The 57,671-nt window shown below is 55.7% G+C and carries 44 protein-coding genes (2 of these 44 running past the window's edge); 23 read left to right on the plus strand and 21 right to left on the minus strand.

Annotation, left to right across the window (positions count from 1 at the left end; all coding sequences use genetic code 11):
* On the minus strand, positions 1 to 67 hold the beginning of the coding sequence (locus FHG12_RS00420) for a cobalamin B12-binding domain-containing protein (RefSeq protein ID WP_139513535.1). The gene continues 1,046 nt to the left of window position 1, outside the view; only the first 67 of its 1,113 coding nucleotides appear in the window; it begins with the start codon at positions 65 to 67; its stop codon lies off the left edge, out of view.
* A gap of 155 nt (positions 68 to 222) precedes the next feature.
* On the opposite strand from FHG12_RS00420, the gene FHG12_RS00425 reads away from it, so the two are divergent.
* The 9 genes from FHG12_RS00425 (at position 223) to FHG12_RS00465 (ending at position 15,474) form a co-directional block, all read left to right on the plus strand.
* A complete protein-coding gene (locus tag FHG12_RS00425; protein ID WP_139513536.1) occupies positions 223 to 900 on the plus strand; it encodes a response regulator transcription factor in 678 nt (225 codons plus the stop codon).
* An 87-nt stretch (positions 901 to 987) separates the two neighbouring features.
* Positions 988 to 2,340 (plus strand): sensor histidine kinase, encoded by a 1,353-nt coding sequence (locus FHG12_RS00430; protein ID WP_139513537.1) that lies wholly within the window; start codon positions 988 to 990, stop codon positions 2,338 to 2,340.
* A 189-nt stretch (positions 2,341 to 2,529) separates the two neighbouring features.
* Positions 2,530 to 3,462 (plus strand): efflux RND transporter periplasmic adaptor subunit, encoded by a 933-nt coding sequence (locus FHG12_RS00435; protein WP_139513538.1) that lies wholly within the window; start codon positions 2,530 to 2,532, stop codon positions 3,460 to 3,462.
* Positions 3,463 to 3,658: 196 nt separating this feature from the next.
* A complete protein-coding gene (locus FHG12_RS00440; RefSeq protein WP_139513539.1) occupies positions 3,659 to 4,954 on the plus strand; it encodes a TolC family protein in 1,296 nt (431 codons plus the stop codon).
* A gap of 77 nt (positions 4,955 to 5,031) precedes the next feature.
* A complete protein-coding gene (locus tag FHG12_RS00445; protein ID WP_139513540.1) occupies positions 5,032 to 6,126 on the plus strand; it encodes an efflux RND transporter periplasmic adaptor subunit in 1,095 nt (364 codons plus the stop codon).
* Between the two features lie 113 nt (positions 6,127 to 6,239).
* The gene (locus FHG12_RS00450) at positions 6,240 to 9,407 is read left to right on the plus strand and encodes an efflux RND transporter permease subunit (protein WP_139513541.1); all 3,168 of its coding nucleotides are present in this window, start codon (positions 6,240 to 6,242) and stop codon (positions 9,405 to 9,407) included.
* A 273-nt stretch (positions 9,408 to 9,680) separates the two neighbouring features.
* Positions 9,681 to 11,018 (plus strand): cytochrome ubiquinol oxidase subunit I, encoded by a 1,338-nt coding sequence (locus tag FHG12_RS00455; RefSeq protein WP_139513542.1) that lies wholly within the window; start codon positions 9,681 to 9,683, stop codon positions 11,016 to 11,018.
* Positions 11,019 to 11,024: 6 nt separating this feature from the next.
* Positions 11,025 to 12,041: a cytochrome d ubiquinol oxidase subunit II gene (locus tag FHG12_RS00460; RefSeq protein ID WP_139513543.1), complete on the plus strand. Its 1,017-nt coding sequence runs from the start codon at positions 11,025 to 11,027 to the stop codon at positions 12,039 to 12,041.
* 289 nt (positions 12,042 to 12,330) lie between these two features.
* Entirely contained in the window at positions 12,331 to 15,474 is a 3,144-nt protein-coding gene (locus tag FHG12_RS00465; RefSeq protein ID WP_139513544.1) for an efflux RND transporter permease subunit, read from the plus strand.
* A 71-nt stretch (positions 15,475 to 15,545) separates the two neighbouring features.
* Here FHG12_RS00465 and FHG12_RS00470 read toward each other — a convergent pair whose 3' ends face one another.
* Positions 15,546 to 16,487 carry a DUF3078 domain-containing protein gene (locus FHG12_RS00470; RefSeq protein WP_139513545.1) on the minus strand — a complete coding sequence of 314 codons (942 nt, stop codon included), beginning with the start codon at positions 16,485 to 16,487 and terminating at the stop codon, positions 15,546 to 15,548.
* A gap of 104 nt (positions 16,488 to 16,591) precedes the next feature.
* On the opposite strand from FHG12_RS00470, the gene FHG12_RS00475 reads away from it, so the two are divergent.
* Positions 16,592 to 17,452 (plus strand): transporter, encoded by an 861-nt coding sequence (locus tag FHG12_RS00475; RefSeq protein ID WP_139513546.1) that lies wholly within the window; start codon positions 16,592 to 16,594, stop codon positions 17,450 to 17,452.
* Positions 17,453 to 17,501: 49 nt separating this feature from the next.
* Here FHG12_RS00475 and FHG12_RS00480 read toward each other — a convergent pair whose 3' ends face one another.
* Positions 17,502 to 18,860 carry a M20/M25/M40 family metallo-hydrolase gene (locus tag FHG12_RS00480; RefSeq protein WP_139513547.1) on the minus strand — a complete coding sequence of 453 codons (1,359 nt, stop codon included), beginning with the start codon at positions 18,858 to 18,860 and terminating at the stop codon, positions 17,502 to 17,504.
* 100 nt (positions 18,861 to 18,960) lie between these two features.
* On the opposite strand from FHG12_RS00480, the gene FHG12_RS00485 reads away from it, so the two are divergent.
* Positions 18,961 to 19,443 (plus strand): META domain-containing protein, encoded by a 483-nt coding sequence (locus FHG12_RS00485; RefSeq protein WP_165699257.1) that lies wholly within the window; start codon positions 18,961 to 18,963, stop codon positions 19,441 to 19,443.
* Positions 19,444 to 19,449: 6 nt separating this feature from the next.
* Here the strand turns inward: FHG12_RS00485 and FHG12_RS00490 are convergent, their stop codons facing one another.
* From FHG12_RS00490 to FHG12_RS00500, 3 genes are all read right to left on the minus strand, one after another.
* Entirely contained in the window at positions 19,450 to 20,214 is a 765-nt protein-coding gene (locus FHG12_RS00490; RefSeq protein ID WP_139513549.1) for a hypothetical protein, read from the minus strand.
* Between the two features lie 119 nt (positions 20,215 to 20,333).
* On the minus strand, positions 20,334 to 21,101 hold the full coding sequence (locus FHG12_RS00495) for a hypothetical protein (RefSeq protein WP_139513550.1): 768 nt from the start codon (positions 21,099 to 21,101) through the stop codon (positions 20,334 to 20,336).
* A 140-nt stretch (positions 21,102 to 21,241) separates the two neighbouring features.
* Positions 21,242 to 24,691, minus strand: a complete 3,450-nt coding sequence (locus FHG12_RS00500; protein ID WP_139513551.1) for a pyruvate carboxylase — start codon at positions 24,689 to 24,691, stop codon at positions 21,242 to 21,244.
* A gap of 203 nt (positions 24,692 to 24,894) precedes the next feature.
* Between FHG12_RS00500 and FHG12_RS00505 the strand changes: the two genes are divergently transcribed.
* The 7 genes from FHG12_RS00505 to FHG12_RS00535 all read left to right on the plus strand — a co-directional run bounded on the left by FHG12_RS00505 (position 24,895) and on the right by FHG12_RS00535 (position 32,848).
* Positions 24,895 to 25,611 carry an SDR family NAD(P)-dependent oxidoreductase gene (locus FHG12_RS00505; protein ID WP_139513552.1) on the plus strand — a complete coding sequence of 239 codons (717 nt, stop codon included), beginning with the start codon at positions 24,895 to 24,897 and terminating at the stop codon, positions 25,609 to 25,611.
* 21 nt (positions 25,612 to 25,632) lie between these two features.
* On the plus strand, positions 25,633 to 26,940 hold the full coding sequence (locus tag FHG12_RS00510; RefSeq protein WP_139513553.1) for a cryptochrome/photolyase family protein: 1,308 nt from the start codon (positions 25,633 to 25,635) through the stop codon (positions 26,938 to 26,940).
* Between the two features lie 48 nt (positions 26,941 to 26,988).
* Entirely contained in the window at positions 26,989 to 27,621 is a 633-nt protein-coding gene (locus FHG12_RS00515; RefSeq protein ID WP_139513554.1) for a TetR/AcrR family transcriptional regulator, read from the plus strand.
* Complete coding sequence (locus FHG12_RS00520; RefSeq protein ID WP_139513555.1) at positions 27,621 to 28,991, plus strand: ABC1 kinase family protein; 1,371 nt, start codon at positions 27,621 to 27,623, stop codon at positions 28,989 to 28,991. Before FHG12_RS00515 ends, FHG12_RS00520 begins: the two co-directional genes overlap by 1 nt.
* A gap of 76 nt (positions 28,992 to 29,067) precedes the next feature.
* Entirely contained in the window at positions 29,068 to 29,946 is an 879-nt protein-coding gene (locus FHG12_RS00525) for a dienelactone hydrolase family protein (RefSeq protein WP_139513556.1), read from the plus strand.
* A gap of 167 nt (positions 29,947 to 30,113) precedes the next feature.
* Positions 30,114 to 30,584 (plus strand): Mpo1 family 2-hydroxy fatty acid dioxygenase, encoded by a 471-nt coding sequence (locus FHG12_RS00530; protein ID WP_139513557.1) that lies wholly within the window; start codon positions 30,114 to 30,116, stop codon positions 30,582 to 30,584.
* Positions 30,585 to 30,646: 62 nt separating this feature from the next.
* A complete protein-coding gene (locus FHG12_RS00535) occupies positions 30,647 to 32,848 on the plus strand; it encodes a tetratricopeptide repeat protein (protein WP_139513558.1) in 2,202 nt (733 codons plus the stop codon).
* A gap of 3 nt (positions 32,849 to 32,851) precedes the next feature.
* Here FHG12_RS00535 and FHG12_RS00540 read toward each other — a convergent pair whose 3' ends face one another.
* A complete protein-coding gene (locus FHG12_RS00540; RefSeq protein ID WP_139513559.1) occupies positions 32,852 to 33,649 on the minus strand; it encodes a LytR/AlgR family response regulator transcription factor in 798 nt (265 codons plus the stop codon).
* Between the two features lie 226 nt (positions 33,650 to 33,875).
* Here FHG12_RS00540 and FHG12_RS00545 point away from each other — a divergent pair, with 226 nt between their 5' ends.
* The gene (locus FHG12_RS00545; RefSeq protein ID WP_139513560.1) at positions 33,876 to 34,418 is read left to right on the plus strand and encodes a hypothetical protein; all 543 of its coding nucleotides are present in this window, start codon (positions 33,876 to 33,878) and stop codon (positions 34,416 to 34,418) included.
* 117 nt (positions 34,419 to 34,535) lie between these two features.
* Here the strand turns inward: FHG12_RS00545 and FHG12_RS00550 are convergent, their stop codons facing one another.
* The 13 genes from FHG12_RS00550 to FHG12_RS00610 form a co-directional block, all read right to left on the minus strand.
* The gene (locus FHG12_RS00550; protein ID WP_139513562.1) at positions 34,536 to 35,282 is read right to left on the minus strand and encodes a phenylalanine 4-monooxygenase; all 747 of its coding nucleotides are present in this window, start codon (positions 35,280 to 35,282) and stop codon (positions 34,536 to 34,538) included.
* A gap of 442 nt (positions 35,283 to 35,724) precedes the next feature.
* Positions 35,725 to 36,753, minus strand: coding sequence for a DoxX family protein (locus FHG12_RS00555; RefSeq protein WP_139513564.1), 1,029 nt, complete (start codon positions 36,751 to 36,753; stop codon positions 35,725 to 35,727).
* 45 nt (positions 36,754 to 36,798) lie between these two features.
* Positions 36,799 to 37,185, minus strand: a complete 387-nt coding sequence (locus FHG12_RS00560) for a hypothetical protein (protein WP_139513566.1) — start codon at positions 37,183 to 37,185, stop codon at positions 36,799 to 36,801.
* A gap of 93 nt (positions 37,186 to 37,278) precedes the next feature.
* On the minus strand, positions 37,279 to 38,574 hold the full coding sequence (locus FHG12_RS00565; protein ID WP_139513568.1) for a helix-turn-helix domain-containing protein: 1,296 nt from the start codon (positions 38,572 to 38,574) through the stop codon (positions 37,279 to 37,281).
* A 127-nt stretch (positions 38,575 to 38,701) separates the two neighbouring features.
* Complete coding sequence (aroF, locus tag FHG12_RS00570; protein ID WP_139513570.1) at positions 38,702 to 39,715, minus strand: 3-deoxy-7-phosphoheptulonate synthase; 1,014 nt, start codon at positions 39,713 to 39,715, stop codon at positions 38,702 to 38,704.
* A gap of 90 nt (positions 39,716 to 39,805) precedes the next feature.
* A complete protein-coding gene (trpA, locus tag FHG12_RS00575; RefSeq protein WP_139513572.1) occupies positions 39,806 to 40,588 on the minus strand; it encodes a tryptophan synthase subunit alpha in 783 nt (260 codons plus the stop codon).
* Positions 40,589 to 41,803, minus strand: a complete 1,215-nt coding sequence (gene trpB / locus FHG12_RS00580) for a tryptophan synthase subunit beta (protein ID WP_139513574.1) — start codon at positions 41,801 to 41,803, stop codon at positions 40,589 to 40,591.
* An 82-nt stretch (positions 41,804 to 41,885) separates the two neighbouring features.
* Positions 41,886 to 42,611: a phosphoribosylanthranilate isomerase gene (locus FHG12_RS00585; protein ID WP_139513576.1), complete on the minus strand. Its 726-nt coding sequence runs from the start codon at positions 42,609 to 42,611 to the stop codon at positions 41,886 to 41,888.
* A gap of 29 nt (positions 42,612 to 42,640) precedes the next feature.
* Complete coding sequence (gene trpC, locus FHG12_RS00590; RefSeq protein WP_139513578.1) at positions 42,641 to 43,468, minus strand: indole-3-glycerol phosphate synthase TrpC; 828 nt, start codon at positions 43,466 to 43,468, stop codon at positions 42,641 to 42,643.
* 82 nt (positions 43,469 to 43,550) lie between these two features.
* The gene (trpD, locus tag FHG12_RS00595; protein ID WP_139513580.1) at positions 43,551 to 44,537 is read right to left on the minus strand and encodes an anthranilate phosphoribosyltransferase; all 987 of its coding nucleotides are present in this window, start codon (positions 44,535 to 44,537) and stop codon (positions 43,551 to 43,553) included.
* 63 nt (positions 44,538 to 44,600) lie between these two features.
* Positions 44,601 to 45,179, minus strand: coding sequence for an anthranilate synthase component II (locus FHG12_RS00600; RefSeq protein WP_139513582.1), 579 nt, complete (start codon positions 45,177 to 45,179; stop codon positions 44,601 to 44,603).
* Between the two features lie 13 nt (positions 45,180 to 45,192).
* A complete protein-coding gene (locus tag FHG12_RS00605; RefSeq protein WP_139513584.1) occupies positions 45,193 to 46,659 on the minus strand; it encodes an anthranilate synthase component I family protein in 1,467 nt (488 codons plus the stop codon).
* Positions 46,660 to 47,074: 415 nt separating this feature from the next.
* The gene (locus tag FHG12_RS00610) at positions 47,075 to 48,502 is read right to left on the minus strand and encodes an alpha/beta hydrolase-fold protein (protein ID WP_139513586.1); all 1,428 of its coding nucleotides are present in this window, start codon (positions 48,500 to 48,502) and stop codon (positions 47,075 to 47,077) included.
* 460 nt (positions 48,503 to 48,962) lie between these two features.
* Between FHG12_RS00610 and FHG12_RS00615 the strand changes: the two genes are divergently transcribed.
* From FHG12_RS00615 to FHG12_RS00630, 4 genes are all read left to right on the plus strand, one after another.
* The gene (locus FHG12_RS00615; protein ID WP_139513587.1) at positions 48,963 to 52,010 is read left to right on the plus strand and encodes a SusC/RagA family TonB-linked outer membrane protein; all 3,048 of its coding nucleotides are present in this window, start codon (positions 48,963 to 48,965) and stop codon (positions 52,008 to 52,010) included.
* Positions 52,011 to 52,023: 13 nt separating this feature from the next.
* On the plus strand, positions 52,024 to 53,631 hold the full coding sequence (locus FHG12_RS00620) for a RagB/SusD family nutrient uptake outer membrane protein (protein WP_139513589.1): 1,608 nt from the start codon (positions 52,024 to 52,026) through the stop codon (positions 53,629 to 53,631).
* A gap of 91 nt (positions 53,632 to 53,722) precedes the next feature.
* Positions 53,723 to 54,784 (plus strand): SusE domain-containing protein, encoded by a 1,062-nt coding sequence (locus FHG12_RS00625; protein WP_139513591.1) that lies wholly within the window; start codon positions 53,723 to 53,725, stop codon positions 54,782 to 54,784.
* Positions 54,785 to 55,161: 377 nt separating this feature from the next.
* Complete coding sequence (locus FHG12_RS00630) at positions 55,162 to 56,013, plus strand: N-acetylglucosamine kinase (protein WP_139513593.1); 852 nt, start codon at positions 55,162 to 55,164, stop codon at positions 56,011 to 56,013.
* Positions 56,014 to 56,094: 81 nt separating this feature from the next.
* Here FHG12_RS00630 and FHG12_RS00635 read toward each other — a convergent pair whose 3' ends face one another.
* Positions 56,095 to 57,671, minus strand: the 3' portion of a protein-coding gene (locus tag FHG12_RS00635; protein ID WP_230471237.1) for an alpha-amylase family glycosyl hydrolase. 1,288 nt of this gene lie beyond the right edge of the window; the window shows 1,577 of its 2,865 coding nt (coding positions 1,289-2,865); its start codon lies beyond the right edge, outside the window; its stop codon occupies positions 56,095 to 56,097.

Genomic DNA, 57,671 nt, shown 5'->3' on the forward strand with positions numbered 1-57,671 from the left:
CTACTGTTGGTGCTTGGGCGTATAGCTGCTGAGCAATATGTTGCCGGCGAACGGGCGTTTTTGGCATTACTGACACGGAAAAAGCGGAGCAGCTTGGCTCCGGTTGAGCTTCATACGGCAAAATACCCAGGCTAGCCTAAACTCGCACAATTAGGCATCTTTGCCCCGCACACACCGGCCCGAGTACGAAAGAACTAGTTTACTAAAAACCAGACACTTCCCATGAAAATCCTTTTGGTCGAAGACGAGCCCAAAGTGTCGGCCTTTATTCGGCGCGGGCTCGAAGAAGAAAATTTTGAGGTGGAAGTAGCGTACGACGGGCACTTTGGCCGGCAACTGGCGTTATCACGAACGTACGACCTAGTTATTCTGGACGTGATTCTGCCCAACATAAGCGGTTTCGACGTCCTGAGCGCCATCCGAGCCCAGGATCAGCAAATCCCGGTTCTGATGCTTACGGCCCTGGGTACGACCACCGACAAGTTGCAGGGCTTCGACGGCGGCGCGGACGATTACTTAGTAAAACCCTTTGATTTTCAAGAGCTTCTGGCTCGCGTACGGGCCCTCACCCGACGCCGGGGCGGCGAAACCAAAGGAGCAGTGCTCACCTTAGCCGACCTCACCCTCGATACAGCCGCCAAAACCGTCACGCGCGGCGGCCAACCCATCAAGCTCACGGCGCGCGAGTTTGGCCTGCTCGAACTGTTTATGCGCCATAAGGGCCGCGTGCTGAGCCGGGCCGAAATCGCCGAGAACTCTTGGGAAGATGCCTTCGACTCCGGCTCCAACGTCATCGATGTGTACGTTAATTATCTGCGCAACAAGGTGGACAAGAGTTTCCCTAAAAAGCTGATTCACACTGTTGTAGGCATGGGGTACGTCATGCGGGAAGAAGAATAGAAGAACAAACGAGCAACATCCACAAACCGTTGATTATCATATGATTGCAATAAATATCGCTTCTAACGATCTCATTGCGAACACTTTATGACCATACGAAACCGCTTGACGTGGCTTTTTGTGGGCTTGGTAGGTGTCATTCTTTTTGGCGCCATTGCGGTGGTTTATATTCTGCAGGCGCACTACACCCACACCGAATTTCACCAACGCCTGCGCGACCGGGCGGAGGTAACGGGCTACGTGTTTCTGGAGCAGGACGAGCTGCGGGCCGAGGCCTTTCGGGAGTTTCAGCGCCGCTACCTGCGCACCCTTACGGGCGAAGTCCTGCAGATTTACGATGCGCAGCGGCGGCCACGCTTTATCGAAGAAGACGAACGCATCCGACTCTCCGACAGGATCTTAGCCCGCATTGTGGCGGAAAAGGAAGTGTACTTCGACATTGGAGCGCGGCAGGCCGTGGGCATTTTCTACGCCGACAACCAAGGCGAATACATCATTGTGGCCGCCGCCGAAAACAAAGCGGGTTTGGCCCGTTTGGAGCACTTGGCCACCATTCTGGCCGCAATTTTCGTGGGGAGCCTCATCGTGATTTACGTGGCCGGGCGCATTTTTGCGGGCCGCGCGCTGGCCCCCATTGCCGCCGTCAACGACCAAGTAGACCGCATTACGGCCCAGGATCTGCATCTGCGTGTGGATGAAGGCCTTAGCCACGAGCGCGACGAGATAGCTCGCCTCGCCCGCACTTTCAACCGCATGCTCCAGCGCCTAGAGGAAAGTTTCGAAGGCCAGCGCACGTTCGTCAGCAACGCGTCGCACGAGCTGCGCACACCACTCACGGCGACCATCGGTGAGATTCAAGTCTTGTTGGCACGCGACCGCGACGCTCCAGCGTACCGAGAAGCCCTAACCTCAGTGCTGGGTGAATTACAATCACTCAAGTCTCTCATCAACAATCTGTTGGAACTCAACCAGGCCAATGCGGGCGCGGCTACCGGCGATGAGATCCGGCTGGATGAACTGCTGTGGGAAGCCCGCGAAGCCATTGCGCCCGACCAGCGCCGCCGCGTTCAGATCACGATGGACAGTTTGCCGCCTAACCCCGACCAAATGGAAATTGCGGGCAACCGGCAGCTGCTGGGCCGTGCCTTTACCAACCTGCTCGACAATGCGCTGAAGTACTCAGACCAAGAGCCTGTGCAAGTGAACTTTAGCTTCCTGAACAACCACGTCACGATCCGGGTGAAGGACCACGGCATTGGCATTTCGGATAAGGCGTTGCCCAACATTTTCCAGCCGTTCTTCCGGGCCGACAACGCGCGCGGCGTGGTAGGCCACGGCGTAGGTTTGCCGCTGGCGCGCCGCATCATCGAACTGCACGGCGGGCAGTTGCACATCCATTCGCAGCTGCACAAGGGCACCGTTGCGGAAGTGATTTTTTAGTTTCGCAGGTGTTTCTACTGGTTAAGAACTGTAGTAATACACTGGGGCTTGTCCTAGATTCTCAATATACAATTATCTGACAATCAATATGCTATATAACGACAATCTCGTTCTAATCCGTTTCTAATGTGGCTCTAATGCCCCTCTAATATGCCGGCCGTAGCATTGCGTGGATAAACCGCTACGACTATGAACCGAATACTTTCTTTTGCCTCCGTTATTACTCTTTCACTTAGCGCAGGCTTGGTAAGTTGTTCGAAACAGACGGCCGAAAACCCAACTGCGCATACCCAACAATCGCCTTCAGCTCAGGATGTGGCGCTACTCGATACCGCAACCACAGCACCTGTTGAAAAACCCTTGGTGCTTTCCGGCCGCGTTGCCACCAACAGCAACACCAGCGCGTTGGTATATCCGCAGGTGGGCGGGGTGGTGCAGGAAGTGCGGGTTGGCTTGGGCGACAAAGTCACGAAGGGCCAGGTGCTGGCCGTGATCAAGAGCAGCGCCATCGTGGAGCTGCAACACCAGCATTCAGCTTCCCAAACCGACCTCGACATTGCCCGCAAAAACCTACAGGTGGCCGAATCGATGTTTGCCGACGGCTTGGCCTCGGAGCGGGACGTGACGCTGGCGCGCAAGGAGTTGCAGAAAGCCCAAAGCGGCTCTACCAAGTTCAGCAAGCAGATGACTGTGTACGGCGTGAGCAAAGATGGGCTGTACACCCTGCGCGCCCCGATCTCGGGCTTCATCACCGAGAAAAACGTCACCGACCATATGCAGTTTAACTTAGGCAACGTCACGAGCCTTTTTACCGTGTCCAATCTCGACGAGGTGTGGGTAATGGCCAACGTGTTTGAGGCAGACATTGCCAAAGTACAAGAAGGCCAGCAGGTTATGGTTAGCACCTTGGCTTATCCTAACCAGCAGTTCACGGGGCGTATCGACCAGGTTTCGCACATGCTCGATCCGGAAAGCAAAGTCATGAAAGTGCGCGTGCGGCTCGCCAACCCCGGCTACATGCTCAAGCCCGGGATGTATACCGAAGTCACCGTACCGCTTCACGAGCAAGAGTTTGCGATGGTGCGGCAGCAGGCCACTGACGCAACAGTAGTCCTGAATTAGCAAAGCGGCTCGAAGCGCTGCCGTAGAAAAGGAGAGGAAAATATTTTCCTCTCCTTTTCTGTTTTAAATCTTGCTCCATTTGCTTGAAACGGGCTTTTTTCAAAAAACAAAGCCCTCTAATGCGTTTCTAATGCACCTCTAATTTGGGCCTAATGTGGTGGGCGTACACTTGCATATAGAAACTCAAAAACCGAACATGCAACGCTTTCTTCCGCTTCTCACTTCCCTTTTGCTGCTAACGGGCGCTGCCAGGGCGGCCGCTCCGGAAACAGCTTCCGTAGCCGCTCCCGATACGGCCCGCCTTACGCTGGCCGAGGCTGAGCAGCGCTTCACGCAGAACAACCTCTCGCTGCTCGCGCAACAATACAACGTGTCGGCGGCTGAAGCCCAGATTGTGCAGGCTCGCCTCTGGGACAACCCCACCATTTCGATTGAGCAAAACACCTACAACCCGGCCACGCGGAAACACTTCGACGTGACCAAATCGGGTGAAAGCATCGTGCAGGTGCAGCAGTTGTTTGCGATTGCGGGCCGCCGCAAAGCCGCGGCCAAGGTGGCCCAGCAAAACGCTCTGGTTGAGCAATATACCTTCCAGGATTTGCTGCGCAACCTCGGCTACCAACTGCGCACCACCTTCTACGACCTGTATTTCAAGCAGCGCACGGTGGCCGTTTACGACAAGGAAATCGCCTCGTTTCGCCATACGGTTTCGCTCTACCAAGGCCAGTACGACAAGGGCAACATTGCTCTGAAAGAAGTAATCCGGCTGAAGGCCTTCCTGTTTCAGCTGGAAAATGAACGCCAGGCGCTACTCACCGATATCGCTAGCGAACAAGCTGATTTCCATGTACTTCTGCGCGACAATTCGGGCATTTATTACCAACCGGCAACTTCGCTGGTGGCGCTGCGCAACCTGACGCTCAGCAACTACAACGAGCAGCAGCTCGTCGATACGGCGCTCGTGGCGCGGGCCGACCTGAAAGCCCGCCAAGCGGCACTGGAGCAGCAAAACCAGAACCTGCGCCTGCAACGCGCCCTCGCCGCACCCGACTTGGCGGTGGGCTACGTCTATGACCGGGCGGGCAGCTACATCCCGAACTATAATGCTGTAACCCTGGGTGTTGCCATCCCGATTCTCAACCGCAACCAAGGCAACATCCGCGCGGCGCAAGCCCAGATTCAGGGCAGCAAGGCGCAAGCCGAGCAGCAGCAACTGGTGGTGCAAAACGATGTGCACCAAGCGTTTCAGCTGGCCCAGCAAACCGACAAGCTTTTCCAGGGCAGCGACCGCGAAACCGGCGACTTCGACCGCCTCATCACGGGCATCGAGCAGAGCTACGCCAAGCGCAACCTGACAATTGTGGAGTTTCTCGACTTCTACGAGTCTTACAAGAACAACTTGGTGCAACTCAATCAGTTGCGTGCCAACCGGGTGCGGGCTTTTGAGCAGCTCAACTTCGCCGTAGGACGGCCGCTTTTCAAGGCTGAATAACGGCCTTCCCAACAACGTCAATCCCATCAGCAACTACAGACCCGACGGCCCTCAGCCGCTCCTACAACCTTCTGAATATGAACCGCTTCGCTCCTTTTTTTCCATTAGTCCTGGCCCTTACCCTGGCGGGCTGCTCGCAAAAAGATTCGGCCGATAAGCCGGTGAAAGCCCAGGCCGGCTTCTCGCTCTCGGATACGATGTTGCGCGAAATCAAAATCGATACGGTGCACCCGCAGCCCGTACGCGACGAACTCACGTTGTCGGGCCAGATCGCAACCGACGGCGACAAGACCGTGAAAGTATACCCGCTGGTGGGCGGGGTGGTGGAGCAGCTCTCGGTGGAGCTGGGCGACCACGTCAACAAAGGCCAGGTGCTGGCCGTGATCAAGAGCGGTGAAATCGCCGACTTGCAAAACCAAAGCTCCGCCGCCGGCACTGACCTCGACATTGCCCGCAAGAACTTACAAGTAGCGGAAGATCAGTTTGCAGCTGGTCTGGCCTCGGAGCGGGACGTGACGCTGGCGCGCAAGGAGTTGCAGAAAGCCCAGGGCAACGTGGGCAAGTCGCGCAAGCAGCTGAGCGTGTACGGCGTCTCGGCCGACGGCACCTACGAGCTGCGCGCCCCCATTTCCGGCTTCATCACCGAGAAAAACGTCACCGACCACATGCAGTTTAACGCCGACAACGTTGGCAACTTATTCACTGTCAGCAACTTAGATGATGTGTGGATTATGGCCAACGTGTTTGAGTCGGACATTTCGAAAGTGAAGGAAGGCTACAAGGCCGACGTCACGACCCTCTCCTACCCCGACAAACACTTCAATGGCCGTATCGACAAGGTTTTCAACGTGTTAGACCCCGAGAGCAAAGTCATGAAGGTGCGCGTGCGGCTGGACAACCCCGGCTACATGCTCAAGCCCGAAATGTACGCCCAGATTAAGGTAGAGAATACCGAAAACCAAAAGATGCTGGCCGTACCCGCCAAAAGCGTGGTGTTTGACAAAGACCGCAACTTCGTGATGGTGTTCAAAGACCGCAGCCACATCGAAACCCGGGAAGTGAAAGTGCTCAAAACCGTCGGCGATCTCAGCTACGTCTCCTCCGGTCTGCACGATGGCGATAAGATCATCGCCCAAAATCAACTGCTGGTCTACGACGAGCTAAACGACTAGCGCCAAGATATAACAGGCTGATAACCAGCTTCTCCTTCTTGCTTTAGGAAGGAGAACTGGCTCCGCCTTGCCCAAAATCTAGCTTTCCCAGCTGACCCAGACCGTTCAATATCATGAACAAGTTCATCCAAGGCATTATCGCCTTTTCGCTTAAAAACCGCGGGTTCATCTTTCTGATGACCATCGCGACGGTGATTGCCGGCGCGGTGAGTTACCGGAACACGCCCATCGAAGCGTTCCCGGACGTGACGAATACCGAGATTACCATCATCACGCAGTGGCCGGGCCGCTCGGCCGAGGAAATCGAGAAGTTCGTGACCGTGCCGATCGAAATTGCGCTCAACCCGGTGCAGAAGAAGACCAACGTGCGCTCGACCACGCTCTTCGGCTTATCGGTGGTGAAGGTGATTTTCGACGACGGCGTGGACGACGCGTTCGCCCGCCAGCAAGTCAACAACCTGCTGCGCGAAGTAGACCTGCCCGAAGGTGCCAACCCCGACGTGCAGCCGCCCTACGGCCCTACCGGCGAGATTTTCCGCTACACGCTCGAAAGCAAAGACAAAACCACCCGCGAACTAAAAACGCTGCAAGACTGGGTGATAGAGCGCAACCTCAAGGCCGTACCTGGTGTGGCCGACGTCAACAGCTTTGGCGGCGAAGTGAAAGACTACGAGATCGCTGTGAATCCCGGCAAGCTCCAGGATTTTGGTATCACGCCCTTGGACGTGTACACGGCCATTCAGCGGTCCAACATCAACGTGGGCGGCGACGTGATCAACCAGGGCCAGCAGAACTACGTGGTGCGCGGCTTGGGCCTGCTCAACAACATCTCCGACATCAACAACACCGTGATTAAGAACGTGAACGGCGCGCCCATCCTGATCAAGGACGTGGCCATCGTGCACGAGTCGGCGCTGCCGAAGCTGGGCAAAGTCGGCCGTAACCTGAACGACGACATGGTGGAAGGCATCGTGGTAATGCGCAAGGGCGAAAACCCTTCCGAAGTCATCGCCCGCCTCAAGGATAAAGTGGCTGAGCTGAACGACAAGATTTTGCCTTCCGACGTGAAAATCAAGACGTTCTACGATCGGCAGCAGCTCATCGACTTCTCCACCGAAACCGTGATCCACAACCTGATCGAAGGCATTGTGCTGGTGACCCTGATCGTGTTTCTGTTCATGGCCGATTGGCGCACTACCATCATCGTGTCGGTGATTATTCCGCTGGCCTTGCTGTTTGCCTTTATCTGCTTGCGGCTTAAAGGCATGAGTGCCAACCTGTTATCCATGGGTGCCATTGACTTTGGCATTATCATCGACGGGGCCGTGGTCATGGTGGAAGGTCTCTTCGTAGCCCTCGACCATAAAGCGCACAAGATGGGCATGGAGCGCTTTAACAAGCTCGCCAAGCTGGGCCTCATCAAAAAGAGCGGCCGCGACATGGGCAAAGCCATCTTCTTCTCCAAAGCCATCATTATCACGGCGTTACTTCCCATTTTCTCTTTCGAGAAAGTAGAAGGCAAAATGTTCTCGCCGCTGGCCTGGACGCTGGGTTTTGCCTTGCTCGGCGCGCTCATCTTCACGCTGACGCTGGTGCCGGTGCTTACTTCTATCCTGTTGAAAAAGAACGTGATAGAAAAAGAGAACTTCTTCGTGCGCGGCATCAACCGCGGGGCGCAGCGGTTTTTCAGCTTCACCTACGGGCACAAAACGGCCAGCCTACTGGTGGCAGCGCTGGTGGTAATCGCGGGCCTCGGAGCGTTCAAGTTTCTGGGCTCGGAGTTTTTGCCCGAGCTCAACGAAGGCTCGATCTATGTGCGGGCGCAGCTGCCGCTGAGCATTTCGCTGGACGAGTCGAACAAGCTCTGCAACGACATGCGGCGCGTGTTTCTGGCTTTCCCGGAGGTGAGCGACGTGGTGAGCCAGACCGGCCGCCCCAACGACGGCACCGACCCGACGGGCTTCTACAACAACGAGTTCCTAGTCCAGATCAAGCACACGCCCGAAGTGCAGGACAAGATGAAGCATGCGGCTTACCGTGAGGCACTTATCAACCACATGAAGCAGAAGCTGGCCCGCTTCCCCGGCGTCGATTTCAACTTCTCACAGCCCATCATGGACAACGTGGAGGAGGCCGCTTCGGGCGTGAAGGGCTCCATCGCCGTCAAGATTTACGGGACCGATTTGAAGCTTTTGGAAAGCAAAACCCGCCAGGTGTACGGCGTGCTCAAGGACATCAAAGGCATCGACGACCTGGGCATTCTGCGCAACATCGGCCAGCCGGAGCTGCACGTGGAGCTCGACGAAAGCAAAATGGCCAGCTACGGCGTGTCGAAATCCGATGCGAATGCCGTGCTGGAGATGGCCGTGGGCGGCAAGGAAGCCTCGCAGATGTACGAAGGCGAACGCAAATTCCCGATTCGGGTGCGCTACCAGGAGCAATTTCGCCAGTCACCCGCCGAGATCGCGTCGCTGATGGTACCCACGCAAGCCGGCGGCACAATCCCGATGTCGGAGATTGCTACCATTGGCACCGTCAATGGGCCCTCACTTATCTATCGCGATGATAACCAGCGGTTTGCCGCAGTGAAGTTTTCCATCCGGGGCCGCGACATGGGCTCGACCATAGAAGAGGCACAGAAGAAGGTAAATGCCGTGCTGCAAGTCCCGAAGGGCTACTCGGTTAAGTGGACCGGCGACTTCGAAAACCAGCGGCGCGCTACGCAGCGGCTTACACAGGTTGTGCCGATTTCGCTGGCGATGATTTTCTTCATCCTGTTCATCCTGTTCGGCAACCTGAAAGATGCGGGCCTGGTGTTGCTCAACGTGCCGTTTGCCATCATTGGCGGCATCGCGGCGCTGCTCCTCACGCACACCAACTTCTCGATCTCGGCGGGCATCGGGTTCATCGCTTTGTTTGGTATCTGTATCCAGAACGGGGTGATTTTGATCTCGGTGTTTAAGCAAAACATGGTGAAGAAGCTCAGCCTCGACCGTAGCATTTCGCAGGGCGTAACTAGCCGCGTGCGCCCCGTCGTGATGACGGCCCTGATGGCTACCATCGGCCTGATGCCCGCCGCCATCAGTACCGGCATCGGCTCGGAAACCTCTAAGCCCCTGGCCATTGTGGTGATCGGCGGTCTGATTACGGGCACCATCCTGACGCTGTTCATCTTCCCGCTCGTGTTTGAGCGTGCCTACCGTGCCGAGCACACGCACTACGGCGATGACCCTGAGCTGAACCCCGCTCGCTTCGAAGAGCCTGTTTTGTTTGGCGCATAACCATTTATCAATCAATGTTTTATAAAAAAGCCTCAGGTTTATCCTGAGGCTTTTTTCGTGAACAGCCTAGCAAAACTGTCCTATTGAGGGAGCAAAACCCGTTCTATATTGCTCCCTCCTATCTCTCGTCTGCGGCTCACTCTCGGCAATTATATCCCGCTGCACTGTGTTTATTATCTGCGTGAGCGGGAGGCGTTCGCAGAAAAAAGCACTTGGGTTAGGTGCTTCAACCAGCGGCCCTTACTTTGCCGCGTTGCACGAAATTTCCTTGTCATGGATGATTTTTTTGCTGCCCGGTCGCAAATGGCGTTGTCGCTGGGGTTTCACATTATCTACGCCTGCATCGGCATGGTGATGCCGTTTTTCATGGCGGTGTCGCACTTCCGTTGGCTCCGCACCCACGACGTTGTCTACCAGAACCTTACGAAAGCCTGGAGCAAAGGCGTCGCCATCTTTTTTGCCACCGGTGCCGTGTCGGGCACCATGCTTTCCTTCGAATTGGGGTTGCTCTGGCCCCAGTTTATGGAGCACGCCGGACCGATATTTGGGATGCCGTTTTCGCTGGAGGGAACGGCATTTTTTATTGAAGCCATCGCCCTCGGCTTCTTCCTTTACGGCTGGAACCGCTTCAATCCGTGGTTCCACTGGTTTACGGGTGTCGTGGTGGGTATCAGCGGGTTAGCATCGGGCATTCTGGTGGTCGCGGCCAATTCGTGGATGAACAGTCCCGCGGGCTTCGACTACGTGAACGGCCAGTACCTCAACATCGACCCGATGGCGGCTATGTTTAATCGGGCCTGGCTATCGCAGTCCATTCACATGACCATTGCGGCTTTTGCCGCCACGGGATTCGCCGTAGCGGGTGTGCACGCGCTCATGTTGCTACGCGGAAAAAACGTGGTATTTCACCAACGCGCTTTCGCCATCGCGGCGGCATTTGGGGCGGTGGCGGCTATTTTGCAACCCCTCAGCGGCGACTTTTCGGCCAAAGACGTAGCCAAGCGGCAGCCCGCCAAGCTGGCCGCCATGGAAGCCCTTTTTCAGACGGAGAAGCCGGCGGCATTGGTGCTGGGCGGCGTGCCCGACGAAAAAAACCAACGCGTTGATTACGCCATTAAAGTCCCCGGAATGCTCAGTTTTCTGGCCCACGGCAATTTTCAGCAGGAAGTGCAGGGCCTCGACCGCATCCCGCGCGCCGACCGGCCGCCGGTGCTGGTGCCGCATTTTGCGTTTCAGATTATGGTGGGGCTGGGCACGTTTCTGATGGCGGTGTCGGCGCTGTATTTCTTTGCCTTGTGGCGAAAAAAGGCTTGGCTGCGCAGCAAATGGCTGTTGCGGCTGTTTGTGGCGGCTATTCCGCTTGGGTTTATAGCGGTCGAGGCGGGCTGGACGGTGACGGAAGTCGGCCGCCAACCCTGGATCATCTACGGGGTGATGCGCACCCGCGACGCCGTGACGCCCATGCCAGGCATTCAGTATTCCTTTTACGTGTTTACGGCGGTGTATTTGGTGCTGAGCTTTTTGGTCATCTTCCTGCTGTCGCGGCAAATTCAGATGGTGCCCAAGCTCTACGACCGGCCCGATCGCCCTCTACAACCTGTTTTAGCTTAAGTACTTATGCACTACGTAGTTGTTGCTTATCTGTGCTTGGCGCTCTTGCTGTATCTGGTGCTGGGCGGCGCCGATTTTGGGGCCGGCATTATTGAGCTGTTTACGCCCCACCGGCACCGCCGCGTGGCCCGCCAGACGATGTACCAAGCCATTGGCCCGATTTGGGAAGCCAACCACATGTGGCTGATCATTGCCGTAGTGATTCTGTTTGTGGCGTTTCCGCGCATTTATAGCGTGATGTCGGTGTCGCTGCATATCCCGTTGGTTATCATGCTGTTAGGCATTATCGCCCGCGGCACGGCCTTCGTGTTTCGTAGCTACGATGCCGTGAAGGACAACATGCAGGGCGTTTACAGCCGCATCTTCACGTATTCCAGCTTTGTTACGCCGCTGTTTTTAGGCATCATTGCGGCCAGCGTGCTGTCGGGCACCATCAACTTGCAGGCTACCACGTTTTTAGATGCGTACGTGTTTAGCTGGCTGCACTGGTTTTCGGTGGCGGTTGGCTTTTTTACGGTGGCGCTGTGTGGCTACCTAGCTTCGGTGTACCTGATCGGCGAAGCCACCGACGAGATCAACCGGCAGCGGTACATCGCCAAAACGATGCGCCTGAATATCATTGCGGTAGCCTGCGGTGCGCTGGTGTTTGCGGCGGCGCATTTTCAGGGGGTGCCGCTGCTCAACTGGATTTTTGGCAACGCGGTAGGCGTTACGGCGGTGGTGCTGGCTACGCTGTCATTGGGGCTGCAATGGTATTTGTTGCTGCACGGCCACGACATCATTCCGCGCTTGCTGGCGGGCTTCCAGGCGACCATGATTTTGCTGGCCATTGGCTACAAGCACTTTCCCGATTTCATCATTCTGCGTGGAGGAGGCACACTGTCTTTGTTCACTCAAAACGCTCCGAAAAGCACCATGCATGCCCTCGGCCTAGCCCTGCTCCTAGGCAGCGTCCTGATTTTGCCAGCTTTAGGCTATCTCTACTACAGCTTCCAAAAGAAGGAAGAGTTCGCCGAGCATTGAGCCTCTATACCTAGACCATCATGCAGGGCGAACGCGAAGCATGATAGTCTAGGTATAGAGGGATTTCAAGTACAATCATTTGATAATCAATTCTCTATAAAAAGCCTTCCCTCCATCCGGAGGGAAGGCTTTTTAGTTATCTGTGCTTTCCTATAAGGACTTCCCCCGCGGCTTGCCTTCACGAAATCCTCACTGTAAGGGGCTGAATTTCGGGGTAAATAGGTGCGTAGGCGACGTTGCGGACTTTTCCGGGCGGGGTTGCCGGTTCGCCCGCGCTATTCTTTCACTTATGGGCAGATTTATTCAAAGCATTGTGGCCTTTTCGCTGAAGAACCGATTCTTCGTGTTCTTCATGACGGCCTTGTTAATTGCGGGGGGTGCGTACAGCTACATGCACACGCCGATCGAAGCGTTTCCGGACGTGACGAACACGCAAATTATCATTGTGTCGCAGTGGCCGGGCCGCTCGGCGCAGGAAGTCGAGCGCTTCGTGTCGGTGCCGATTGAGGTGGCCATGAACTCGGTGCAGAAGAAGTCTAACATGCGCTCAATCAGCATGTTCGGCTTGTCGGTGCTGAAGATCAACTTCGACGACGACGTCGACGATTTCTTCGCCCGCCAACAAGTGAATAACCTGCTGGCCGGCGTGAAGCTGCCCGAAGGCTGCGACTCCGACGTGCAGCCGCCCTACGGCCCTACCGGCGAGATTTTCCGCTACACCGTGCAGAGCAACCGCGGGCGCAATACCAACGATTTGCTAGCTATTCAGGACTGGGTGGTGGAGCGCCAGCTGAAGTCGGTGCCCGGCGTGGCCGACATTGCCGCGTTTGGCGGCACCAAGAAAACTTACGAGATCACGGTTGATCCGGGCCAGCTCCAGAAGTTCGATCTGACGCCGCTGGAGGTGTTTCAGGCCGTGCAGAAGAGCAATATCAACGTCGGCGGCGACGTGATTGAGAAGAACTCGCAGTCGTATGTGGTGCGGGGCATCGGCCTGCTCAACAACACCGAGGACATCGGCAACATCATCGTCAAGGACATCAACAGCACCCCGATTCTGGTGCGCAACGTGGCCAGCGTAACGGAGGGCTCGCTTCCGCGCGTAGGGCAGGCCGGCCTCGATGACAACAGCGACGTGGTGGAAGGCATCGTGATTATGCGCAAGGGCGAGAACCCAGCCGAGGTGCTTAAACGCGTAAAAGACAAGATTGAAGACCTGAATACCAAGGTGTTACCGGCCGACGTGAAGCTCGTCACCTTCTACGACCGCGACGTGCTTATGGACCACTGCACGCACACCGTGATCCACAACCTAATCGAAGGCATCGTGCTGGTAACGCTCATCGTGTTCCTGTTCATGGCCGATTGGCGCTCGACGCTTATTGTGGGCGTAGTGGTGCCGCTGGCCTTGCTGTTTGCCTTTATCTGCTTGCGGCTTAAAGGCATGAGCGCCAACCTGTTATCCATGGGTGCCATTGACTTCGGTATTATCATCGACGGGGCCGTGGTCATGGTGGAAGGCATTTTTGTGGTGCTTGATCATAAGGCGCACAAAGTTGGGATGCCGGTGTTTAACAAGCTGGCCAAAATGGGCATCATCAAGAAAACCGGCGGCGAGCTAGGCAAGGCTGTGTTCTTTTCTAAGCTCATCATTCTCACGTGCTTACTGCCCATTTTCGCCTTTGAGAAAGTGGAAGGCAAGATGTTCTCGCCGCTGGCCTACACGCTGGGCTTTGCATTGGTCGGCGCGCTTATTCTGACGCTGACGCTGGTGCCGGTGCTGAGCAGCATTTTGCTCAACAAGAACGTGAAGGAGAAGAACAACCCGCTAGTCAACTTCTTCGATCGCATTGTCACCAAGGGCTTTGCTTGGACTTACACCCACAAACGGGTGAGTTTGCTGACGGCCTTTGCCGTGATGGCCGTAACGCTGTATTCGTTCACGTTCTTGGGCACCGAGTTTTTGCCGGAGCTGAACGAAGGCGCGCTGTGGGTGGAAACCAAGCTGCCGATGTCGTCGTCGCTGACGGAAACGAACAAAATGGCGGCCAACTACCGCCGCATTCTGCGCTCGTTCCCGGAGGTGCAATCGGTGCTTTCCCAGACGGGCCGCTCCAACGACGGCACCGACCCGTCGGGCATTTATTACGTGCAGGCGCAGGTCAACCTCTACCCCAAAGAGGAATGGAAGCGCGACATCACAAAGGAGGAGCTGATTGACGAAATGGATGCCAAGCTGAAGGAGTATCCGGGCATCGTGTTCAACTACTCGCAGCCCATCATCGACAACGTGGAGGAAGCCGTAGCGGGCATCAACGCGGCCCTGGCCGTGAAGATTTTTGGCAACGACCTGCAAGCCATCGACGACAAAGCCGACTCCGTGATGACCATCCTCAAAACCGTGCGCGGCGTGAAGGACTTGGGCATTTTGCGCAACCTCGGCCAGCCAGAATTAAGCATTCATCTAAACGAAGGGCGCATGGCCGCCTATGGCGTACAAGCCTCTGACGCACAAGCCGTTATCGAAATGGCCATTGGAGGTAAAGCGGCCACCCAACTCTACGAAGGTGAGCGCAAGTTCGACGTGCGTATCCGCTACCCCAAGCAATACCGCTCGACCGAAGATGAAATTCGGGAGCTGCGCGTGCCAACCATCCGGGGCACGAAGGTGGCACTCAAGGAAATTGCCGATGTGAAGACCGTCAACGGTCCAGCCTCGGTGTATCATGATAACGGTCAGCGCTTTATCGCGGTGAAGTTTTCCATCCGCGACCGCGACATGGGCTCGACCATTGCCGAAGCGCAGGAGAAAGTCAACCGCCAGATTCACCTGCCCAAAGGCTACAGCATTGCCTGGGCCGGCGAATTTGAAAACCAAGTGCGCGCGACCAACCGCCTCGAGCAAGTAGTACCTATCTCGCTGGTAATCATCTTCATTCTGCTGTTCATCACCTTCGGCAATGCCAAAGATGCGGGCCTAGTGCTCATCAACGTACCCTTCGCCCTGATCGGCGGCATCGTGGCCCTGCACCTGACGCACATTAACTTCAGCATCTCGGCGGGCATCGGGTTCATTGCCTTGTTCGGCATTTGCATCCAAAACGGCGTGATTCTGATTACGGTGTTCAAGCAAAACCTGCGCAAGAAGCTCTCGCTCGCCGAATCGTTGCGCGCCGGCGTGGCCTCGCGCGTGCGCCCCGTCGTGATGACGGCCATGATGGCCATGATTGGTTTGTTTCCGGCGGCTCTGAGCACCGGCATCGGCTCGGAAACGCAGAAACCGCTGGCCATCGTCGTGATCGGCGGCTTGGTGTCGGCCACGGTGCTCACGCTGCTGATTTTCCCGCTCGTGTTTGACTGGGCTTACCGCGAAATGCACCAAGATGCTCCTTCCGCACCCGTATCCGAAGAGAATCAGCTGGTTACGGCATAACGGTCAATGCCTTCCCGCCCTCTTAAAGGGGCGGGAAGGCATTATATTGTAAATACCTTACAATCAAGTATTTACTTTTTATCGTCGCTGTAGTTCTGGATGGTATAGAGGAAACCGAGTGTCAGGCCCTGGCTATATTGCAACCCCCGATCCTGGTCGTAATCGTAGAGCATGATACCGGTTAGCGCCACGTTGATGTAGCGATTCACTTTGGCAGTAAGGCCGGCATCCAAGCGGTGATCGATGCGGCGCAGAGCGAAATTGTCGCCATAGTTGGCGAAAAGTAGATAACGGGCTTTCAGATTTACGTTCTTGGCGATGTCCTTGTCGAACTCGGCCAACACTTGCGCTGCCAAGACTTCAAACCGGGTAGAATGACCGGGGCGTACACCGTAGGGCCGATCGCCTAGAGCTTCCATAAACCGCTGATTACGACCAACTATCGTGAGGCGCGGTGCAAACGGTGACAGCCGCACCTTGAAGTAATCGGTTGGATGGTACTCGAAGCCGTAAGCGGCCGTAACATAAGCCGGCGCAAACGTGGACGACAGGATCTGCGCCCGCTCGTTGCCGTTGGCGTCCTTGCTGTACTTGTAGCCAGCCGCAAACTGCGTCAGTAGGTTCAGGGATACAAACGTATCCCAATGCGGACTAAGGCTGCGGCCGTATTTGGTATCTAGAAAAATGCGGTCGAGGTTCTTGCGGTAGCCTTGCCCCTTGTTCGATACGAAAGCGTAGAGCAGGTCGGCTTCGTTGTCCCAACTGGCGGCGTCAAGCTTGTAATTGGCCTTCGCATTCAAGAGCGTATTGAGGCCGAATGAATTGACTCCCCCGCCCCGCCAATTCGACGACAGTGTGGCTTCGGTGAAATTAAGACCGGCCTTAAAGCTTCTCTTCCAAAGCGGCTCGGGGGGCAGATCGGTGGCCGAGTCAACAACGACTACCTGGGCGGATGCTGGCTGCTCCAATGCCAAGCCTGCCGCCACAAGCAGCCCAATAAAAACACGTTTCATAACCCTCAGATTTCGTGACACATAAATTAAAATTTATCCTAATATACTAATGTAACTATATAAACACCGGTCGAACTTTCTCGTCTTTACCGGTGTCGGAGGGAATGCGCAAGACCACTCTGCTGACCGCCGCCGGGCTTATGCTCGCCGGCCCGGCCCGCACCCTGGCCCAAACTGTTGACAAGGAAATCGGTAACGCCGACACGCCTTTCGCCCACAACATCCGCCCCGACCGCCCCGGTCAAACGGTGACCACCAACATGCTTCGCCCCGGCCAGGTGCAGCTCGAAACCGGCATCCTCCGCTTCAAGCCCGCCGACCCCAACTTGGGCACTCGCCGCTCCCTTTCCACGGCGCTGCTGCGGGTGGGCTTCTTCAATCACATCGAATTGCGGGCCTCGCAGGGCTACCTCCACGCGCTGCCAACTGCCACCGGCCGCCCCGAAAATGGGGTTCCGGTGCCGGGTTTTCCGGCAGGCTTTATGCCGCTCACAGTAGGAGCTAAGTTTTTGGCATCGACCAACCAAGATGCTCGCTCCCAAGTGGTTGTGTTGGCCGAAATGACCCTTCCCAACGGCGATGCTTCCTTCACCAACAAAGCCTACGAGCCGTCAGCAAGCCTATTGATCTCGCAGCAATTGGGCGAACGTTTTGGCTTGGAAGCCAACCTTGGTTTTCGGCAACGCGGCTTCAAAGCAGCCGATACCAAAGTGGGCCAATACTTGGGCACGCTGGCGCTCAACGGGCCGCTGGGCCGCAGCTTTGGCTTCTTCGCCGAAACCTACGCCACTTGGCGGCAAACGGAAAAATTGGCACCGGGTCTTACTTCGGGCCTGTACTGGCGACCACTCCCTGGCCTGCGCCTCGACGCCACGGCTGGGCAAGGCTTTGGCGGACCCACCAACGGCTTTTCGGTTGGGGCCGGCCTGAGCATGCGCGTGGGCGGCAATAAAATAACTAATTGATAATCAATTAGTTATTTTATTGCCGCCCACGGCTTTATTAGTTAGTGTACTACGGCCGCTGCCCTACGCTCTCGGGCGCAATGCGCTGGGGCGTTTGCTGGCCGGCCACAATGCCGGTTGCGCTGCGCGCAATGGCGGTGATCACGGCCGTCATGTTGGCCAAATCGAGACTTTCCACTTCGTCGTCGACGGAATGGTAGAGCTTGTCGGTCGGGATTTGGTCGGTGCTGATGGTGTGGGCCGGTACGCCGAGGCGAGCCAGCGTGGCGTTGTCGGAGCGATAAAACAGGTTTTGCTCGGGGTACGGATCGGGCTCGAAGCGGAAGGGCGTGCCTTGCAGGTTTTGCTGGAGTAGCTTGCCAAAATCCGAGCGCTCGTAGCCAGTGATGAAGGCCGTATTCGGACCGAACTTGGCCACTTTGCCGATCATTTCGATGTTGAACATCGCCGCCACTTTGGCCGGATCGACTTGCTTGGAGAAATACTGCGAGCCGAAGCCGCCGATTTCTTCGGCCGCGAAGGCCACAAACACCAACGTACGGGCGTTTTTCTTTTTCTTCTTGAAATACTCGGCCAACGCCACTACGGCTGTCGTGCCGCTGGCGTCGTCGTCGGCGCCATTGGCGATGGAGTCGCCGGCCACGGGCCGGATGGTGCCCAAGTGGTCGTAATGCCCCGAAAACACCACCATTTCAGCGGCTTGCGCCTTGTCTTTGGAGCGACCGGGCAGCACGCCCACCACGTTGCGCAGCTCCACGGGCCGCACGGTGGCCGTGGCCTTCACCTGAAACGTGACCTTGCCATCGGCCGGCGCCGGAGCCAGCACTACCACGCACGAATTGGGACCAGGCTGCTCAGGTCGTACGGAGCCCTGCCGCAAGTAAGCTGCTAGCTGCTGGAAGCGGGCCCGGTGCGCCGGATCGACCAAGACCAGCGTGTTCTCGCGCAACGCCAGCAACGGCCGCACCGTCTGCATGGGGTTAGCTTCCTGTGCGCCCACAATCACCACGCGCGCCGGCGTGGCATCGGCTTCCGACCAATTGACCTGCGCCTGCCCCGACGCAATGGCGGCATTTTCGGCGGGCACCGCAGCACCGTTGAGCGTTACCGCCAGCGTTTGGGGCTTGGTTTCGTACACCGAAAAAGTTTGCTCGAAGCCAGCAAGGCCCGTAATAGGCTGCAAGCCAATGCGTTTGAACTCCGCAGACAAAAATTGGGCAGCCTTCAGGCCGCCGGGCTGGGTGGAAGCTCTACCCTGCATGTCGTCGGCAGTCAGCGCCCGGACTACGCGCTCCACGGTAGCGGCTGAGACACCAGCCGGCAGCTTTGCAGGTTTAGGCGCGAGGTTTTGGGCTACAGAAGTGAAACCAAAACAGGTTAAGAGTATTATGAAAAGGGATTTCTGCATGATCAAAGGTAAAAACTTTGGGTAGCGTTGAGCTTCACTCGTTATTCACATGGCGAAGCAATTATATCACTTGATTTTTCAACCGTTTAATGCTGTGAACATGATCTCATCTTTGCTTCGTTACAGCTGGCTTTTCGGCGTATGCTGCCTGCTGCTGGCGGCTTGCCAAAGCGCTCAGCCAGCCGCTTCCAACCCCGGTTCCAGCTCATCATCGGCAAAGCCCGACTCGCCCCTGCTCAATACCCGGTGGGTAGTTCGGCAGCTCAATGGCGCGCCCGTAACGGTGCCCGAAGGAGGCCGGGAGCTGTACCTACTCCTGCGCCTAGGCGAGAATCACGTTGCGGAGGGTAATGCCGGTTGCAATCGCTTTTCGGGGCGCTTTGTAGCTTCTGAGCTGAACGGACTGAGCATAAGCAATTTGCTTTCAACCAAAATGGCTTGCCCTCAGCTTGACACCGAAAATCTTATGATGCACAGCTTAGAACAAGTAACTCATTATGAGCTACATAGTGATAACTTAGCCCTGTATGGCTCCGACAGCGCCCAACCCCTTCTGATGCTTCAGGCGGTTGTATTGCGCTAAACTACGCTATTGTCCTTCGGCGGCGCGCAGCAGCGAAGCAGCATCTTCAGCCGTTTTGAGCGGCCGCTTGCTGCCTTCAGCTTTTAGCGCCGGGGCCAGGCTGGGCGCGGCGGCCTGCAAGGCTTTCAGGTTGAGTTTGACAGGCGCAACCGCGCCTTCGGGTGAGCGCAGGTAATAAATCGATTTGTCGGTTAGCTCATCGAAGCGCTGGTCGGTGCTGTAGGCGCCTTTGTAGTCGGCTTTCTCCATTTCTTTGGCGTAACGACGCAGCAGGGAATACTTGCCTTCGTAGAGCACTTCCACAAATTCGGCCTTTTGGGTAGCGACGGGGGCTTCGGCAAAGCGGCGGAACTGCCGTACGCGGGGCTGCCCGGTAGCCACGTCGGGTGCCGAAGGATCGGTCAGGGCGAAGCCCGTCACTTTGTTGGCATCCAGCAGCAGCGAATCGGGCCGGGATGGGTCGCGGATCAGAAGGCGCTGCTTGTACACATCGTACTTCAGCAAAACTGACGCCACCGGAATATTGGAAGTCAGGGCCAGCTTGGCCGGCAGCCACCGCGGAATTGCGTAGGGAGTACCTTTGATGCCTTCGTAACGGTTGTCGAAAACCATAGCGGTATTGCTGGACCCAGCTAAGGCCCGCAGGTTTTCATTGGCATTAAGGCCGAGTTTGGCGGGGTCGAGCCCCCCTTGCTGCGCCAAAGCGCCGGTGGCCGTCAGAAGCGATAACGCGGATAAGGAAGCTGCAAACAACTGTGCGCGAACAGACATAAATAGTACGTTGGTAAGAAAAACTATACAACGTACGAATATAGGCTTTCCTGTTCGGCACAAGTACAATTCGTTGTACTTTCTCCGGATAGTGTCCCTTGCCGGGTTAGACCGCAGGGCTATTTTGCCTTATCAAGAGTTCGGAGGAAAGTGATCAATTCTTGCTCCGTACCGATCTGCCGATGTCCGGTTTCGCCCTGTAATGGAGCGGCCAGTTCAGGCGCTGCTGCCGCTAACGACTTCGTATTCAGCTTGATGCCTACCACACTACCGGTGGGCCGCCGCAGAAAGTACTGAATCTGGTCGATCATCTCATCCGTGCGCCGGTCTTGGCTGTAGGCACCCATGTAATTAGCCTTGACCAGCTGCTTGCCGTAGCGTTTTAGCAATGCATAGCGGCCTTCGTAAAGGGATTCCACAAATTCGTTGGCTTGCATCGACACGGGCGCTTCTGCAAACCGCCGAAATTGGTGGACCCAAGGCCCTTGCGTGGCCGGTTCGAAGGCCCCCGAATCGATGAGGGTAAAACGGGCAATGCGGCGCGAATCGATAAGCAACGAATCGCGTTTATCCGGCGACTTGATGTAAAACTGCTGTTGGTAAGCGTCGAATTTCAGTGCGCCCACGTGCAGCTTGGCGTTGGAAGTCATCACCAGATCGGCAGGCAGCCAGCGCGAAAACGCAAAAGGCGTCCCCCTGATGCCTTCGTAGCGGTTGTCGTAAGCAATCACGTTGGCCCCGCGGGTAAGATCCTTCAGATTTTCGTTGGCTTGCACTCCCATTTTGGCAGGATCGTACACCTGTGCTGCTGCCCGCGATGCCACAAGTAGCAGCACGGCTGCACTCAGCAGAAAGCCGAAGAACTTCGAAGTAGAAAGGTGCTTCATATTCGCCCGAAGAAAAACGCTTTTTGAATATAAGTTTTTCTTAGGTCAGCACACTGCACAAAAGATATTTTATCCATAAACATCTGATTATTAGATATTTATGGATAAAATATCAAAGATTACTAGCTCTTCTTACACAATTACCCCAGCGTCAGTACCAAGTCGTCGGCGTTTACCAGCGTGCCTTCACCTAGGTGCAGACTTTGCACGGTCGTATCGTCGGGAGCAGTGATGGTGGTTTCCATTTTCATCGCCTCGATAATGAACAGCGGCGTATTGCGCTTCACCTGCTGCCCGTTTTGCACCAGCACTTTCGAGAGCATGCCTTGCAGCGGCGCCCCTATCTGCTTGGGGTTGCCCTTGTCGATTTTGGCGTTGCGTATGGTCTTGACTTCTACGGCTTTATCGCGCACTTCCAGGTTACGCGTCTGGCCGTTGAAGGAGAAGAAAATGGTGCGGCAGCCGTCGTCGTTGGGCTCCCCTACCGAGCGCAGCTTCACAATCACCGACTTGCCGCGCGCAATGTCGATGATGGTTTCCTCGCCGGGTTTCAGGCCGTAGAAAAACACCAGCGTCGGCACCAACGACACATCGCCATACTGCTGATAATGAGACCAGTACTGCTCGAATACCTTTGGGTAGAGCAGGTACGAAAGCAGATCGGTGAACTTGGCGCCAGACCCGAACTTCTCCTCAAACTTTTTCCACTCCTCGTCGAAATCGATGGGCGCTAGGTGTTCGTTGGGCCGGTCGGTGAAGGGCTTCTCGTCTTTGAGAATGAGTTTCTGCAACTCAGCCGGCCACCCTCCTTCCGGCTGCCCGATGTCGCCGCGAAACAGCGACTGCACCGACTCCGGGAAGTTCAGCGCCTGCCCGCGCTCCAACACGTCTTGCGTCGTGAGGTTGTTCGTGACCATGTACAAGGCCATGTCGCCCACCACTTTCGACGAAGGCGTCACTTTCACGATGTCGCCAAACAGCGCATTGACGTCGGCAAAGGTCTTTTTGACCAACTCGAACTTATCGCCTAAGCCCAGCGCCGCCGCCTGCGGACGCAGGTTGGAGTACTGCCCGCCCGGAATCTCGTGCTGGAACACCTCCGACGTACCGGCCTTCAGGCCCGATTCAAACGGGTAGTAATACTCCCGCACTGTTTCCCAGTAGTTGGAGAACTCGTTGAGCGACTGCTGGTTAAACTCCCGGTGCCGGGGCTGACCGCGCAGCATTTCCACCACGCTGTTGAAGTTGGGCTGCGAGGTGAGGCCCGAGAGCGAGCCGATGGCCACGTCGATCACATCCACGTTGGCTTCCACGCCCTTCAGGTACGTGGCCGCCTGCAACGACGAGGTGTCGTGGGTATGCAGGTGAATGGGCAGGCTTACCGTATCGCGCAGAGCACCAATGAGTTCGGTGGCCGCATACGGCTTGAGCAAACCGGCCATATCCTTGATGCACAGGATGTGCGCCCCCGCTTCTTCGATCTGCTTGGCTAACCGCGTATAGTACTGGAGGTTGTATTTCTGGTTGCGCTTGGGGTCGAGGATATCGCCGGTGTAGCAAATGCTGGCCTCGGCCAAGCCTTGCGTTTTGTTGCGCACAAACCCAATACACGACTCCATGCCGGGCATCCAGTTGAGCGAGTCAAAAATGCGGAATACATCGACGCCGGTTTCCCAGGCCTGCTGCACAAACCGCTCGATCAGGTTGTCGGGATACGCTTTGTAGCCCACGCCGTTGGCGCCCCGGATGAGCATTTGCAGCAAAATATTGGGCACCGCCTTCCGGATTTGGGCCAGCCGCTCCCACGGGTCTTCGTGCAGAAAGCGCAGGGCCACGTCGAAGGTAGCGCCGCCCCAGACTTCCATGGAAAAGGTCTGCGGATGCATTTTGGCGAAGCGCTCCGCCACTTTCATCATGTCGAAGGTGCGCATGCGCGTGGCCAGCAGGCTTTGGTGCGCGTCGCGGAACGTGGTGTCGGTGTAATGAATTTGGGGGTCGGCGCGGAGCCATTTGGCAAATGCATCGGGTCCAAGCTCCGTCAGCTTATCCTTGGTGCCGGGCGTAAAGGGCGCGGAGCGGTCGTATTCGGGCAGGTGAGGTTTGCGCAAATCGTGGCGCTCGTCCATCAGGTTTTTGACATCAGGATTGCCATTTACAATGATGTCGCCGATGAATTGCAAAAACCGCGTGCCCCGGTCCTGCCGGGCCTTGAACTTGAACAGTTCCGGGTGATCCTTGATGAAATCAACATTGGCGCTGCCGCTGACAAAGTCGGGGTGCGAGATGATGTTCTGCAGAAACTGGATGTTGGTGTGCACCCCGCGAATGCGAAATTCATCGAGCGTGCGCGACATGCGCGAGGCGGCGTTGGGCAGCGTGCGCGCCTGCGCCGACACCTTCACCAGCAACGAATCGAAGAAGGGCAAAATCTTAGCGCCCTGAAACACAGAGCCTTGGTCGAGGCGAATGCCAAACCCGCCCGCCGAGCGGTACGCTACGATGGTGCCGTAGTCGGGCTTGAAGTCTTCCTCGGGGTTCTCGGTAGTGATGCGGCACTGAATGGCCACCCCAATTTTGGGTGGCTTCGTATCGGGGCCCAGCCCGATTTTGGGGTCCGCCAACTCACAGCCATCGGCGATGTAAATCTGGGTCTTGATCAAGTCAATCCCCGTAATCATCTCTGTAACAGTGTGTTCTACCTGAATGCGCGGATTGACTTCGATGAAGTAAATGCGGTCGTGCTCGGGGTTGACCAAGAACTCGACCGTGCCTACGTTGTTGTAGTTCACGGCCTTGCCCAGCCGCAGCGCGTAGTCGTAGAGCTTCTCGCGCAGGTGATCGGGCAGCGAAATGGCCGGAGCGATTTCCACCACTTTCTGGAAGCGTCGCTGCACCGAGCAATCGCGCTCGTATAGGTGCACAATGTTACCGTAGCTGTCGGCGACCAGCTGCACCTCGATGTGCTTGGGCTTCTCGACAAACTTCTCCAGAAACACGGTGTTGTCGCCGAACGCCTTTAAGGCTTCGTTGCGGGCTTCAAAGAAGCCTTTTTCCAGTTCCTCGTCGTCGCGGATGATGCGCATGCCGCGCCCGCCGCCGCCCGCCGCTGCCTTCAGCATCACGGGGTAGCCAATGCGACTGGCTTCATCGCGGGCCGTTTCGAAGTCGTTGAGTTCTTTTTCGCTGCTCTCGATGATGGGCACCTCGCATTGCACGGCCACTTCTTTGGCCCGCACCTTGTCGCCGAGCGCCTCCATTACTTCCGGCCGCGGACCGATGAAAATGATGCCTTCCTCTTGGCAGCGCCGGGCCAGCGTAGCATTTTCCGAGAGAAACCCATAGCCAGGATGAATGGCGTCGACCCCGTTCTCCTTAGCAACCAGCAAGATCCCCTCAATATCCAGGTACGGTTTGAGCGGTTCGTCGTCGCGACCCACTTGGTAGGCTTCATCGGCTTTGTAGCGGTGCAGCGAGTAACGGTCTTCGTAGGTATAGATGGCGACCGTTTGGATACCCAATTCCGTGGCCGCCCGCAACACGCGGATTGCAATTTCGCCGCGGTTGGCAACCATCAATTTGCGGATTTTCATGCTCGGTAGAGAGTTGTGGCAGAAAGGGAAGGTTGAAGACGAAAGCAGGAGCGAAAGAGTGAAGCAATAAAATTCAGCGAATTTTTGCTAGAAGCTATTTTTCGCAGACCTCTTATTCTACATAATCGCGGTTTAAGATACGTCTTTCAAACTTTCATCCTACAGGTCAGTTTGTTAAGCCGAACCTCAACCTTGGCTCCAATATGGATTTTTCCGAAAAAAACATTCTCCTTGTTGGAGCATCTTCCGGCATTGGGCTGGCCACCGCGCAGCTTCTGCACACGCTGGGCGCCCATTTGTTTACGGCTTCCCGCCACCTTTCTCCCGAATTAGCTGAGTTACAAACCACTCATTATGAGGTAGATGCAACCCAAATAATTGCCCCTACCACCTTCGATACGTTGCCGGAAGTATTGCACGGCGTGGTGTATTGCCCCGGCAGCATCAAGCTTCGGCCGTTTGAACGAATCCCACTGGACGATTTTCGCGGCGATTTCGAATTAAATGTGCTTGGGGCCGTGCAGGTATTGCAGCTGACAATGAAACGGTTAAAGAAAGCCAACGGGGCTTCGGTCGTACTTTTCAGCACCGTAGCCGCCGATACGGGCATGGCGTTTCACACGAGCATTGCTACCGCCAAAGCCGCCGTGGAAGGCCTTACCCGCGCGCTGGCGGCCGAGTATGCGGCCAGCAATATTAGGGTGAACGCCATTGCGCCTTCGCTGACCGATACGCCGTTGGCGGCCTCACTGCTTAACACGCCCGAAAAAGCCGAAGCCAGCGCCAAACGTCACCCGTTGCAGCGCATCGGCCAGCCGAAAGACCTCGCTTACATGGCCTCGTTCCTCCTCTCCGAACACGGCAGCTTCATTACCGGACAAATATTGCCCGTTGACGGCGGCATGTCACGCCTTAAGTAACCAATTAATATACTGATAGTTATGAAAATAGCGTTATTCTGGCACCGCCGTGACTTGCGCTTTCACGACAATGCTGGCCTTGCGGCGGCCTTGCAGAGCGGCTTGCCGGTTGTGCCGCTGTTTATCTACGATTCGGATATCCTGGAGGCGCTGCCCAGCCCCCGCGACGCCCGCGTGACGTTCATCTATGACGAAGTGGAAAAACTGGCGCAGCAAGCCGGTGGCATAATGTTGGCGCTTTACGGAAAGCCCGCTGAGGTAATTACCAGACTAATAGCCGAATACGAAGTAGCCGCCGTTTATACCAACGAAGATTACGAGCCGTACGCCACCGAGCGCGACACGGCGATTGCTGAGTTGCTCGCGCAGCGCGGCATTCTGTTTTCGCAGCATAAGGACCAAGTCATTTTTGCTAAGAACGAGGTGCTGACCAAATCCGGAACGCCGCACAAAAATTTCAGCACCTACCGCAATGCTTGGTTAGAACGTCTGCGTGACGAACATTTACATCCGTATCCGTCCGCCGAGCTTTTTGCGACGCATCTAGCCCAACTCCCCGCTGCCCCGCCCGGCCCGACGCTGGCCGAAATGGGCTTTGAGCGCTACGAGCAATTCGTGCCCGTAAGCGAGCTACCGGCCGAAGAAATTGTGCGCAACTACCACGCTACCCGCAACTTTCTGGGCCGCGTCGATAGCACCACGAGGCGTAGTGTGCAGCTGCGGTTTGGTACGCTGAGCGTGCGGCAGCTCATGGCCCAAGCGCGTAAGCTAAATCCCAAGTTGTTGGCGGAGCTCATCTGGCGCGATTTCTTTATGATGCTGCTCTGGCACTTTCCATTTACCGCCACCGAGAGCTACGACCCGAAGCTGCGCCGCGTGCCCTACCGCAACAACGAAGAGGAATTTCGGCGGTGGTGCGAGGGCCGCACCGGCTACCCGCTCGTGGACGCCGGTATGCGCGAACTCAACCAAACCGGCTACCTCCACAACCGCGCCCGCATTGCTACGGCCGGCTTTCTGGTGAAGCATTTACTCATCGACTGGCGCTGGGGCGAGCGATATTTTGCCGACAAGCTGCTGGATTACGATCAGGCCATCAACGTGGGCAACTGGCAGTGGATGGCGGGCACGGGCGCGGTGGCAGCGCCTTGGTTTCGGGTGTATAGCCCTCAGAGTCAGCAAGAACAATACGATCCGGAGCTTGCTTCGGCGTGGCAATGGATACCGGAGTTTGGCACCTGCGAATACCCCAAGCCCATGGTCGACCACAAGTTTGCCCGCGAACGCGCCATTACCACGTTGCGCGCCGCCCGCAAGCAGACAGAATAAGCTGTTGCCCAACAACTTTGCCCCACCTGAAGTGGTTGTAATTGAGCTATGGAAAAAGAACGCATCAAACAAGCTTACCTCGATTACGTGCTGCGCAAAGGCCACGCGCCGGCGTCGGTGTTTAAGCTCACCAAGAAGCTGGGGCTGCCGGAAGTCGAGTTTTACCGCTACTACGCAACTTTCGAAGCCATTGACCGCGATATCTGGGCTGATTTTAGCCGCCAGTCGCGCGAGCGTGCTTCCAAAGAGCCGGTGTGGGAAACCTACGGAGCCCGCGAAAAGCTGCTGAGCTATTACTATACGCTGCTCGAAATTCTGAAGCAAAACCGCAGCTACGCGCTCATGTCGCTGCACCGGCACATGCCGCGCGTGCCGGGCCTGACGCCGCGCATCCTCGACGATTTCCGGCAGGATTTTGAGCAGTTTGTGCGCGAACTGCTCCGCGAAGGCCACCGAACTGAGGAAGTAGCCCGCCGGCCAAAGCTGGAAGATGGCTACCCACGGGCGTTCTGGCAGCAGGCGCTGTTTGTGCTGGGGTATTTTGCCAAAGACGACTCGCTGAACTTCGAACGCACCGACGCGGCCGTTGAAAAAGCCGTTACGCTGAGCTTCGATCTGGTAGGCCGTAATTCCCTGGATTCGGCGCTGGACCTGGCTCGCTTCCTGTTGCACCGCCGCTAATGTCAGAGCTTTCAACCCCACCCGAAACTTCAGGACTAGATACGCCCGGCTTCGAGACACCCGAATCGGTTAGCCAACAACTTGATTCACTGCCAATTACAAAAGTGGCACGGGCGGCTCGCTTCGCCAAAACCGGCTTTAAAGTCGGGGCCAATTACGTCAAGCATTACGCCCGCCGCTCGGTAGGCGCCGAAAGCACTACCGAAGACCTACACGCCGCCAACGCTGCCGAGCTCTACGGCGCGCTTAGCGAGATGAAAGGCTCGGTGCTGAAGGTAGCCCAGATGCTGGCAATGGAGAAAAACATGCTGCCCCGCGCCTACTCCGATCAGTTTGCGCAGGCGCAGTACCAAACCCCACCGTTGTCGGGGCCCTTGGTAATCAAGGTGTTTCGCGATTCGCTCGGCCGTTCGCCTTACGATGTGTTTGATGAGTTTGACATCAACGCCCGGCAGGCAGCAAGCATTGGGCAGGTGCATTTTGCCCGAAAAGATGGCCGGGAGTTGGCCGTGAAAGTGCAATACCCCGGCGTGGCCGACAGCATCCGGTCCGACATTCGGTTGGTCAAGCCGATTGCCTTGCGCGTGCTGGGCCTCAACGAAGCGCAGGTGCGGCCTTACCTGGAGGAAGTAGAAGCGCGCCTGCTCGAAGAAACCGATTACAAGCTGGAGCTACGCCGTGGCACCGAAATCGCGGCGTTGTGCGCGGAGTTGCCTCATTTGCAGTTCGCACGCTATTACCCCGAATTTTCCTCGGCTCGCATCCTGACCATGGACTGGCTGCCCGGCCAGCACCTGAAAGAATTCTTAGCAACCAATCCTGCGCAAGCCGTGCGCAACCAACTCGGGCAGGCGCTGTGGGATTTTTATAACCATCAGATTAACAATCTGTTGCAAGTTCATGCCGACCCGCATCCCGGTAACTTCCTATTGCAGGAAAAAGACGGGGGCACCGTGGGCGTGCTGGATTTTGGGTGCGTGAAGAACATTCCGGCCGAGTTTCACCAACGCTTCTTCGCGCTGCTGGCGGCTGAGTCGCTGACGGATGCTACCCGGTTTGAAACCTTACTGACGGAACTCGGCGTGTTGCGCCCCGACGATGCGCCGGCTCAGCGCGAGCTTTACCTGCGTACCATACGGGCGTCGCTGGAACTAGTGGGGCGCCCGTTCCGCCAAGCCACCTTCGATTTTGGCGACGAATCCTATATGCAGGCCCTTTACGCCTTGAGCGATGACCTGATGCAGCAACCCGAGCTTCGTCAGCAACGCGAACCGCGTGGTTCTGAGCATTTTATATACGTCAACCGGACGTATGTTGGGCTATATTCGCTCCTGACCGAGCTGAAAGCCGCAGTACGCACGGCAAGCTAATACGTTGAACATCAGCTAGTTCTTGTTTTATAATCCTGAACACAAACACATCTATTACTCACCCAAAAATTCCCTCATGAAAAGAATCTGGACTCTATGCATCACGCTCCTGAGCGTGGTGACAATGGCTTCGGCCCAAAAAGCCACCAGCCAAAGCACGCTGAGCTGCTGCGCCAAGCCCGGCGGCCCCACCGCGACCGAAGCCTTCGCGATGCTGGCTTCTGACAAAGACTTTTCCGGCGGCCACGACGCACCCCTGCCCTATTCGTATGAGGGTGAGGGCCAGATGATTGAATACAAAACCACGGATGGGCAATCTGCTAAGGCCTTTGAGATCAAGAGCAACACCCGCTCCGACAAGTACCTGTTTGTGATCCACGAATGGTGGGGGCTGAACGACTACATCAAGAAGGAAGCCGCCACGTTTGCCAGCGAACTACCCGGTGTAAACGTCATTGCCTTAGACCTTTACGATGGCCAAGTGGCTACCACTCCCGATGAAGCCGGCAAAATAATGCAGGGCGTCAAAACGGATCGGGCTCAGGCCATTATCAAAGGGGCCATCATGTATGCTGGGCCAAATGCCAAAATTGCCTCCATCGGTTGGTGCTTCGGCGGCGGCTGGTCGCTGCAAACTGCCCTCATGGCCGGCCCAAAAGCCGCGGCCTGCGTGATGTACTACGGCATGCCAGAAAAGGACGTCGCCAAGCTTAAAACCTTGAATACGGACGTGTTAGGTATTTTTGCCCTGCAGGACAAAGGCATTTCTCCCCAGATCGTGGAGCAATTTCAGAAGGACATGGCTGCTGCCAAGAAAAAGCTAACCGTAAAGAACTACGATGCGGTGCACGCTTTCGCCAATCCTTCCAACCCCAAGTACAACCAGCAGTACGCTGCTGATGCGCATGCGCTGGCACTGGCGTATCTACGTAAGAACTTAAAGCTCAAGAGCTAACCTCTACACTTTTGCTTTTACAGCAAGCCTCCGTCACGCTCGTGACGGAGGCTTTTTTGTTGGTACTCGGGTATTTGATAACCCCCGAAAATCCAATAGATTTACTATACTTTATTCCGGATTATGACACTTGGTTTAGTGTTTCACCCTTGTCTCCCACCCGACTCATGGCTACGATCACCAACTTGCTTTCTGAATATGGGGAAAGTCATCAAAACCCCACCAATAAGCGCGTACATTGGATTTGCGTCCCCCTGATCATGTTCAGCTTGCTGGGCTTACTGTGGTCGGTACCGATGCCCGCGGCCCTACGCGAAACCAGCCCGTGGCTCAACTTGGCTACGGTTGTGATGGTGCTGGCAATAGTGTATTACTTACGGTTATCGGTACCGCTCGCCCTGGGGATGATCGTCGTCTGCGCAGTTATCGTCGGGCTTTTACGGCTCCTAGATGCCCAATCGGCAGTGCCACTCTGGATGATCTGCCTCATTATTTTTGTGCTCGCTTGGGTTGGACAATTCTGGGGGCATAAGGTAGAAGGCAAAAAGCCTAGCTTTCTAAAAGATGTGCAATTTTTGCTCATCGGGCCGCTCTGGCTGTTGCATTTTATTTACCAACGGCTAGGGTGGCATTATTGAACGCTTAACAACCTTTGCATTAACTCGTTCACTATAAGATATTTAACTTAAACCTCCGCCTCTTGCAACACCTTTACTTACGCCTCTGCCAAACCGCTACATTCAGCTTTTTACTAGCCGCATTTTTACTATTCGGACCTGAACAAGGCCAGGCCGCAGCTACCCATGTGTTGCCCTTGGATAGCCTCACCCATCGGCTAGCCGTCGAAGGCCGCGACACTGCCCGCGTCAGTACCCTCAATGCTTTGGCTTGGACGCACCTGAATCTTGCCCATTACGACACGGCCCAAGCATTGCTCCGGCAAGCCCTGCCGTTGGCGCGCACCCTGCACTTTGGAGTTGGTGAAGCACGCACCTTGTATTATATCGGCGAGGCATACTCCCGCCAAGCCAAATTGCCCGAAGCGGTTGCGTCGCTTCTAGAGGCCGAGAGCGCAGCAAAACGTACCCAAACGACAAGCCAGCTGCCTTCTATCTACCATACCTTGGCCGTGGTGTACAATACGCAAGGCAATTACGACGCAGCGCTGGCAACTGCCCAAAAAGCCATGAAGCTGTGTGCTGCCCTGCACGATGAGAAGCGCGCCTTCAAGGCATGGTCGGATATGGGCTTTACGTACAGCCAGAAGGGCGATTTTCCTCGTGCCTTGCAGTGCTATCTGGAGTCCGTAAAGATTCAGCAGAAAGTTGGGGTCACGTCGGCTTTGGCGCGCACGTACGCCAGCATTGGCAACCTCTACGACGACCAAGACAATATTCCGCGGGCACTCGAATATTACCAGAAAGGGCTGGCCTTGCTCAAGCCAGAGGACCCGGCGGAGCGCAACACGCTAGGCCGGTTTTATGTCAATATGGGGGTGCTTAACTCCAAGCAAAACCACAATACGGAGGCAGAGCGGCTGTTTTTGGAGGCCAAGAAGATTTTTGAAAGTCTCCATCAACCCGCCGATGTAGGGGCCAGCATTGCGGTGTTGGCCAACTTGCTGACGAAGACTGGCCAGCTTCAGAAAGCCCTGCCCTATCATCAGCAAGCGCTGCATTTGCTCGAGCAAGGCGCCGACCAGAGCCTGATTCTTTCGGCGCAATTCAACCTAGCCGATACCTATGCCAAACTTGGACAAACCGCTCAGGCTGAAAAGCTTGCAAGCCAGTGTCTTGCGTTGGCGCAAAAGCTAGGCACGTATAATTGCCGCTACGAAGCCGCCACGCTGTTAGCTCAGCTGCGCAAGAAGCGTGGCGACTACAAACAGGCGCTAGAGTACACGGAGATTGCCAATGCCACGCAGGATTCCTTATTCAGCAAGGAAAAGTCGGAGGCGCTGGGCAAGCTGCAAGGCGACTTTGAGCTAAGCCAAGAACGTAACCGCGTATCGACGCTGCGGAAAGACCAACAGATTCAGGCGCAACAACTTCGGCAGCAGCGCTTTGTAGTAGTAGGGTTGGCGGTGGGCTTTCTGGTAGTGCTGCTGGCTGGGTTGGCCTTGTGGCGTGTGAATAAGCTACTGGGCCGCAAAAACCGCGAAATCGACCACCAACGGGCCACGCTGGCGCAGCTCAACGCCACCAAAGACCGCTTGTTCTCCATCATCGGCCATGACCTGCGCGGGCCACTCAACTCGCTGCACGCGTTCGTGTCGCTGCTGAACATCCGGCAGCTCCCCCAAGAAAAGCTGATGCAGTACTCGCAACGCCTCAACCAAACCCTCGACCAGACGCTGGCCCTCATCGATAACCTGCTCAGCTGGGCAGCTGTGCAGATGCAGGCTTCCGAACGCATAAACCCCGAAAGCCTGCTTCTGGAAGAAGCGGTGAATGAGAATTTTAGACTCCTGCGCACTGCTGCTGAGCATAAAAATCTCACTATCAGCCATTTACTAGAAGGCGACGAATGGGCTTGGGCCGACCCCGACATGGTTCGGCTGGTGCTGCGCAACCTGCTTAGCAATGCCATCAAGTTTACGCCCCAGGGTGGCCGAATTACCGTTGCGGCCACCGAGGCCGATGCGCAATGGCGCCTGTCGGTCGCCGACACGGGTGTGGGGTTGGATGGCGAAACTTTGCAGCAGCTGTTGGGACCGGCTGCTTCGCCGCAAAGCACCGTCGGAACTGCCCAGGAGCCCGGCAGCGGACTGGGTTTGGTGCTGTGCCGCGATTTTGTGGAGCGCAATGGCGGCCGCTTGTGGGCCGAGAGCGCAGGACCAGGCCACGGCACAACCTTTCATTTTACATTACCGCGGGCAGGCGCCCTCAGCGTGGTGGCCTAAGACTTAAGGCTTCCGCGTGATAAGTCGTTGCTGCACAACCCGTTCTGTAACTACATCCCGAAATGTAAGCCCTAGGGGCACCGACATTTTGTTCACCTTCACATCCTGGTTGGTCACTACCTCAATCTTGCTGGCATTGACCAGAAAAGAGCGGTGCGTGCGCACAAACAGGTTCTTAGGCAGTTGCTCCTCGATGTTTTTGAGGTTGACCAGGGTAATGTGCACAGTGCCGTCGAGTAGGTGAATCTTGGTGAAGTCGCGCATGGCTTCTACATAAACCACATCGGCGTAGCGCAGTTTTACAAACTGAAATTCGGTACGGATAAAGAAGTAATCTTCAGCTACTTCCAAGGGCTGCGCTTCCGAATCGGACGGGGCTGTCGTACCCGAACCGGCCGCCCCCTGCTGCCATTGGCGGCGAGCACTCACCATAAGCTGGGCTTTATCGACGGCACGGAGAAAGCGCTCAAACGTCAGAGGTTTTACTAAATAATCGACGGCATCAAGCTCGTAGGTTTGGGCGGCGTATTGCCGATGCGACGTCATAAAGATGACCAAGGGCGGCTGCCGCAGCGACCGAACCAACTCCAGCCCATTGAGGCGCGGCATCTCGATATCGCTGATTAACAACTCGGTAGGCTGCTGAGCCAGATGTTCAAAGGCCAGCATAGCGTCTTCGTACAAGCCTGTTAGCTGCAACGAAGGAATCTGCTCGACAAAGCTGCCGACGAGTTCGCGGACCAATAAATCATCTTCCAGCACGACGCAGCGCAGGGGTGCTTCCGGGTATCTCAAGGGCATAGCAGCTAGGAATAAGAATTCCGGAGAGGATAAAAGCTAGTTCGTAGACGCCGCGGCCACTCGGCCGACTTTGGGCGTCGGTTGGTAGACTTCGACGGGCAGCTTCGAATAAGTACGAATATTTTTCAGTCGAAATCGAAACAGAGGCGCTTGCTAAAGGCGCTTCTGCCAACGCTTTACCCGACAAATTCACACCTATTTCCTTCATTTTCCAAACTCCACCGTTATGAAAAACCTGTACTCTCTTCGCTCTCACCTGATTTTGCTGGTAGTATTGCTGGTCACCGGTGCCGCCACTACTTCCTGCAACAAGATCAAGGATGCCATCAAGGTCAATTTTGGCCTGAACTACGCCGACCTGAATTTCGCCATCCAACCCACTTCCCAATCGACATTTACCACCTCGTCCAGCAAGAGCTCGACCCTACAGGCTGAACTCGACAAAAACAAAGCGGCCGTCGATAAAGTGGTGCTTAAATCTGTGCTGTTTGAGCTGCAAGCGGGTTCGGCTTCCAATTTTGGCGCTATTTCCAGTGGCGAATGCTACCTCACGGCCAATGGCCAATCGGCCAAGCTGGGCTCTTTTCAAAATCCCGCCTCCAACACCCAGTCCATTAGTGTGACGGTTGAAAACGGCGACGACCTAAAGCAGTATTTGCAGGCTTCGCAGTTCACCGTGGAGTTGCGTGGTACGACGCGCCAAGCCATCCAAGACGCGATGCAGGTGAAAGGCACCATCAAATTCGAGGTGACCGGCAAGGCCAAGTAACTGACGCAATCTAATCACTCCTATTGCACAAAAGGCCGGTCACGCAATGCGCGACCGGCCTTTTGTATCTATTTGAAAATCAAGCTATTATAATCTAATAAACTTATACTCAGCAAGTTACTCCACGGGGTTGAGCTGCCAGCCCGTGGCGAGCAACGCAGCCAGTTCGGCCACGCTTTCGGTGAGTTGCTCCCACGAGTTGAGCACGAAATACTGCTCCTGAAAACGCGCTTCGCTGTACGGCGTGTTGAGCACCTTAGCCAAGTCGAAAGGCTTGCGCGGCGTGTCGTCGTTGATGCAATGGTGGATTTCGCCCGCCGACGACAACAAGCCGGCTCCGTATATTTTGGGAGCGCCGTTTTCGGTAACCAAGCCAAACTGGACGGTAAAGCCGTACAACCGCCGCAACTGCTGCAACGCCGCCGGATCGTTGAGATGCTGCCCGGCTACGTGCCCCAAAAAATGCAGGAAGTCGGCAAAAGCATGGTCCATCAGCAGCGGCGCGTGCCCAAAGAGACCATGAAACAAATCGGGCTCTTCGATAAAATCGAACTGTTGCATCGACCGGATCCAGGCCGTAGCCGGAAACTTCCGCTCAGCCAGCAACCCGAAAAAGGTAGGCGCGTCGAGCAGGCCCGGCACAGGTGCCAACGACCAGCCTGTGGCTTTGTAAAGCCGCTCGCTTACCTCATCGAAATTAGGGATGGCGCCGCGATGGAACCCCACACGGCTTAGCCCTTTGCCAAAGGCAGCGGCGGCGCGCTTGTACAACAAGGCCGTTTGGCGGTCGAACAATACTTTCCACACCAATTGATCTTGGGCAGTGTACTGGTCGTAGTGTTGCGTGAACATGGCTTTGGACATAAAAAAAGCCCGATTTCCTTGCGGAGTCGGGCTTTGTGGTTTTCAGAGGTGAAGTAGCATGTTGCTCTCTTAGTTTCTGTACCGGCAATGCAGCCCGACTCCGTTCCCCGCAGGACGGTTAATTGTCAGATCAAAGCATTTCACAGACTGTTGGAGCATCATAACGGGAGCAAATATATAGATAACCTTACATAAAAGATATACTAGGGCAAGAAAAAATTTGAGGGCATTTTTAAGTTATATATTCTTCTATTGAAGTTATGACCTCAAATTATAAGGGCTTATTTGAAGAATTATCAATTTTATAACCATATCTCCTTTTAGTAGAGGGTCATTTTGCGAAAACGCATTATATATACTCGCAACCATTACGGTTTAAAGCCCAGTATCGCCTTCCAATCAATCATTCTGTTAAAAGGCTAATTACTGTTTTAGTAACTTCTTAATGTTCAAATTGATATCGATTTCGCACGAAGTATTGCAGCCCATCTTGGTACTTCACTTCTTTTACCACCGACCAATGCTGCTCACTTAGGTCAATAGTCTTGCGGATAGTACAGGGCTTGTTGTCATCCCTACCGGGACCTTCGAGTACCAAGTGCAGCCCTTGGGGTGTAGATGTGGTTTTGGCCACCACCCGGAGCTTCGAGGACCACGTTATTTCCCTGCCATCGGCCGAAAACACGAGTGTATCCTGGCCCAGCACGCTTCGGGTGGCCGATTCGCGATAGGTGAAAGCTAAGGTGAGCTGACGAGGTGCCGTTTGCGTTGCGCTGAGCGTAGTGGGCAACGTTACCGGCTTCTGAGTACGATAATCAAGGTACGTGAGCGTGCCGGTCCAGTCGTTGCGAAGCAGTTTGTTGAACTCAGCTACGCTGGTGGTTGCACCTGCCCTTTGGGCCAAGGCGTTTCCGGTTGCGCCAATTACCATTAAGGCCAGCAATGCTATTTGGGGTGCCGTCACCTTGATTGCCGCAGGTGCTAAAGACCGGTGTTGCAGCCAGTTATCCAGCGAATAACGGCCTCCCCCTACCGTCGTCACGAGCACGAAGGCCCAGAAAAGCAGTTGCTGGTAATACATCCCCAGAATTGGTTCTGGCGCGTCGTACCACAAAAACGCAATCAGCAGAAACTGGATCGCCAGTTGCAAGCCACCCCAGCGGGTAAGCAGCCCCACGGCCACCAACAAGCCACCCACAAACTCGCCCCAGGTGGCCAGCCAAGCCCAGAAATACGGTGAAGGATACGTAAAACCAAGATTAGCAACCTGTTGCACAAACCAATCGGGCGGGCTTAAAGCCGTGGCTCCGCTAGCCAGCTTGGCGCTTTCTTGGGCCGTGGAAAGGTTTATCAGCTTCGACCAACCCGCCCCGATGGCAATGGACAGGCCCAGGTGCAGACGGAACAACAGCCAAGCCACATCGGCCAGGCGCGAAGAAAAGGGTGCAGTAGCAAACAGCAGTTTTTTCATGACGATACACAAGCAAGAGTGAGGAGATTAGTTGCGCGAGCCGTTTTATGGGCGCTTTGCTTCGGTGCTCATACTCAAGTCCGTATCGCCGGTAATCTGTAAGTCTAGGTGCGCCGTGGTGGCGGCAGGGTTCGCAAGCACGGCCGCCGAACCAGACGCAAACCGGAGCGTAACTTGCTGCCCGAGTTTCAAGATGGCTTTGGACATGAGTTTGCCAGTAGCGGGTCGTTCTAGAGCTTCGACTGCTGTGGGGCCTACGTTGCGGGCCACTACCATGAAAGCGCCACGCTGGCCACCACCGAGCACAAACTGGTGGCTGGGTTCAATGAACAGATCGGAATGAACGCTGCCAAAGCAAGCGGCCGCCAGCAACATGAGGCCGCCAAATAAGCCTACCGCCGTTCGCTGGCGCGTGATAATCAGAGTACGCATAAGATCAGAGAGTTAGAAGGGTGAAAGGATGCCCCAAAGCAACGCCCTGTTCTTACTCCAAACGCCCCGAATTACAGTGCGGGACGTCCCATCTTATGAATTGAGCCCCGCTGCAATCTCACTTGGCGTGGCACCCCGCAGTTTTTTGAACACGCGGTTGAATGTCGATTTTGAATTAAAGCCCGATTCCAGTGCCACGGCCAGCAACGTGTAGTGCCGAAAGTTAGGGTTCTGCAACTTGCGCTCGGCTTCGGCAACGCGGTAAGTGTTGACGTAATCGTTGAAGTTTTGCCCAAAACAGGAGTTGATCACGCGCGACAGCAGCGACGTGTTGGTGCGCAACTGCGCAGCCAAGGTGCTGAGCGTAAGCTCGGGAGCCAAATATGGGCGGTCGGTTTCCATGAGCCGCGTAAGCTTTGCGGCCCAACGCTGTAAGTCAGGTTCGGCCGTCACGTCCGCTTTACTTACCTGTGGCTCTGCTGTAGTTACCGTTGCAGTTTGACTCTTTAGAAAGGACAAGCCATCTTGCACATCTATCTGATTATCAGGTATTTCTGACAAGCCTATAAATTGCCCATGTGCTACCGCTTCTGGTTGAAAGCGTAATGGCGCAACGAGTTGATAATTAGCCAATAAGCCAGCTATGCTCAGGTAATACACCAGCACGCCCGTAGCCAAAAAGGAATACCAAAACTGGACGTACGTGAGCTTTACCACACTCAGGTTCACGAAGTTAAACAGCAAAACTATCCCTAAGCCCAAGAGCACGGCATAGAGCAAGTTGCGCAACCAGGAAAATTTAATTCGCTCAGTATCAGAGAAATAGTTATTGATGTAGTGGCGGTATTGGCGGTACTCACGGAGCGTAAGCCACGCGTACACCACCACCGAAACGTAGCCACCGGCTTCTATCCACGGGCTTACTTCGTCGTTGATGCATGCCCAACGGCCTTTCGTACCGTAGTGATTCAGAAAGGGTTGGCCCTGGATTTCGTGCTGCCATACTACATCATACAACCCAACCAATACAATCCAAGCTAAATACAAAGCTTCCGGCGCGAAATGCCAGAGTTGCGCGCGGCTAAAGCGAAATTCGCGGTTGGTTAGGCTCCGAAAGTAGAAGTAGAATACCGGCCCCAACGCCAGCCAATGGCTGAAGGGAAAGTAGAACATGAATGTGGAGTGGGCATCGTGCGAATCGTACCAGTTGGCAAAGCCCAGCATCCACTGCATCAGGGGTAACGTATTGAGCAACAGCAACAACGCCAGCCACCGGTCCGAAGCCGTATCGTTTTGCCGCGCCCGAATTACCAGCAACGCTGCGAACACGATGCCCTGCAGGAAAAAGGGCAGCAACAGCGAACTGTAGGCGTTGAACTCGAATAGCATAGCTTAGACAATCAGGCAGTTGCGCTGAAACTACTCAACATTAAACTCCGGCAATATTCTAAAACAAAAAACCCTGCCGAGCGTGTGTAGCTCGGCAGGGCTTTGATCTATCTGTGCGTAAGCATCTTTATTCCAACTCGTTACGCAAGGCATACACCTTGCGTAAGTTGTGAATCAGGCGCTCCGACTCGGCAAAATTCAGGGTTTGCTGGCCGTCGGAAGCGGCTTCTTCGGGCTTTTCGTGGGCTTCGTACAAGATGCCATCGGCGCCGGCCATGACCCCGGCTAACGCCATCGGCGCTACGTATTCGCGAATGCCGATGCCGTGCGACGGGTCGACCATGACGGGTAGATGCGTTTTCTCCTTCAGAATCGGTATTGCGTTCAAATCCAAGGTGTTGCGGCTGGCCGTTTCGAAGGTTCGGATACCGCGCTCGCAGAGAATTAGCTTTTCGTTGCCGCCCGAAAACACGTATTCGGCCGAGGAAAGCAACTCTTCAATGGTGCCGGAAATGCCGCGTTTGATCAACACCGGCTTGTCGACGCCGCCTAGTGCGTCTAACAAGTTGAAGTTCTGCGTGTTGCGCGCGCCTACTTGAAACACATCCACGTAGTCGTGCATCTCCTCCACCTGCGACACCTGCATCACTTCGGTCACGATTTTGATGCCGCGGGCGCGGGCCATTTGGTGAAATTGCTTCAGGCCTTCCATCCCCAAACCCCGGAACGAATACGGCGACGAGCGCGGCTTAAACACGCCACCGCGCATCAGGCGCACGTCGTTGTCGACGAGGTGCTGCATGATTTTCTCCATCTGGGCCTCGCTTTCGATACTGCACGGCCCGGCCACGATACTCAGCGTTCCCTCCCCAATCCGAACGCCGTCGCCGAGGTCGAGCACGGTTGGGCGCACGCGCCACTTACGCGATACGAGTTTGTAGTCGTCGGAAACGCGATGAATGTCCAGAATACCCGGCAACTGGCCCACCGTCCGGATGTCGAAATCGCCTTTGCCAATGCTCACAAGGTAGTTGGCCCGCTGCGTGGTTACTTCCGTGACCTTGTATTTCAGGGCTTTAATGCGGGAAATGATATCCTGCTTGGCACCCTCGGTAATGTTCTTTTCGAGTTGAATAATCATGAAGCGAAGCTTGTGTAGCCGAAGCGATCTTGTCGGTTCGACCTCTTGGGTTCATCCTTTTGCCAAAGCTCCAGATGAAAGGGAATCGGGTTAGTTCAGGACGGAAGAAACGAAAGCTTTGGCCGCCGCTGGCGCATCGGTGGCGCCTTCCAGCGAGCGAATCAGTGCCGAGCCGATAATGGCGCCATTGGCGTATTCGCAGGCACGATCGAAAGACTTTTTGTCACCAATGCCGAAACCAATAAGGCGCGGATTGCGCAAGCCCATCTCCGCAACGCGCTTGAAATAAGCCTCCTGCGTGCCGCTATCCTGCGTGGTGCCACCGCCCGTAGTGCCGGGGCCAGAGACCAAGTACAGAAAGGAATCGGTCAGGGCATCCATGCGGCGGATGCGCTCCGGGGCCGTTTGGGGCGTGATCAGAAACACGGGCTGCAGGCCGTAGCGCTGAAAAATCTCCTTGTATTCTTCCTCGTATTCTACCAGCGGCATGTCGGGCAGAATCAGGCCGTCGGCGCCGGCAGCAGCGGCTTGTTCACAAAATTTTTCGATGCCGAACTGGAGCACGGGATTCAGATAGCCCATCAGCAGAATGGGCGTTTCGGGCACGCGCTGGCGGATATCCTTAAGCTGCTCGAACAGCACGTATAGGTTCATGCCGTTTTGCAAGGCCACAGTACTGCTTTGCTGGATCACCGGACCGTCGGCCAAGGGGTCTGAAAACGGCATTCCGATTTCGATGAGGTCGGCGCCCGAAGCGGCCAGCGTTTCCAGCAGCGGCACCGTAGCATCGAGCGTAGGATAACCGGCTGTGAAATAAATATTTAGCAGACGATTTTGCTTTTTGGCAAATGTCTGAGCGATACGGTTTTGCATTTAGTTTGAGGCAGAATTGGAAGCGTAAGAATTCAGCTTCTCGGCGTATTTCAAATAGGTTTCCAGATCCTTGTCGCCACGGCCCGATAGGTTGACGACTACTACATCGTCGGGGCCGGCGCCGAGCTGCGCCAGCGCGGCCAGCGCGTGCGCCGTTTCCAAGGCTGGAATAATGCCTTCCAAACGGCTCAACTCGGCCACGGCGTACAGGGCTGCTTCGTCGTCGATGCTGATAAAGCGCGCCCGACCCGACACGGCCAAATGCGCGTGCAACGGGCCTACACCCGGATAATCTAGGCCCGCCGACAGCGAATACGGCTCCGTAATCTGGCCGTGCTCATCTTGCATGAGCAGCGTGCGCGAGCCGTGAATAATGCCCGGCTTGCCCAGCACCGAGGTAGCGGCTGAGTGACCTGAATCGATGCCGTGGCCGGCGGCTTCGACCGCCACGAGTTGCACAGAAGGCTCGTCGAGGAAATGGTAGAACGCACCCGCTGCATTGGAGCCACCGCCCACGCAAGCCACCACGTAATTAGGCAGTTCGCTGCCGGTTTTTTCCAGCAATTGCTTGCGCATCTCCTCGCTGATCACCGATTGCAAACGCGCCACCAAGTCGGGGTACGGGTGCGGACCCACTACCGAGCCGATGATGTAGTGCGTGTCCACCGGATTTGAAATCCAGTCTCTAATGGCCTCATTAGTAGCGTCTTTCAGTGTTTGGCTACCGCTGGTAACGGGCCGAACCTCAGCGCCGAGCAAGCGCATCCGCTCCACGTTGGGACGCTGGCGCTCAGTGTCAATTTTGCCCATATACACGATGCATTCCATGCCCATCAGCGCACACACTGTGGCCGTGGCCACGCCGTGCTGACCGGCGCCGGTTTCGGCGATGATGCGCTTTTTGCCCAGGCGCCGCGCCAGCAAAATCTGCCCGACGGTGTTGTTGATCTTGTGCGCGCCGGTGTGACACAGGTCTTCGCGCTTCAAGTACACCTTCGTGTTGTATTTCTCCGACAGGCGCTTGGCGTAAAACAAAGGCGTCGGGCGGCCCACATAATCGCGCAGCAGGCTCTGAAACTCCCGCTGAAACTCTGGGTCGGCCATAATCGTGAGGTACTGCTCGCGCAACTCTTCCACATTCGGATAAAGCATTTCCGGGATGAAAGCGCCTCCGAATTGGCCGTAGTAGCCGCGGTCGTTGGGTTGGTAGGACATAAACAGGGAAAACTCGTTTAAATATGCTAAGCAAGCCAAAACCATAAGATATTGATTATCAGACAGTTATTAGCTCAATGAATTAAGATTCTCTAGTCCTTTCGGTAGCCGCGGTTTGAGGCTCGCTGCGGCTGAGTCGGCTCAACATTGCGTGCAGTCGGCCGATGTCCTTTTGGGCTGGCGCCACCTCAAAGCGGCTGTTCAGATCGATGGCAAAGAGGCCAGGCAACCGGAGTGAGGCCAGCGTTTCGGCGTGCTCCAGATCCAAGCCACCAGCCAGAAAATAGGGCACCGACAGCGGATACTGCCGTAGGATGTTCCAGTCGAACGTAGTGCCGTTGCCGCCGGGTTGCAGCCCTTTCGTATCGAAAAGAAAGTAATCGCAGTGGGCCGCGTAAGGCTGCAACGCGTTGAAATCAAAGACATTGCCTATCGAGAAGGCTTTGATCACTTGTACATTTGCCTGACGCAGCTCGGCGCATTGGGCGGGCATTTCTGCGCCGTGCAGTTGCACGAGGTCGAGGGCAAAGCGGGCCACTTGCTGCCGGATGTAGTCGGAAGGCTGATCGACAAACACGCCTACTTTGCGCAGACTATCAGGCAGTTCGCGCATCATTTCGGAGTTCAGCTCGTCGGCCGCGAAGCGAGATGAGTTGGGGGAAAAGATGAAGCCCATAAAATCCGGAGCCAAGGCAGCGACTGCGTCGATGTTTTCGGCAAACTTCATCCCGCACACTTTCACGCGCAGCCTGTGATTCGCGCTAGCGGGCGCGTCGTACTTCGTTGGCGGTGAGAGGAGATCGGACATGGCGGTTGCTGAACGTGGAAATGAGCTTGCTACAATACGGTTACGGGTTCGGTGGCGCGCAGTTCCTGCACCAACGTGCTGCACGCTTTTTCGGGCCGGCTGTGGCGCATGAAGGCTTCCCCGATCAGGAAACCGCGGTAGCCCGCGCCCCGCAACTGCTCGATAGCGGCTGCCGAAGTCAGCCCGCTCTCCGAGACCTTCACAAACTCTGCAGGAATGCGTTGGGCAAGCTCCATCGAGGTGTCGAGGCTGACGCTGAAGTCGTGGAGGTTGCGGTTATTTACGCCGACTAGGTTCACGGCATCGGCGTGCAGCGTACGATCAAGTTCCTCACTATCATGCACTTCCAAGAGCACTTCCAAACCTAATTCGCGGGCGAAGCGGCCGAGGCTCAGCACTTCATCGGCGGTGAGCACAGCGGCAATGAGCAACACGGCATCGGCCCCGATGCTTTTGGCTTCCAGAATCTGGTAGGCATCCACTACGAAATCCTTGCGCAGAATGGGGCAAAAATTGTAGCGCCGCGCGATGGTAAGGTCTTCGTTTTTGCCACCGAAAAACTCAGTATCCGTCAGCACCGATAACGCGGAAGCACCGGCTTGCATATAGCCCAGCGTGGTGCGCTCCACCGGCGCGTGCGGATTGATCCAACCCTTCGACGGCGATTTGCGCTTAAACTCGGCGATGATGCCGCTCAAATCGTCGCGCAGCAGGTACTTACGCAGCGACAGCGGTTGGTTTTCGAAGTACAGGCTGCGTTCGAGCAGTTTAACGGGCACTAAGCTTTGTCGCTCAGCCACTTCGCGGCGTTTGTGCGCGATAATCTGGTCGAGAATGGTGGCGGAAGATGAACTCATATACGGGGTGCGGGTAGGCCGCGGGTTAAGAACGAGCAAGGGAAAAGTCAGGGCCTGAACACCCTAACGCAGAAGATGGTGCTTAGGCAAGCAACAAACGAAACGCTTCGCGGGCCTTGCCGGAGTCCAGCGACTCGCGGGCCGCGTCCAAAGCTTCGGCAAATGAGAAATCAGGATTGATGCATTGTAGCCCAAGGGCGGCATTGGCCGTGACAACGTCGCGCTGGGCCGGCGTGGCCCGGCCTTCCAGCACGCCCAAAAACAAATCGGCCGATTCGGCTACGGTATTGCCGCCCGCCAATTCTTCGGGGGCATAGGCTGGCAAGCCCAGCGTTTCGGCCGTAACCAAGCGCTCGCCGGCCGCCGACCCAATTTTGGCCTCGCCGGTCAGGGAGAGTTCGTCGTAGCCGTCTAAGGCATGCACTACGGCGTAGCGCGTAGCTGTTTGCTGAAACAAATACTGATAGAGCCGCAGCAGCTCCAAGCTAAACACGCCGGCTAGTTGGGCGGCTGGCCGCGCCGGATTCACCAGCGGACCCAGAATGTTGAAGAACGTCCGCACGCCCAATTCCCGCCGGATTGGCCCGGCATGGCGCATGGCCGGATGAAAAGCCGGCGCGTGCAGAAAGCAGATGTTGGCACGGTCGAGCTGGTGGCGCAACGTATCAGAGGAGGCTTCGAAATCGTAGCCGAAATGCGCCAGGATATTCGACGAGCCGCAAATTGACGAGACGCCGATGTTGCCGTGCTTGGCCACTTTATAGCCCGCCCCAGCTGCCACAAAGCAGGCCAGCGTCGAGATGTTGAACGTGTCCTTGCCGTCGCCACCCGTCCCGACGATGTCGAGCACTTCGTGGGTGCCCAGCTGCGGGTCGCGCGACAAATCCAGCAACGCATCGCGGAAGCCCGCCAGCTCCGATACCGTAATCGGGCGCATCCGATACACAGCCAGAAAAGCCGCCGTTTCTGCCGCATTGGCCGCCCCCTGGCCCAACTGCAACATAGCCTCGCGCGCTTCGTCGCGGGTCAGGGTTTGCTGGTCAAAAAGCGTGGTGAGGATCGTTTTCAAAGTATTGATCTACTGATGGTTACTAAATCAAAAAAGAGAGCAACAGAAGGCGCGCTTCTGCAATTAATCTTCTCCTTCCAGCCAGTTTTTCAGCATCTGGTGGCCGTGTTCGGTGAGGATGGATTCGGGGTGAAATTGCACACCGCGCACGTCGTATTGGCGGTGACGCAGGGCCAGCACTTGACCGTTGGCGTCGCGAGCCGTGATTTCAAGCTCCTCCGGAAATGTATCCGGCGAAACCACCCACGAATGATAGCGGCCGACCCGAAATTGCTGCGGCAAGCCCTGAAAAAGCCGGTCTTCGCTGGTAATGATATCGGCGTCGGTGGCGATGCCGTGCAGCACGGCCGGCAGGTTATACAACTGAGCCCCAAAGCTTTCGGCAATTCCCTGGTGACCAAGACACACGCCCAAAATGCGTTTGGTGGGCGCAAACCGACGGATTACTTCTGGCATCAGGCCCGCTTCGGAAGGCACTCCGGGGCCAGGCGACAGCATGATGGCATCGTACTGCTCCACTGCATCGAGGTCAATTTTGTCGTTGCGCACCACATCAACATTGTCGCCGTATCCGAGCTCGCGCAGCAACTGCACGAGGTTGTAGGTGAAGGAATCGTAGTTATCGAGAACGAGAATTTTCATCGGTTCTAAGCAGTTATTGGTTCGCGCCTTGGCCGGCAGCCACATCCGCCGTCGTGATTTTTGCTCCCACCGATTCGGCTTCGTGCAAGGCTTTGCGTAGGGCGGCCAGTTTGTGGTGCACTTCGTTGAGTTCCGAATTGATATCTGACGCCGCCACTACGCCGGCGCCGGCCTGGTAATAAAGCTGGTTGCCCGTACTCAGAAACGAGCGAATCATGATGGCGTGGTTGAAGTCGCCGTTGAAGCCCAAATAGCCCAGGCAGCCACCGTAATAGCCACGACCCGTAGGTTCCAGTCCGTCAATGAGTTGCATGGCGCGGTGCTTTGGAGCCCCGGAGAGCGTGCCGGCCGGAAAGGTATCGGCCACCACTTGCAGCGACGTGGCGTTGGCGGCCAGCGTGGCGGCTACATGGCTCACCAAGTGAATGACGTGCGAGTAATATTGGATTTCCTGAAACACCTTCACCTTTACTTGGTCGCCGTGGCGGGCGAGGTCATTGCGGGCGAGGTCCACGAGCATGGTGTGCTCTGCTTTTTCCTTGGGGTCGGCGGCGAGCTTTTGGGCCAATGCGGCGTCTTCTACATCGTGGCCAGTGCGGCGAAACGTGCCGGCAATCGGGAACAAGCTGGCTTCGCGGCCTTTAATTAACAGCTGCGTTTCGGGCGACGAGCCGAAGATTTTGAAGTTGCCGTAGTCGAAGTAAAACAGGTACGGCGACGGGTTGATCGAGCGCAGCGCCCGGTACACGTTGAATTCGTCGCCCACAAACCCTTGCGCAAAGCGGCGCGACAACACGATCTGAAACACGTCGCCGCGGCGGCAATGCTGCTGGCCAGCGGCCAATACTTTCAGAAACTCCTCGTCGGTTTGGTTGGTAGTCTCCTCCCCTTCGGTGGCAAACCCAAACTCCGGTAGGCTAGGGTTGCGGATCAGGTTGACCAATCGCTTCAGGCCGTCATGGTCGACAGGCTCGTTTTCCAGCGTGTGCTCAAACACAAACAGCTCGTTGCGGAAGTGGTTGATAGCGATGACGTAACGGTACGTGCCGTAGATAATATCCGGAATCTGACCGGCCGCTTCTTTCTCTTGGTTCAGCGTCAGATCCTCGAAATACTGCACCGCTTCGTAGCCAATGTAGCCAAACAAGCCGCCGGTGATGAAGTCATACTCCTGCTTTTCGGTGCGGAAGCTGCCTGCAAACTCGCGCAACCGCTCCAGCGCCAAACGTGGCTCGGCCAGCGTTTCGGTTTCAAACGTATCGTCGGGTAGTTTCAAGCGCAACTCGCCCCGGCTCACTTCAAAACTCGCCAGCGGGTCGAAGGCCAGGTAAGAAAAAGCATTCTGTTGGCCGTGATAATCAGAGCTTTCCAACAACAGGCAGTTGGAATACCGATCGCGCAAACGCAGGTACAGACCCACGGGCGTAACCGTGTCGGCAAGCAAGCGAACGTGGCGGGTTTTGAGCGAAAATTCTTTCATCGTTTCTCACGGCTACCACCGTGCAGGACTGAAGATGGAGTGTAGTTTGAACGCAATGGGCAATAAAAAAAGCCCGGCGGTTGGCCGGGCTTTCCTTGATGTTCGATGCGAAGGTTATGTACTGACCTTACCGCACGCACAGGCTTTCCCGTCCGGAGTTTCGGAGAGGCCACCACCAGGCTTGCAGAGTCAGTTGAGAGATCATAATGGGGATAAAGCATGGGGCTTTATTGTCGCAAATATAACGCCGGGTGCGGGACGCGCAAATAAGTAAGCGCATTTCCGATTCAAATTTTTCCGTTTTCGATCCATTTCACGCTTAGCAGCTCAATACAAACCGATGCATTACCAGTCTGTTGCGGCCTCGATCATTCGTTGTTAAGAATAATACTATACCCATACAAGTAGCTAATTATCAATAATTTATATATTCTTGATTCCCGGTAAGCTTGCCGGCTCGTATGCGTAGTGCATACGTTCCTTGGGCAAGCTTGCTGAGGTCAATGCTTTCGTTGGAGTGCACCCGTTTTTTCAGCACCGTGCGCCCCTGCGCATCTTTAAGCTCTAGGCGGGCTGTGCGCACGGATTCGGGCAACTGCATAACTAACTGATCGTTATTACTGCCTGCGTAGGCGCTGAACGCCAAAACCGACGGGTGGCCGGCAGCGGTCGGCGCGTACAACCATTGATAAGCAGCGGGAAATTCGCGCTTCCAAAACCATTCGGCGTGCTGGCCGTCGGGGGTAGCCCGGTAGGTCATGTTGGCGGCCGGGAAACCCCGCTTCTGCAACGAATCGCGCAGGGCAGCCATCAGCGGCACCATTGTTTCGCTTTCGGGCGTGGCGGCCACAAAATAAAAAGAGGTCGTCTGTGCAGGCTTCGTGCTGGCAACAAATTGAAACAGAGAATCTTTCGCAAACCAAAAGGCTGGAGAGAAGATACCCACTTTGCTATAAACTGCGGGGTATTTCAGGGCGGCATACAGAGATATTAGCCCGCCCATGGACGAACCGGCAATGCCCGTAAACTCCCGCCCCGACAGCGTACGGTAGTGCGCATCGATGTACGGTTTCAGGGTATGGGCCATAAAATCGACGTATCGATCGCCCTCGCCGCCCCCGTACTGCGGGTTACGCCACGGCGAGAGCTCATCGAGGCGGGAGCTCCCACCGTTATCCACGGCCACCACGATAGTGCCTTGGTCCTGACCGGTTTGCTGCAACTGCCGCAGCGTTTCGTCAATCCCCCATTCGCCGCTAAACGAGGTAAAATCGTCGAATACGTTCTGCCCGTCGTGCACATACAGCACCGGATAACGGCGCGTTCCGGCCGCGTAATCGTTGGGCAGATAGATCCAGATGCGGCGCGTGCGGTTGAGTTGCGGCATGCGGAAGCTGTCGGCTACCACCGCAACATTGGCGGTGGCCGTGTGTTGCTTGGGTGGTTTGCGGCCTGCCATGTCGGCCCAATTCGCGATCTGCTGAGGTATAATGGCGTTGCTGCCGTAGCTAAAGCGCCGATTGGCGACGTCTTTGCCGTCAGCCTCCACTTCCACCGACTCCCACGAGCCGCGCGTAAACTTGTATTCGGCAGTGCCAGAGCCAGCGGGCAGAGTGATCTGATAACTCCCGTCGGCATTTTTGGTGAGCGCCGAAGCCGCTGGGTTCCAATTATTAAAGGAGCCAGCCACATAAATCTTTGCCGTAGCGGGCGTATTGGCCGGCACCGCCGTGACCTTTAGGGTAGTCTGACCTAGGGCCACCACAGCCACGCCTTGCAGAAGCACCACCAATCCAACAAGGCCACACGAATTCAGGATTTTACACAAAGCTTTGATAATCATTGGCTTGGCATTTACTCAATCTATATAGTCCAGACTGAGTTGTTGGTTTTGTACTCTAAAATTGATTTCTGAACCCATCCCAGCCGGCAATAACCGGCGCTTTCTCTAAAAATAAAATAAGCCTAGTAATGCTTATTTTAATACAACCAAGTGGTGCCACACCCTTACCTTTGCCCCAAGTTGCTTCATTCAGCCTAGTGATTTTTGGCGCCGAAAGCCGGTTTCTAGAAAAAACTTCTTACCTCAATTTCTTGGTAAAGTACCTGCCTAGTGCCCGCTACTTTTGTGGTCCGAAAACTTTAACTTGCGAAGTTTATTTACGAGTAGGTGACGCTGAGTTGTCGCGGAAGTAGTGAGGTTATGCCCGCCGGCCTTAATCCTTGCCTGCTGCTTTAGCTCTTTTTCACTTTTTGCCCGGCCTAGCCGGTTCATCCCCTAACCCCCACCAAATTTTTTTTCAATGAAACACCCCTACTTAGCGAAACTATTGTTTCTGCTACTGTTCCTATGCACTGGCGTCGCTAGTGCTTTCGCCCAAACCGGCACGGTCAGTGGCCGGGTCGTGGACGAGAAGAACCAGGGTTTGCCCGGCGTAACTGTGCTAGTTGAAGGCACGACCATCGGCAACTCCACAAATTCTGATGGCACCTTCTCAATCCAAAATGTTCCGGCCGGACCGCAAACGTTAGCGGTATCGTTTGTGGGTTACACTACCAAACGCCAGCCGGTAACGGTAGTAGCCGGTCAAAATGCCACTGTTGCCATCGCGTTGGCCGAAAACACGACTCTGCTGAATGAAGCAGTAGTAGTAGGCTACGGCACGCAGCGGCGCCAGGACGTAACTGGCTCGCTTACAACAGTTTCCTCCAAGGACTTTGTACAGGGCCAGGTAACCAACCCCGAGCAGTTGATTCAGGGCAAAGCGGCGGGCGTGCAGATTACGACCGGCGGCGGTGCCCCAGGCGCAGCTTCTACCATCCGTATCCGGGGTGGCTCTTCGCTGAACGCCAGCAACGACCCGCTCATCGTAATCGACGGTGTGCCAGTTGATAACACCAGCGTGTCAGGTGCTGCCAACGCGCTGAGCCTTATCAACCCCAACGACATCGACACTTACACGGTGTTGAAAGACGCTTCGGCTACGGCTATCTATGGTTCGCGGGCTTCGAACGGCGTTATCCTGATCACTACCAAGAAAGGTGTCTCGGGCGAAAAGCTGACGGTTAACGTAAACTCACAAACGTCACTATCACGTCGTTACAACTCGGTGCCGGTACTATCGGCCGACCAGTTCCGCTCGACGGTAGAGCAGGTAGCACCTAATCAGGTGAAACTGCTGGGCTCTAGCAAAACCAACTGGCAGGACGAAATTTTCCGTTCGGCCATGACCTATGACAACACCATCAGCCTGACTGGCGCGGTTGGCAAACTGCCCTTCCGCGCTTCGTATGGCAACCTGGAGCAGCAAGGCATCCTGATCACCAACCGCCTCATTCGTAACACTGGTTCGCTGAGCCTGAACCCGGTGTTGCTCGACAACCACCTGCGCGTGAACATGAACGTGAAAGGCTCGTGGATCGACAACAACTTTGCTGATAACGGAGCCGTTGGCTCAGCTATCGCTTTCGACCCAACGCAGCCCGTGCGTAGCGGCAACGAAGGTTTGGGTGGCTACTTTGAGTATCTGCAGAACGCTGGTGGCGCGCCCCAACAAAACGTACCCCGCAACCCGCTAGCGCAGCTCAACCTGACCCGCGACCGCAGCTCGGTAAAGCGTAGCATCGGCAACATCCAGTTGGATTACAGCCTGCACTTCCTGCCTGATTTGCACGCCAACCTCAACTTGGGTTATGACATTACCCGCGGCAACGGCAGCAAGTTTGTCGATCCCAATGCAGCCAGCACGTACTTCAACGTGCCGCTTGACCCCAAAAACACTACCTCGCGTGGTGGCTCGTTCAACCAGTATTCGCAGGACCGCAACAACAAATTGCTGGAAACTTACCTGAACTACACCAAGCAGTTCGGCGGCAACAACCGCGTGGAACTGTTGGCTGGTTATTCGTATCAGGACTTCGTTACCAAAGCCCCTGCTTATGCCACTTACTTGGCCGATGGCGCAGTATTTAAGGCCGCAGCGACCAACCCTTTCCGCACGCAGTACACGATCCTGTCGTTCTACGGCCGGGCCAACGTAACAATCAACGACCGCTACGTATTCACGGGCACGTTGCGTAACGACGCTTCTTCGCGCTTCCCTTCCAGCAACCGCAATGCGCTATTCCCAGCTGCTTCGCTTGCCTGGCGCATCAAAGAAGAGTCTTTCCTGAAAGACAATACTACTTTCTCTGACCTGAAGCTGCGCGTAGGCTACGGCATCACGGGCCAGCAAGACGTAGTGGCCGCTGCCGGCAGCGATTACCCCTACATCCAGCGCTACACGCTGAACACGCCGGTTTCGCAGTACGGTTTCTACGACCCCAAAACCGGTACGTTCACCTATTACACTCCTTACTCGCCTCAGGGCTTCAACAGCAACCTGAAGTGGGAGCAAACGACTACTTACAACGCTGGCTTGGATTATGGCTTCTTGGACGGTCGCTTGAATGGCTCGGTTGACGTATACTATCGCAAGACCAAAGACCTGTTGGCAGTTATTCCAATTCCGTTGGAAACCAACTTCACCAACCAGCTGGTTTCTAACGTGGGCTCGCTCGAAAACAAAGGTGTCGAGTTTAACCTCAACGCTATCCCGGTTCAGGGCGAGCATTGGAACTGGAGCATCAACGCCAACGCCACGTACAACGTGAACAAGATCCTTTCGCTCGGACCGCAGGTACCCGGCTTCAAAGGCATCGAAACCAACAGCGGCGGCTCGGTATCGGGTGGTACCGGCACGACCATTGGCATTTACAGCGTAGGCGCTCCTTCGTCGTCGTTCTATGTCTACAAGCAAGTGTACGACACCAACGGCAAGCCTTTGCAGGATGTGTATGCTGACCTGAATGGCGACGGCGTAATCAACACCAACGACCGCTACCTCTACAAGCAGTCTGCTCCGAAGGTGATCCTGGGCTTCAGCTCCAACGCCAGCTACGACCGCTTGAGCCTCGCTTTCACGCTGCGCAGCAACCTCGACAACTACGTTTACAACAACGTAAACTCGCAAAACGGTAATTATCAGGGCATTCTGGGTTCCAGCAACTTCCTGTCCAACGTGACGCGTGACGCCAATCACACTCAGTTTACCAACACAACCCAGGCGCGTTACTCTTCTGACTACTACATCCAGAACGGTTCTTTCCTGCGTATGGAAAACGTAACGCTGGGATACAATGTGGGCAAGGTCTTTAACGACAAAGGCACCCTGCGCTTGACTGCTGCCGTTCAGAACGCATTTCTGATCACGAAATACACTGGCTTGGATCCGGAGATCTTCAACGGGATCGACAACAACATCTATCCACGGCCGCGCACCTTCACTTTCGGCTTGAACCTGAGCCTCTAGCATCACTATTTATATGAACAAGATACTTCTCCGTCACGTCTCGGTGTTAGCCCTCGCCTCTTCGGCGCTGGTCGTAGCACCCTCGTGCACCAAAGACTTGGATCGTACTCCTACCTACGATCTGAGCACCGCCACTATCTACAAGGATCTAGCTGGTTATCAGGCAGTTGCAGCTAAAGTGTACAGCGGATTTGCAATTACCGGCGGCCAAGGACCTGATGCTACTACAGGTGATATTCAGGGCATTGATCAAGGCACCTCGGATTACATTCGTCAGCTTTGGAGCGCTCAGGAATTGACTACCGACGAAGCCGTAATTGCTTGGGGTGACCCCGGCGTGCAGGACTGGCACAACATGAACTGGACGTCGAGCGGCGTATTGGTTCGGGGCCTCTACAGCCGCATTCTGTACGAAGTAACCCTGTGCAACGGCTTCCTGGCCGAAGCTACTGACTCTAAACTGAGCGACCGCGGCATCTCGGGTGCCGACGCAGCTACTGTGAAGGCCTTCCGGGCTGAGGTACGCTTCCTGCGTGCGCTGGCTTACTACCATGCCCTGGATTTGTACGGCAACGTGCCTTTCTCCACGGAAACTGACCAGATTGGTGGCATTACGCCTCCGAAGCAAATCAAGCGTGCCGATCTTTTCGCCTACATCGAATCGGAGCTGAAGGCTATTGACGCCGACTTGGTAGCACCTGGCCAAAACCTCTATGGCCGCGCCGACAAAGCTGCTGCCTGGGCCTTGCTCGCTCGCCTTTACCTGAACGCTGAAGTATACACCGGCACGGCTCGCTACGCCGACTGCTCCACGTATGCCAAGAAGGTAATTGACAGTGGCGCTTACTCGCTGTCGCCGAAGTATGGCAACCTGTTCCGGACCGACAACTATACTAATAAGGAAATCATCTTCGCCATTGCCTACGACGGCAAGCGCACCCAGACGTACGGTGGCACCACCTTCCTGACGCACGCAGCGGTGTCGGGCACAGCTGATGCCAACTGGAACCCGGCTCGCTACGGCATCGGTGGTGGCTGGGGCGGTATTCGCACCACTACCAAGCTCTACGAGCAGTTTGCAGATACGGCAGCGGATACCCGCGGCAAGTTTGTAACTGGCGGCCAGAGCCGCGATATCGTTTCGCAGACGGATTTCAAATACGGCTACGTGCCGGTGAAATTCAAAAACGTGAGCTCGACCGGCGTCGCTGGCACCGACCCTACGTTTGTAGACACGGACTTCCCCATCTTCCGCTTGGCTGACGTGTACCTGATGTACGCCGAAGCAGCATTGCGCGGCAGCGGCGACCGTACGTTGGCCCTGAACTACGTAAATCTCGTCCGGACGCGTGCCTTCAAAAACACCGCCGCTGGCAATATCACGGCTTCCGATCTCACGCTGGATTTCTTGCTGAATGAGCGCTCACGCGAGATGTTCTGGGAAGCTACCCGTCGCACCGACCTTATCCGCTACGGCCGCTTTACCACTGCGGCCTACCTCTGGCCGTGGAAAGGTGGAGTGGCAGCCGGTGTAGCCGTTCCGGACACCCGCAACCTGTTTCCGATTCCCGCAGCTGATTTGAGCGTGAATTCGAATCTGGTGCAAAACCCTGGGTACTAAGCTTAACTGACGTGTAGCCGGGAACCAGTTACGGCTGGTTCCCGGTTTGCCCAGAGCAATCCATTCTCACCCCCACTCACATCAGCAGACCATGAAAAATTTTACTAAACTGGCGGGGCTTGGCCTTGTTGCCACGTTATTCTTAGCCTCCTGCGATAAGGACGAAGACCGGGCCGTATTGAAGCCCGATGGCAACCTGTCGCTTACGGCATCTGCCGCTACGGCTCCGTTAGTACAAACCAGTGCTTCTACCAAAGCCGTTACGTATTCGTGGAGCCCAGCTTCCTTCGGCTACCAGGCAGCCGTGAAGTACACGCTGCAATTTGATAAGAAGGGCGGCACATTCGCCTCGCCAATCGAAGTAGATGCCGGTAGCGCCACTTCGGTTTCCCTGACCGTAGCCGAGCTGAACAGCATCCTGTTGCGCCTGAAAGTATCGCCCGGGGCTACCGGTAGCGCCGATGTGCGGGTAGCAGCTAGCGTGGGTGCCGCAGTGGCCCCCATGATCTCTCCCGTTACAACCTTTACGGGCACTCCGTACCTGGTATTCATCCAGTACCCTTCTGTGTACGTACCGGGCAACTACCAAGGCTGGGCTCCTGACAAGGCTCCTTTCTTGGCTTCGGTAGCCAACGACAAGACCTACGAAGGCTTCGTCAATTTCAGTGACCCAAGCCCAGAGTTCAAAATCACGCCTGCTCCTAACTGGGATAACGACTTTGGCGCGGCCGTTGTAGACCCTGCTACTACGCCAGGTACCCAAACTGGCACCCTGAAAGCCAAAGGCGATAACTTCAAATTGCCAGCGGCTGGCTATTATCGCCTGAATGTCGATTTAAACTCCCTGAAGTACACGTTTACCAAAACGACGTGGGCGGTAATAGGCGCCGCAACGCCAGGCGGCTGGGACAACGAAACGCCTATGACATTTGACGCTACCAAACAGGTTTGGAAAGTAACACTGGCGCTGAAGGCCGACGAGCTGAAGTTCCGCGCCAACAACGCCTGGGACATCAACCTCGGCGACAACGAACCTGATGGCCAGCCCGATAACGGCGGCAAAAACATCAAAGTAGCCGTTGCTGGCACGTACACCGTTACGCTGGATCTGAGCAAAGGCGCTGGTAACTACAGCTACTCTATCGAAAAATAAGCGTTGTTTTCGCTTATTCTCCATCGCAAAAAAGGCTGCCATATGGCAGCCTTTTTTATTGCTCTACTTAAGAATAAGCTGGCTTCTTCAAATCGCATGGCATCTATATAAATAATTGACAATCAAATTATTACATATATAATCTATAAATACTGTCTTCAGAAAGGGAATACACTAAATTCAGCCGTTGGCACTGGGGCTACGTAGGAAACGCTAGTACATTCTTGCGTGAGCACAGAGAAACGAAAGGGCATTTTTTTGTAACAAAATCTTTTCCGTGTTTCGTTACGGTTAACTGCGAACTTTACTGCCTGTTCCGGGCCCGCCGAGAAACTCGCCTGCCTCAAATCCCATCTCTCATACCTTTCCGATCAAATATGATTCTTATTGCCGATGGCGGCTCAACCAAGAGCAACTGGTGTCAGTTGGATGATGCTGGAAACCGCGTTTACTTCAACACCGAAGGCTACAATCCAGACTTCATCTCAACGGAAGGCATTGCGGCTTCACTGGACAAAAACCTCCCTGATACGCTGCCGCGTGAGCAGGTAAAGGAAGTGTTTTACTACGGCGCTGGCGTTTCGTCGGCGGCTAAAGCGGAGGAAGTTGCGAAGGCCATGCGCCAGATTTTTCCGCAGGCCGAAGTCCATGTCGACCACGACTTGCTGGCCGCCGCGCATGCCCTGCTGGGCACGCAGCCGGGCTTTGCCGCCATCTTGGGCACAGGCACTAACTCCTGCCTCTACGACGGCAAAAAGGTGACCATGAACGTGGATTCGCTGGGCTATTTCCTAGGCGACGAAGGCAGTGGCTCGTTTATTGGCAAACGCCTGCTGCGCGATTATTTGCGCAACCTTCTCCCCGATGGCTTGCAGGATATCTTCAAAGAAACCTACAAGCTCAACCGCGAGGAAATCCTGGATAAGCTGTACAACCAGCCGCTGCCCAATCGCTTCCTGGCCAGCTTCGCCAAGTTTGCCTACGACAACAACAACATCAGCTACTGCCGCCAGATCGTGCTCGAAGGCTTCGAGACTTTCTTCCAGAACATCGTGGCGCATTACCCTAACTACCAGACTTATACCTTCAACTGCATCGGCTCGGTCGGCTATAACTTCCGCGATGCGTTGGCGCAGGTCGCCCACAACCACGGCATGGAAGTCGGTAAGATCATCCGCTCCCCCATCGACGACTTAGTAGCCTACCACGAAACGGCAGGCGGAGTATAAAAATCTAATTAATAAGTGCTTACAAAAAAGGCGACTCACGAAAGTGAGTCGCCTTTTTTGTGGCCGTAAAAGTAGTGCGGCTTAGTGCTGCACTATCAAACGCGTCGTCTGCTGGCGGTTGCCGGCGTTCAGGCGAATTAGGTACACACCATTGCTCAACTCGCTTACGGGCAGCGTCAGGTCATGCTGGCCGGCGCCTTGGCGAGTTACAGGCACAGTGCGCACGGTCGCTCCGAGGAGGTTTTGTACGGTCACAGTCACGGGTGACGCAGCGGTGAGTTCGTAATGCAAAATAGCGGCACTGCCCGCTGGGTTTGGCACGGCTAGCAGTTGCAGGGAGGCGGCGTCAGCGCTGCGCTTGTTGGGCAGCGTTACGCCCGCCGCCCGGTTGATTTTCTTGGACGTCAGTACCCGAAACTCACCCGGTTGCAACGTGATCTGAGCCGTGGCGTCCGTCACGTTGAGCGTGCCGTCGGTGAGGTAATCGTACCACGTACCCGTGCTCTGGAAAGCCGGATTGATGGCCGTGGCCGTTACATCAAAGTTGCCAATGATGGTTACGCTCAAATCGGCATCGCTCAGGTGAATCGACTTCGCGGCACCGGTCAGCTGCTGGGTATACGTCACGGGGTTTTCAAAAACGGGCTGCGTTTTCTTCAACTCAATCAGGCTGCGGTACACGTTGAAGAGGTATTTGCGATTCGCGTCCTGCTGATAGTCCCAACGGATGGGTTTGTTCGACAAGCGGCAATCGTTGTTTACCGTGCCATCGGTGCAGCGATTGATGGTGAAATCATAGCCTAGTTCGCCAAACTGCCACACCAGTTTTGGGCCGGGCACCGTGAAGAAGAACGCTGCCGCCATCGCGTCGCGGGTCAGCGAAGTTTTGGGGTCTTTCACGTTGTAAGGCGGCGCCGTAGCGTTACCATAAGTGATGTTCTTGAAGGTCAGGCGCTCTTCGTCGTGGCTCTCCATGTAGGTAATCAGGTTGGGCTGGGCCCAGCCGCGCTGGCCGTAATAGCCGCTGCTCAAATCGGAGGTGCTCACGTAGCCCATGGTGGCTTCGTTGTAGTTGTAGTTCAGGTTGCCCCACAGCATAAAACCGTAATCAGCCAGTACTTTGCCCTCGCTGTTCTCCGGAAAATGCTCCAGAATCGGGTAGGATTTGGCATCCACGCTCATCAAATGCTGGTAATAATCCTTCCAGATATCAATACGCGACTGGTCGTATGTGCCGTAAGTTGCTTCGGTAGTTTGCCGCTGCGAGAAGCCGCCGGCCAAGTCGAAGCGATAGCCGTCGATCTTGTATTCCTGCAGCCAAAACGACATTACTTGTTTCGTAAAGTACTTAGTATAAGCACTTTCGTGATTGAAGTCGTAGCCCACGTTATACGGGTGCTTGGCATCGACATTGAACCACGGACTGGAGGCCGTGGGCTTGCTGCCATCGAAATATAGCTGCACCATCGGCGACTGGCCAAACGAGTGATTCAGCACCATATCCAGGATTACGGCAATGCCGCGGCGGTGACACTCGTCGATGAAGTGTTTCAAGTCGTCTTTGGTGCCGTAGTATTTGTCGGGCGCGAAGAAGAACGACGGGTTGTACCCCCAGCTTTCGTTGCCTTCAAACTCGTTGATCGGCATCAGCTCGATGG

This window comes from Hymenobacter jejuensis (assembly GCF_006337165.1).
Taxonomy (GTDB): domain Bacteria; phylum Bacteroidota; class Bacteroidia; order Cytophagales; family Hymenobacteraceae; genus Hymenobacter; species Hymenobacter jejuensis.

Excerpts from the sequence above, each read along its gene's own strand:
- FHG12_RS00425 (WP_139513536.1), top strand. The coding sequence starts at position 223 with ATGAAAATCCTTTTGGTCGAAGACGAGCCCAAAGTGTCGGCCTTTATT.
- FHG12_RS00430 (WP_139513537.1), top strand. The coding sequence starts at position 988 with ATGACCATACGAAACCGCTTGACGTGGCTTTTTGTGGGCTTGGTAGGT.
- FHG12_RS00435 (WP_139513538.1), top strand. The coding sequence starts at position 2,530 with ATGAACCGAATACTTTCTTTTGCCTCCGTTATTACTCTTTCACTTAGC.
- FHG12_RS00440 (WP_139513539.1), top strand. The coding sequence starts at position 3,659 with ATGCAACGCTTTCTTCCGCTTCTCACTTCCCTTTTGCTGCTAACGGGC.
- FHG12_RS00445 (WP_139513540.1), top strand. The coding sequence starts at position 5,032 with ATGAACCGCTTCGCTCCTTTTTTTCCATTAGTCCTGGCCCTTACCCTG.
- FHG12_RS00450 (WP_139513541.1), top strand. The coding sequence starts at position 6,240 with ATGAACAAGTTCATCCAAGGCATTATCGCCTTTTCGCTTAAAAACCGC.
- FHG12_RS00455 (WP_139513542.1), top strand. The coding sequence starts at position 9,681 with ATGGATGATTTTTTTGCTGCCCGGTCGCAAATGGCGTTGTCGCTGGGG.
- FHG12_RS00460 (WP_139513543.1), top strand. The coding sequence starts at position 11,025 with ATGCACTACGTAGTTGTTGCTTATCTGTGCTTGGCGCTCTTGCTGTAT.
- FHG12_RS00465 (WP_139513544.1), top strand. The coding sequence starts at position 12,331 with ATGGGCAGATTTATTCAAAGCATTGTGGCCTTTTCGCTGAAGAACCGA.
- FHG12_RS00470 (WP_139513545.1), bottom strand. The coding sequence starts at position 16,487 with ATGAAACGTGTTTTTATTGGGCTGCTTGTGGCGGCAGGCTTGGCATTG.
- FHG12_RS00475 (WP_139513546.1), top strand. The coding sequence starts at position 16,592 with ATGCGCAAGACCACTCTGCTGACCGCCGCCGGGCTTATGCTCGCCGGC.
- FHG12_RS00480 (WP_139513547.1), bottom strand. The coding sequence starts at position 18,860 with ATGCAGAAATCCCTTTTCATAATACTCTTAACCTGTTTTGGTTTCACT.
- FHG12_RS00485 (WP_165699257.1), top strand. The coding sequence starts at position 18,961 with ATGATCTCATCTTTGCTTCGTTACAGCTGGCTTTTCGGCGTATGCTGC.
- FHG12_RS00490 (WP_139513549.1), bottom strand. The coding sequence starts at position 20,214 with ATGTCTGTTCGCGCACAGTTGTTTGCAGCTTCCTTATCCGCGTTATCG.
- FHG12_RS00495 (WP_139513550.1), bottom strand. The coding sequence starts at position 21,101 with ATGAAGCACCTTTCTACTTCGAAGTTCTTCGGCTTTCTGCTGAGTGCA.
- FHG12_RS00500 (WP_139513551.1), bottom strand. The coding sequence starts at position 24,691 with ATGAAAATCCGCAAATTGATGGTTGCCAACCGCGGCGAAATTGCAATC.
- FHG12_RS00505 (WP_139513552.1), top strand. The coding sequence starts at position 24,895 with ATGGATTTTTCCGAAAAAAACATTCTCCTTGTTGGAGCATCTTCCGGC.
- FHG12_RS00510 (WP_139513553.1), top strand. The coding sequence starts at position 25,633 with ATGAAAATAGCGTTATTCTGGCACCGCCGTGACTTGCGCTTTCACGAC.
- FHG12_RS00515 (WP_139513554.1), top strand. The coding sequence starts at position 26,989 with ATGGAAAAAGAACGCATCAAACAAGCTTACCTCGATTACGTGCTGCGC.
- FHG12_RS00520 (WP_139513555.1), top strand. The coding sequence starts at position 27,621 with ATGTCAGAGCTTTCAACCCCACCCGAAACTTCAGGACTAGATACGCCC.
- FHG12_RS00525 (WP_139513556.1), top strand. The coding sequence starts at position 29,068 with ATGAAAAGAATCTGGACTCTATGCATCACGCTCCTGAGCGTGGTGACA.
- FHG12_RS00530 (WP_139513557.1), top strand. The coding sequence starts at position 30,114 with ATGGCTACGATCACCAACTTGCTTTCTGAATATGGGGAAAGTCATCAA.
- FHG12_RS00540 (WP_139513559.1), bottom strand. The coding sequence starts at position 33,649 with ATGCCCTTGAGATACCCGGAAGCACCCCTGCGCTGCGTCGTGCTGGAA.
- FHG12_RS00545 (WP_139513560.1), top strand. The coding sequence starts at position 33,876 with ATGAAAAACCTGTACTCTCTTCGCTCTCACCTGATTTTGCTGGTAGTA.
- FHG12_RS00550 (WP_139513562.1), bottom strand. The coding sequence starts at position 35,282 with ATGTCCAAAGCCATGTTCACGCAACACTACGACCAGTACACTGCCCAA.
- FHG12_RS00555 (WP_139513564.1), bottom strand. The coding sequence starts at position 36,753 with ATGAAAAAACTGCTGTTTGCTACTGCACCCTTTTCTTCGCGCCTGGCC.
- FHG12_RS00560 (WP_139513566.1), bottom strand. The coding sequence starts at position 37,185 with ATGCGTACTCTGATTATCACGCGCCAGCGAACGGCGGTAGGCTTATTT.
- FHG12_RS00565 (WP_139513568.1), bottom strand. The coding sequence starts at position 38,574 with ATGCTATTCGAGTTCAACGCCTACAGTTCGCTGTTGCTGCCCTTTTTC.
- aroF (WP_139513570.1), bottom strand. The coding sequence starts at position 39,715 with ATGATTATTCAACTCGAAAAGAACATTACCGAGGGTGCCAAGCAGGAT.
- trpA (WP_139513572.1), bottom strand. The coding sequence starts at position 40,588 with ATGCAAAACCGTATCGCTCAGACATTTGCCAAAAAGCAAAATCGTCTG.
- trpB (WP_139513574.1), bottom strand. The coding sequence starts at position 41,803 with ATGTCCTACCAACCCAACGACCGCGGCTACTACGGCCAATTCGGAGGC.
- FHG12_RS00585 (WP_139513576.1), bottom strand. The coding sequence starts at position 42,611 with ATGTCCGATCTCCTCTCACCGCCAACGAAGTACGACGCGCCCGCTAGC.
- trpC (WP_139513578.1), bottom strand. The coding sequence starts at position 43,468 with ATGAGTTCATCTTCCGCCACCATTCTCGACCAGATTATCGCGCACAAA.
- FHG12_RS00600 (WP_139513582.1), bottom strand. The coding sequence starts at position 45,179 with ATGAAAATTCTCGTTCTCGATAACTACGATTCCTTCACCTACAACCTC.
- FHG12_RS00605 (WP_139513584.1), bottom strand. The coding sequence starts at position 46,659 with ATGAAAGAATTTTCGCTCAAAACCCGCCACGTTCGCTTGCTTGCCGAC.
- FHG12_RS00610 (WP_139513586.1), bottom strand. The coding sequence starts at position 48,502 with ATGATTATCAAAGCTTTGTGTAAAATCCTGAATTCGTGTGGCCTTGTT.
- FHG12_RS00615 (WP_139513587.1), top strand. The coding sequence starts at position 48,963 with ATGAAACACCCCTACTTAGCGAAACTATTGTTTCTGCTACTGTTCCTA.
- FHG12_RS00620 (WP_139513589.1), top strand. The coding sequence starts at position 52,024 with ATGAACAAGATACTTCTCCGTCACGTCTCGGTGTTAGCCCTCGCCTCT.
- FHG12_RS00625 (WP_139513591.1), top strand. The coding sequence starts at position 53,723 with ATGAAAAATTTTACTAAACTGGCGGGGCTTGGCCTTGTTGCCACGTTA.
- FHG12_RS00630 (WP_139513593.1), top strand. The coding sequence starts at position 55,162 with ATGATTCTTATTGCCGATGGCGGCTCAACCAAGAGCAACTGGTGTCAG.